We start from the raw sequence: 56,593 nt of genomic DNA on the forward strand, positions 1-56,593 counted from the left end.
TCAACAAGATGGAATATGGCGGCGTTCCGATCATCGCCGTGTTGAAGGGCGCGGTTGTGGGCGGCGGGCTGGAGCTGGCCAGTGCGGCCCATATCCGCGTCGCAGGCCCGGACACCTATTTCGGCCTGCCCGAAGGACAGCGCGGGCTGTTCACCGGCGGGGGCGCGACGATCCGCGTCGCCGATCTGATCGGCAAGGCGCGGATGATCGATATGATGCTGTCGGGGCGGCTCTATCGCGGGGCCGAGGCCGTGGATGTCGGGCTGTGCCAATATCTGGTCGATGATGCCGAGGCGAAAGCCTATGAGATCGCCCGTGCAGCGGCAAAAAACCCGCCGCTGTCGAATTTCGCCATCTGTTCGGCCATCAGCCATATGCAGAACATGAGCGCCTTTGACGCTGCTTACGCCGAATCAGTGGTGGCAGGCGTGGTGAATACACAAGAGGCTGCGCGCGAAAGGCTGGCTGCCTTCGCCACCGGATCGGCTGCCAAAATCAAACCGGTCGGCTGAAGAACAGGTTCGCCCCGACGTCGGCCATCGAGGCCGACACCGTGGCAGCGCATGCTCCGGCCTCGATGGCCGGTTCATGCGCACCCCTTGCCGCCAGTGCTGCGCTAGCGGATGAAAGTCAAAATCAGCATCGAGAATCCACCGACCGCCGCCAGCCCCATCAATGTGAACAATCCGTCGCGCGCCAGCATGCCGAAGGCAAACAGGCAGACGACCACACCCATCAGTGACGACGTGAAGGGCACCAGTTCCAGAAAAGGCATCACCAACCCGCAGATCAGACAGATGGCTTGGGTGATCCACAAGAAAGGTCGTCGAACCAGCAGGGACAGACGCTCTTTCGTGATGCGGTCCAGAAATCCGGCAGGTTTGCGCATCCAATCCGTTGCTGTTTGCACCCGCCGGGTTTGCAGATGCTTGCGCATCACGAAATTGGGCAGCCAGATGTGGTCCCGCTGGAACAGCATCTGGCTGGCGACCAAAGCGATGGTCAGCCCGCAGATCGACGAAAACAGCGGCACACCCGATAGGGGCGACACCACCGCCAGTGCAGGGATCATCATGTTCGGCAGGAAAGAGGTCGCGCCCAACGCCGATACGATCTGTGCAACACTTGTCTGGTCCCCGTCCGACGCAGTGCTGACGCGATCGATAAGATCCGTGATGCTGGGCTGATCCTGCATGAAGCCTCCTGCGGGTTGGGTATGGCCCGACAACGCAGGCGCCCCTGACAGGTTTCCCTATCCGCGCAGGGCTTTCACCAGTTCGCGGTCAAGGGCCTGTAAAAAGCGCGCGCGGTCGGCTTTCCCGAAGGCAGCCCCGCCCCCCTGCATAAAGGGGTTCGATTCGCGCAGGTCCGCCATCAGATCACGGGTGGCAAGACGCCCGCCGATATTGGCGATGGTTAGCGGTTCACCGTCATGGCGCAAGACGCGGGCACCGGCTTTCAGGCAGCGGTCGGCCAAGGGCAGATCGCCTGTCACCACCACATCGCCCGGCCCGCAGTTTTCCGCGATCCAGATATCGGCGACATCAGGGCCGTCGGGGACGATCTGCAAGGTTACGAAGGGGTTCTGCGACGGACGCAACCCGCCATTGCAGACAAGGATCATCGGAACGCGCAGCCGCGTGGCCACGCGTTCCGCTTCGGATTTAACGGGGCAGGCATCGGCGTCGATATAAAGCGTTGTCATATGCTTGCCCCCTTGGCGATCAGTCGCGCAGCAGTTCGTTGACCGAGGTTTTCGACCGCGTCTGGGCGTCCACACGCTTGACGATCACCGCGCAATAGAGGTTCACGCCGTTTTTCGACGGCATCGAGCCTGCGACCACAACCGATCCTGCAGGGACCTCGCCATACATCACCTCGCCGGTTTCGCGGTCAAGGATCTTGGTCGACTGGCCGATATAGACGCCCATGCCCAGAACCGCGCCTTCGCGGATGATGCAGCCTTCGACGACTTCGGAACGTGCGCCGATAAAGCAGTTATCCTCGATGATGGTCGGGCCGGCCTGCAGGGGTTCCAGCACGCCACCGATGCCGACGCCGCCGGATAGGTGGACGTTCTTGCCGATCTGCGCACAGCTGCCGACCGTGGCCCAGGTATCGACCATCGTGCCTTCGCCGACATAGGCGCCAAGGTTCACGAAAGACGGCATCAGGATCGCGCCTTTGCCGATGAATGCGGAACGGCGCACAATGGCACCCGGCACAGCGCGGAAGCCTGCATCGCGCCATTGGTTCGCACCCCAGCCATGGAATTTGCTGGGCACCTTGTCCCACCAGTTGGCCCCCTGCGGTCCGCCCGACATTTCTTCCATGTCGTTCAGGCGGAATGACAGCAGCACGGCCTTTTTGGCCCATTGGTTCACATGCCAGTCATCGCCGCGCTTTTCAGCCGCGCGCAATTCACCGCTGTCCAGCTGCAACAGGGTCTGTTCCACAGCTTCGCGGACGGGGCCGGTGGTGCCGGTGTTGATTTGGGCGCGGTTTTCCCACGCGGCTTCGATGGCGGTTTCCAGGGCTTGGGTCATGGTGGCCTCTCTTCGGTCGGGTCTGCGGGTGGAAAAGGTCTTGGTCGGGCTATAAGCATCAGGGAAAGCCCGCGCAATCCGCGCGTGCCCCAGATGAGGCCATGAATGACCGACACGCCGAAAGATGACCGCATTCACGCGCTGCCCCACAGCGATCAGGATGTCGCCCGCGCCAAGCGCACCCCTGACACGCCACAGACACGTGCGCCATCCTATCAGCTGGCCTTCACCGACAATGATTTCATGCTGCGCGAGGAATTGCGCCCCGTCCGCTTGCAGCTTGAACTGCTGAAGCCGCAGATGATCATGGACGAGGAAGGCATCGAATCAACCGTTGTGATCTTCGGTGGTGCACGCATCCCCGCCCCCGACCGCGCCGAACAGGCCCGCACGCCCGAATTGGCAGCCCTGTCGAAATATTATGATCAGGCGCGGATTTTCGGCCGGAACATGACCGAGCGCAGTCTGGAAACCGGCGGGCATGAATTTGTCGTCTGCACCGGCGGCGGCCCCGGCGTGATGGAGGCGGGCAATCTGGGCGCCCATGACGTCGGTGGCAAATCCATCGGCCTTGGCATCGTGTTACCGCACGAGCAGGCCCCGAATATCTATGTCACGCCGGACCTGTGCTTCAACTTCCACTATTTCGCCGTGCGCAAGATGCATTTCCTGATGCGCGCCCGTGCCATTACGGTCTTTCCGGGCGGCTTCGGGACATTGGACGAACTGTTCGAAACGCTGACCCTGATCCAGACCGGCCGCATGGCCCGCATTCCCGTCCTGCTGTTCGGCGGTCCTTTCTGGGACGAGATTATCAACTGGAAGGCACTGGCCCGCGCCGGCACCATCAGCGATGCCGATCTGGACCTGATCCATTATGTCGAAACCGCGGATGAGGCGATTGCCATCATCGACAGTTGGCCGCGCCCCGACTGTTAAGCCGGTTTCAGGACGGGGCGGCGGCGCATCAGCATCAGAACGACGCCCGCCCCGACCAGCAGCCCTGCCAGCAGGAAGTTTTGCGGCAAAGGCTCGGCGAACATCCACAGCGCGCCTGCGGCACCGGTCAGGGCCGCAACAGGGCCCAGCAGTGACAGCGTAACAGGACCGCCAAGGCGCTGAAGCTGAAAAAATGCGATATACTGGATGACAAAGACCAGAATATCGATGGCGATGATCAGCCGCATATTGCCGCTTTGCCACAGGATGTCAGGCGCGCCGTCCACAAAAGGTGCCACGACCATACAGACCAGCCCGCCCATCAGCAGCGTCATCGCCGATAACGTCAAAGGCCGCGCCCCTTTGGGCCAATAGCGGCTGCGATAGATATTGCCACCCGCCACCACGACCGGCATCGCGGTCGCAAGCACCAGCCACAGAATTTCGCCCGAAGGCAGTTCGGTCAGTTTCGACATCGCCAGCAGCATACCACCCGCAAGGCCCAGACCGACGGCAAAGGCGCGGCGGGGGTTGGCACCCTCCAGCCCGATCAGGCGGGCCAGCGCCCATGTCAGCAGGATCGGGAATGCATAAGTCAACGAGATATAGCCCGCCCCCACATGCGCCACCGCCAGATAGCCAAGCGCCATCGGCGTCGCCATCAGCGCCCCTGCCCCCAGCGCGAACAGAAGCATATGTCGCACGGATTGCCCCTGCCCCAAGGCCTGCGCCAGAACCAGCTGGACGACACCGCTACCGATCAGCACAAAGCCCAAAAACCAGATCATCGGCGCGCCTGCATCCGATACGATCCGCGAAATCAGGATCGTCACCGCCAGGGCGGCACCCGCTGTCAGCAGACAGCCCAACATCATGATACGCGCTTGCAGCTCGGTCATTGAATCACTCCGGTATTCGCGTGATAGTGTCTTTACGAAAACAATCTTGATGGCAAGACATATGGCCGAAAAAGACCGCGCAGCCAAAGCTGCCGATGCATGGCGACGTGAACGCCCTGATCTGGATGTTCAGGCGATGGAGATTATCGGCAGGCTGAACGAGGTTTCGGCCCTGATCACCCGCGAGCACCTGCAACCGGGTTTTGACCGATTCGGTTTGCAGGGGGGGGAATTCGATGTGTTGGCAACCTTGCGACGCGCAGGCGCGCCCTTCACCCTGACGCCGACCGCCCTCTATGAGGCGACGATGCTCAGTTCGGGCGGAATGACAGCGCGTCTGGACCGTTTGCAGGCGCGGGACCTGATTCGTCGCCAGCCGAACCCTGATGACAGACGTGGAACATTGGTCGCACTGACCGACGCCGGTCTGGCGCTGATCAATCAGGCCATCGGACCACATGCGGAAAACGAAACCCGCCTGATGTCGGCCCTGTCGGCGCAAGAGCGCACGCACCTGAACAATTTACTGCGTCAGCTGCGTGCGGCGTTGTGATTATTCGGCAGCCTCGGCCGCAATAGCGGCGCGTGATTTGCGGCCACGTTCGGTTGCCGATTTCAGCTGCCCACAGGCGGCCATGATGTCTTCGCCGCGCGGCGTGCGGATCGGGCTGGCATAGCCCGCCTTATAGATGATGTCCGCGAAGGCATGGATGCGGTTGTTGCTGGACCGCTTATAGGGCGCACCCGGCCATTCGTTGAACGGGATCAGGTTGATCTTGGCAGGGATGCCGCGAATCAGTTCGACCAGACGATGTGCGTCTTCATCCGTATCATTCACTCCAGCCAGCATCACATATTCAAAGGTGATGCGTTCGCTGTTGGTCAGTCGCGGATAATCACGCAGCGCGTTCAGCAGGGTTTCGATGTTCCAGCGCTTGTTGATGGGGACCAGCTTGTTGCGGACCTCATCGGTGGTGGCGTGGAAGCTGACGGCCAGCAAGCAGCCGATTTCTTCGGCGGTGCGGGCGATTTCGGGAACCACGCCGCTGGTCGACAGGGTGATCCGGCGCCGCGACAGGGACAGGCCTTCGTTGTCCATGACGATCTTCATCGCATCACGGACGTTTTCAAAGTTGTACAGCGGCTCGCCCATGCCCATCAGGACCATATTGCTGATCAGACGGGTTTCATCCTTAGGCGCGCCCTGAACCGGCCATTCGCCCAGATCGTCGCGGGCCAGCAGCAATTGTCCGACAATTTCGCCCGCTGTCAGGTTGCGGACCAGCTTTTGCGTGCCGGTGTGGCAGAAGGAACAAGTCAGCGTGCAGCCAACCTGACTGCTGACACACAGCGTGCCACGACCCTCTTCGGGGATATAGACCACCTCGACCTCATGGCCGCCGGCGATACGGACCAGATATTTGCGCGTGCCATCGGTGCTGACCTGACGTGACACGATTTCGGGCAGGGTAATTTCGAATTTATCGGCCAGCAGTTGGCGATAATCCTTGGCAAGATTCGTCATCTGCGCGAAATCGCGCACGCCCCAGTGATAGATCCACTGCCAGACCTGTCCGACGCGCATCTTCGCCTGACGTTCCGGAGTGCCTGCAGCGACCAGCGCTTCAAGCAGCTGCTCACGGGACAAACCGACGATATTCGTGCGGCCCGTATCGGGCAGCTTGCGGGGGATGGTCAAAACATCCTGCGTGATCGGGGCGGACATGACGATACCTGAAGATTGGGTGAAACGACGCAGATATGCCAAACGGGACCGGAAATCAACCAGCCCCGCCTAATTGTCCTGTCATACCTGCAATGAACGGGGCGGGTGCCCCGTCCGGATTATTTGCAGCGTTCGCGTGCCGTATTGGTCGCGGCAGTGATGCCCGACAGGCTAAACGTGTCCTTCGTGGTCGTCCCGCGCGCCGAACGGCCCGTGATGACCGCCGAGGAACCTGCGCGCAACGAACTGATCATTGCCTGATCATCCGAGGGGCTGCCCGTCCATGCGCTTTCACCTTCGGTGAACAGGTTGAACTTGCGACCACCGACATCAACCTCGACGGTCGAATCGGGCGCGAAGGGATAGCCGCCGGTAAAGGACACTTCACCGTCCTGACCCGGACGATAGGCCACATACAGGCGGATATCGCCGCGCTGCACCTCGGTCGGCTGACCGTCTTTGGTGTTGATCGTGGACTTGGGCGGGGAAACCGCCCAGCATTCGCGGGGGCTGTCGGCTGCAAAGACCGTCCAGTCACCCTCGGTTGCCACGACGTTGTTCGTTTCCTGGGCAATCGCCGTACCAAGTCCGGCGATCAGGACAAGACTTGCGCCGAAACCGCGCAGCGTAGTTTTCATCATGCTCTGCCTCCTGAGATTCATTTCGCCACTCGATCGGCGTTGTTCCCGATTGCGGTGGTCTTTTCAACCATCTCTCGTCAGGATAGCGAAAATCGCGGCACCCGAAAGGGCGTGCAAGCGAAATCGCGCAATTGTCAGGGAGAATTTGCGAATGCGTTCCGCAGATATGATTGAACTGTGGCGCGGCGGAATGAGAGAGAGCCTGCATCGCGGCCATGCCGTGATCTGTGATGCCCACGGCCTGGTCGAGGCATGGGGCCAACCGTCGCGCACCATCTTTCCACGGTCGTCCTGTAAAATGATTCAGGCGCTTCCCCTGATCGAAAGCGGTGCCGCCGATGCGGCAGGGCTGACGGACCGCCAGCTGGCACTGGCCTGCGCCAGCCATTCGGGCGGTGATCTTCATGTCAAAGCCGTCGAAAGCTGGATCACCGGCATGGGGCTTGCCGAAGCGGATTTGCGCTGCGGCACCCATATGCCCCGCGATCCCGCCGAAAACCGCCGTCTGACCTGTTCGGATGAAAGCCCCTGTCAGTATCACAACAACTGTTCGGGAAAACACGCCGGTTTCCTGACATTGAACAAACATCTGCGCGGCGGCGCGGATTATGTCGACCCCGACCACCCCGTCCAGCAGGCTGTCAAAGCCGCATTCGAGGATGTGACAGGTGAAACCAGCCCCGGCTTCGGCATTGACGGTTGTTCGGCCCCCAACTGGGCGTCGTCGCTGGAAGGTCTGGCACGCGGCATGGCCCGCTTTGCCAATCCCGGTAACGACACCCGCGGGCAGGCCATGCAGCGACTGGCCACTGCCATGCGGACATATCCCGAATTGGTCGCGGGTGAAGGCCGCGCCTGCACCCTGCTGATGCAGGCGATGGACCATAAGGTCACCGTCAAGACCGGTGCCGAGGGGGTGTTTGTCGCCATCCTGCCCGAACAGGGTCTGGGAATCGCGCTGAAGATTACCGATGGCGCCACCCGCGCCGCCGAGGCTGCTATTACCGCGCTGCTGATCCATCTTGGCGCGCTGGACGCCAGACATCCGGTGGCGGAAAAGCTGCTGAACGGACCTATCCTGAACTGTCGCGGCATGGTGACCGGCGACATGCGGACCGCACAAGCATTCCCGCATTAACACACGTCACGAAAACGACGCAGATCTATGCTTGGATGACGGTGCGGAAGTTCCCCGCTCCGTTGTCCCTCATGCCTGTCGCCGGCGCCCCTTGGCAGAGTGGCGCCGGTTCTGCCCTTACAGCATCTGCCAGATCAACCGCAGCGCCAGCACGGTCGATGTGATGACAAGCAGGGGCTTGATCAGTTTCGACCCGATACGCGACGCCAGACGTGCACCCAAAGCCGCGCCGCCGATCTGCGCGACCCCCATACAGATGCCCAAGGCCCACAGGGGATTCCCGATCAGCGAAAATGCCGCCAAGCCGCCCAGATTCGACGCGAAGTTCAGCATTTTGGTATGCGCGGTGGCCTTCAGCACGCCGTATCCGGCCAGCATCACAAAGCCGATCATATAAAAGGCCCCTGCCCCCGGCCCGATCAACCCGTCGTAAAAGCCGATAAACGGCACCATCGTCGCGGCAAACATGGTCGGCGTCATCCGGCGTGTGCGGTCCAGATCGTTCAACCCCGGCTTTAACGCGAAAAACAGCGCGATGCCGATCAGGATGACCGGCAGGACAATCCGCAAACCATCCGTGGGAATTGCCGTCACCAGCGCTGCGCCTGCAGCACCGGCAGCACCCGCAACCAGCGCCGAACGCCATTGGGTGCGCGGATCGACCAACCCGCGCGCAGCATAGCTGATGGCCGCCGTTGCCGCGCCGAAAACGCCCTGAACCTTATTGGTCGCCAATGCCTGTGCAGGCGGAATGCCCGCAAGCATCAGAACCGGCACGGTGATCAGCCCGCCTCCGCCCGCGATGGCATCGACAAAGCCCGCAGCAAAGGCGGCTCCGATCAGAAGAATCAGCAGATCGACAGAGAGGTCCAGCATAGCGCCCCCGCATGGCGGGGCAGTTGTCCCGCAAGACCCGCCACCCCCGTTACATTATTGGAAATTCGGGCGTTAGCCCGCGACGAAGTCGGCTTTGTGATACCCCTGCAGATACAGCAGCGCCGTCAGATCACCGTGATTGATGCGAATCTGCGCCTGCGCCGCAACTGCGGGTTTGGCATGCAGTGCGACGCCCGATCCGGCCAGTTGGATCATGCCCAGATCATTGGCGCCGTCCCCCACTGCCATCACATCCTGCGCCGTCAGGCCGAAGCGGTCGGTGATGCGGTTCAATGCCTCGATCTTGGCTTCGCGGCCAAGAACGGGCAGTGCGACATGGCCCGTCAGCACCCCCTCATCCGCCAGAAGGACATTGGCACGATGTTCGTCAAAGCCCAGCTGGGCCGCGACAGCTGTGGTGAAGGCCGTGAACCCGCCCGACACCAGCGCCGCATGCGATCCATGCGCCCGCATCGTCGCCACAAGTTCCCGCCCCCCCGAGGCCAGAGTGATTCGCGTTTCCAGCACCTGCTGAATGACATTTTCATCCAGACCCGCCAGCAGGGACACACGCTCGATCAAGGCTTCGTGAAAATCCAGCTCTCCGTTCATGGCACGGGCGGTGATATCGACCACGCGCGGGCCAACGCCTGCAAAATCAGCCAGTTCGTCGATGCATTCCTGATTGATCATGGTTGAATCCATATCCGCCAGCAGCACCTTCTTGCGACGGCCTTCGGCGGGCTGGATGACCAGATCGATCCCGATGGATTGCAGGTCGGACCAGACCTGATCCAGATCGACCGGAATATCGGCCACGTCAAATTCGGCAGCAATATCAGTGGCCAGCCAGCGCGGTTCGGACCCGCCCCAACGTGCGGAAATGCCCTGCGGAAGATCGCCATCAAGGTTGGCGGCAGCAGGGGCGGCAATCAGCGAGACGGTGAACATGGCGCTTCCTTCAATCGACTGTCTTGGGGTGTAGATCAAAGATTTTCCTTGCGCCAGAGACCTGCGGCCCCTAAGTCCGGCAGTGGGACACCCTTCCCCAACGAAGGGCTTTATAGCTGGAAGGCTAGTCACATGACCGAGTTGAAGACCCCGGAAACGCGTCCGGCAAACCCGCGCTTTTCTTCTGGCCCTTGCGCCAAGATCCCCCAATACAATCTGGACATGCTTGCCGACGCGCCCTTGGGCCGCTCGCATCGCGCTGCCATTGGCAAGTCGAAACTGGGCGAAGCCATCGACTTGACCCGCGAAGTCCTGAACGTTCCCGCCGATTACCGCATCGGCATCGTCCCCGGTTCCGACACCGGCGCGGTCGAGATGGCGATGTGGACCATGCTGGGTGAACGCCCCGTGGAAATGCTGGCTTGGGAAAGCTTCGGCGAAGGCTGGGTCACGGATGCCGTGAAACAGCTGAAGCTGGACGCCACCGTCCGCAAAGCCGATTACGGTCACATCGTTGATTTCGCCGAAGTCGATTTCAACAAAGACGTCGTCTTTACATGGAACGGCACCACCAGCGGCGTGCGCGTTCCCAATGGCGATGCGATCCCCGCCGACCGTCAGGGCCTGACCATCTGTGACGCCACCAGTGCGGCATTCGCCATGGACCTGCCGTGGGACAAGCTGGATGTCGTGACCTTCAGCTGGCAGAAAGTGCTGGGCGGCGAAGGCGCGCACGGGATGCTGATCCTGTCGCCCCGCGCGGTCGAGCGCCTGGAAAGCTTTACCCCCGACCGCCCCCTGCCCAAGATCTTCCGCCTGACCAAAGGTGGCAAGCTGATCGAAGGCATCTTCAAGGGTGAAACGATCAACACGCCCTCGATGCTGGCGGTTGAAGATTATTTGGTCGCGCTGAAATGGGCCCAAGGACTGGGCGGTGTATCGGGTCTGGTTGCCCGTGCGGATGCCAATGCCAAGGCAGTTCGTGATTTCATCGCGGACAAAGACTGGATCGCCGATCTGGCCGCTGATCCCGCCACCGGTTCGACCACCAGCGTCTGCCTGAAGTTCACCGACCCTGCCATCAAGGACGGCGCTGCCTTTGCAAAGGCTGTGGCCAAGCGGTTGGACAAGGAAAACGTGGCGCTGGACGCCGGTGCCTATCGTGATGCGCCTGCCGGTCTGCGGATCTGGTGCGGCTCGACGGTCGAGACCAGCGACGTGGCAGCCCTGATGCCGTGGATCGAATGGGCCTATCGCGCCGAGCTGGCCGCGCAGTAATTTGCGTCCCGCGATGGCCGGGGGGCTGTCTGCCCCCCGGCCCCCCCGAGGATATTTCCTTCACGAATGATGAAATGCGCATCTGCGAGGCCAAGCCCGGATGCCGCCCCCGATAAGGATGAATGACATGCCAAAGGTTCTCGTCTCTGACAAACTGTCCGAAACCGCCGTCCAGATTTTCCGCGACCGTGGCGTCGAGGTCGATTACATGCCCGACTTGGGCAAAGATAAAGACAAGCTGGCCGAAGTGATCGGACAGTATGACGGTTTGGCGATCCGCTCGGCCACCAAGGTTACCGACAAGCTGCTTGAAGCCGCGACCAACCTGAAGGTCATCGGCCGTGCCGGTATCGGGGTCGATAACGTCGACATCCCCGCCGCCAGCAAGAAGGGCGTGATCGTCATGAACACGCCCTTTGGCAACAGCGTGACCACCGCCGAACATGCCATCGCCATGATGTTTGCCGTGGCCCGCCAGCTGCCCGAAGCCAGCGTCAGCACCCATGCCGGCAAGTGGGAAAAGAACCGCTTTATGGGCGTCGAGCTGTTCAACAAGACGCTTGGCGTGATCGGTGCGGGCAATATTGGTTCCATCGTGATTGACCGTGCGCTTGGCCTGCACATGAAGGTCGTCGCCTATGACCCCTTCCTGTCGGAAGACCGCGCCAAGGAACTGGGCGTCACCAAGGTCGATCTGGATGAATTGCTGGCCCGCGCCGATTTCATCACCTTCCACGTGCCGCTGACCGACAAGACCCGCAACATCCTGTCGCGCGACGCCATCGCCAAGCTGAAGCCGAATGTCCGCATCATCAACTGTGCCCGTGGCGGCCTGGTTGACGAAGAAGCATTGGCCGAAGCCCTAAACGAAGGCCGCGTTGCCGGTGCTGCATTCGACGTGTTTGCGGTCGAGCCTGCCACCGACAGCCCGCTGTTCAACCTGCCGAACGTCGTCGTCACCCCGCACTTGGGTGCCGCCACGACCGAAGCACAGGAAAACGTGGCCCTGCAGGTCGCGGAACAGATGTCGGATTACCTGTTGACCGGCGCTGTCGAAAACGCGCTGAATATGCCCTCGGTCACGGCGGAAGAAGCAACCGTCATGGGTCCGTGGATCAAGCTGGCCTCGCATCTGGGCGCTTTCGTCGGCCAGATGACGGATGAGCCGATCAAGGCGATCAACGTGCTTTATGACGGCACGGTGTCGACGATGAACCTGAACGCGTTGAACGCGGCTGTGATTGCGGGCGTGATGAAGGCGACGAACCCGGATGTGAACATGGTCTCGGCCCCCGTGATGGCCAAGGATCGTGGCGTGCAGGTGTCGACCACCCGTCAGGACAAGGCCGGCGCATACGAAGGCTATATCAAGCTGACCTGCGTCACCGACACGCGTGAGCGTTCGATTGCGGGCACGGTCTTCAGCGACGGCAAGCCGCGCTTCATCCAGATCCGCGGTATCAATGTCGACGCCGAGGTGGGCGAACACATGCTGTATACCCGCAATAAGGACGTTCCGGGCGTCATCGGCCAGCTGGGCATGACCTTGGGCGATCTGGGCGTGAACATCGCGAACTTCACGCTTGGCCGTTCGGCCAATGACAAGGATGCGATCGCGATTCTTTATCTGGACGAAGCGATCAGCAACGACGCTTTGGCCACCTTGCAGAACACCGGTAAGTTCCTGCAGGCCCGCGGATTGCAATTCGAGGTTTGACCTGAACCCCGCGCGCCCTTACCCAAGGGCGCGCGGCACCCCTGCCTTGCCGCGCGCCACGGATAAGGATGACAGGATGCGACTTTACGCAATCGGCGATATCCACGGACAATTGGACCTGTTGAAGGCCGCGCATCAGCGCATCTTCGATGATGGCGGGCCGGATGCGACCATCGCCCATGTGGGCGATCTGATCGACCGCGGACCGGATTCTGCAAGTGTGGTCGAATACCTGATGCAAGGACGCAATGCGGGCCGACCTTGGGTTATTACGCGCGGCAACCATGACCGCTTTCTGCCGAATTTTCTGAACACGCCGGATTGGACAGACAAGGGTATGTCGACTGGCGCGCATTGGGTGGATCATCCGGGGCTGGGGGCGGCTGCGACGCTGGCCTCTTACGGGGTGGACATTGACCAGCCGCGCGCCGATCTGCACCGCGATGCCCTGCGTGCCGTGCCTGCCACCCATGCCAAGTTTCTGGCGACCCTGCCCCTGTGGTATCTGCATCCACTGGCGCTGGTCGTTCATGCGGGTGTGCGTCCGAGTGTCGATCTGCAAGCGCAGGACGAACATGATCTGGTCTGGATCCGCAAAGGTTTTCTGGAACACGAAGGGGGGTATGGCCCGTTAGTTGTTCATGGCCATACCGCGCTGGAACGTCCGACGCTTTATCGCAACCGGCTAAATATCGACAGCGGTGCCGCCTATGGCCGCAAGATGACCGCCGTGGCGATCGAAGCGGACGGCGTCCATGTGCTGACAGAAACGGGCCGCGTGCCCATGCAGGTGGAATAGATGATACGGAATTTTGCAGCAGCGCTTTTGATGGCAGCCCTTCCCGCGCAGGTGATGGCAGAGGAAGTCGCCCGTGTCGGCGTCGATTGGGTCGGCAATGATGTCATCGTCGAGGCGATCCACGACCCCAAAGTCTCGGGCGTGACCTGCCATCTGGCCTATTTCAGCCGCTCGGTTCTGGACCGGCTCAGTCAGGGCAACTGGTTCGAGGACCCTTCGAACAGCGCCATCCAGTGCACCCGCACGGGTCCCATCAACCTGTCCGAGATTGACACAGGCGATGACGGCGAAAAGGTTTTCAGCGAAGGCCGGTCGCTGGTGTTCAAATCGCTTAGCGTGCGGCGCATCTATGATGCGGAAAACCGTGTGCTGATCTATCTGGCCCATAGCGCGGAACTGTCCGAAGGCTCGGCCAAGATGTCGCTGGCCACGGTTCCCCTGACGGATGAGGATCAGGCCCCCTGACCTGCGTTGCGTCACCCCGCTGTCATCCGGTGGACAGAATCGCATTCAACAGCTAAACAGCCGCTGTCTTTTAAGGATATCGGACGTTGACGATGGAAGCCCCCCGGATACCGGTTGAAAGCCGCAGTGCGAAATACAGCTTGGGCCAGGTGGTCAAGCACCGGAACCGCCCGTTCCGCGGGGTGATTTTCGATGTCGATCCGGAATTCGCCAATACCGACGAATGGTATGAATCCATCCCCGAGGATGCCCGACCGGAAAAAGACCAGCCCTTCTATCACCTCTTTGCCGAAACCGAGGCGACCTATTACGTTGCCTATGTGTCGGAAGGCAACCTAGAGCTGGATATCTCAGGCGAACCGCTAGAGCATCCCGAGGTGGATGAGATGTTTGGCGATTACGAAGACGGGCGCTATCATCTGGCGGCGCATATCAACTGAGGTTTTCATCCTCCCTTTCCATGAATGGGATGTTGAACGCCAGATAGTTGCGGCTGGAGGCGCGGTAATAACATAGCGCCTGCGTCAGGTTCTGCACCAGAAACCAGCCAAAGCCACCTTCGGGCAGATTATCCGCAATGGCGGGTGGCAGACTGCGTGGCAGCATACACGCATCAGGCAATGACACCCCATCATCGGCCAGTGCACAGGCCAACCCCGCCTGATGCCGCACGATACACAGATGGATGACGGGCAGCCTGTCACTGGTGGCGACAGGCGCATGTTCGGCGACGTTGTTCATCAGCTCGGCCATGACCAGTTCCAGCCGCCCCAGCGTATCATCGCAGACATCACGGGCAAAGCGGTGGCGCATGTCGGTCAGCGTGGCACGGACAACAACCGGATCGGCATCCAGCACGCGATGGAACATCGGCTGGGTCTTCGGGGGCACGACAGCCTTCAACCTCATTCATTAGCTTCCTTCTGGATCGCATCGGGGCGGATGTCGAAGACGCGGTCCATCCGCGTCAGGCGGAAGACACGTTCGACGTTGGGGGTCATCGCGCAAAGCACAATCGCCAGATTGTCAGGCAGGCTTTTTCGCACCGCGATCATCGCCCCAAGGCCGGAGCTGTCCATGAAGGTGACGTTTGCCATATCCAGATGCACCGGCTTGCGATGCTTGACCACGATTTCGCGCAGCTTGTCCTTGAAGGGGGTGGCAATGGCAGCATCGATCCGCGCCTCGGTCACCTTGATTTGCAGATAGGCGCCGGCGTCTTCGACGATGAACTTCATAACGGTGACCTTTCTTGCGTTGCCGTCTCATCACTAGACGCAAAAGGTTACGATCCGGTAAGCGTGATGCAGGGGGGATAATCATGACACATCGACAGATCTATATTTTGGGGGCAGCCCGCACACCGATGGGCGGGCTGCAAGGCGCGTTCGCAAACGTCACCGCGCCGCAACTGGGCGGCACGGCCATCGCGGCAGCACTGGCCCGCGCTGGCGTGGCGGCGGATGCGCCGCAAGCGGTCTATATGGGCTGCGTTCTGCCTGCCGGTCTGGGTCAGGCACCGGCCCGTCAGGCAGGCTTTGCCGCATGTATGCCGGATTCGGTGCCCGCGACGACGCTGAACAAGATGTGCGGATCGGGGATGCAGGCGGCGATGATGGCCTGTGACGCCCTTCGTGCAGGCAGTGCCGATCTGGTTGTGGCGGGCGGCATGGAAAGCATGACCAACGCCCCCTATCTGCTGCCCAAGATGCGCAGCGGTGCGCGGCTGGGGCACGGTCAGGTCATCGACCATATGTTTCTGGACGGTCTGGAGGACGCCTATGACAAGGGCCGCCTGATGGGCACCTTTGCCGAGGATTGCGCCAGCGAATTCGCCTTTACCCGTCAGGCGCAGGATGATTACGCCCTTGCCAGCCTGACCCGCGCGCTGGCTGCCATCGACAGCGGTGCGTTCAAACCCGAAATCGCCCCTGTCACCGTATCGGGTCGCGGCCGCGATACCATCGTCGATACCGACGAACAGCCCGCCAAGGCCCGCCCCGACAAGATCCCGCATCTGAAGCCCGCCTTTCGCAAGGATGGCACGGTGACGGCGGCCAACAGCAGCTCGATCTCGGACGGGGCGGCGGCGCTGGTGCTGGGCACGCAGGGCGATGGCGCGATGGCCCGCATTGTCGGCTATGCCAGTCACGCCCAGGCGCCCGGCCATTTTCCGACCGCCCCTGTGCCTGCGGCGGAAAAGCTGCTGGCGCAGATCGGCTGGTCAAAAGACGACGTTGACCTGTGGGAGGTGAACGAAGCCTTTGCCGTCGTCCCGATGGCCTTTATGGCGCGGATGTCCCTGCCCCATGACAAGGTGAACGTGAATGGCGGGGCCTGCGCCCTTGGCCATCCGATCGGCGCGTCGGGTGCGCGCATCATCGTCACATTGGTCCATGCCCTTCAAACACGCGGCCTGCGACGAGGCATCGCAGCCATTTGCATCGGTGGAGGAGAGGGCACCGCATTGGCCGTGGAACTGGTCTGACCTCTGCCCAAGAATAAAGCAGAAAGGCGCGTCGATGCACATTGCGCCTTCTGCATTCGGGGTGCATTGCGGAACTAACGGGCAATATCTGCGGTTCGTCTGTAGACTTGGCACGAAGCTTGGGGATCATCCTGTCACAAGTGACCCGAACAAACATGCGTCAGGCAGTGGGGGGATAATGAGTTATTATAACGAAATGTTCGAAGGCGATCAGGTTCGCGACCCCTATGCGCGCCTGCGGGAATGGGTCGACACCATGCCCGATGATTTCCGCCAGATGAAACAGGCCGAGGCCGAAGCATTGTTCCGGCGCATCGGCATCACCTTTGCCGTTTACGGCGAAGGCGGCGATCCCGACCGTCTGATCCCCTTCGACATGATGCCCCGCGTTTTTGAACAGGCCGAATGGCGCAAACTGGAACGCGGTATCAAACAACGCGCCCGCGCCCTGAACGCCTTTCTGCGTGATGTCTATGGCCGCGGTGAAATCGTCCGCGCCGGACGGATCCCCGCCCGTCTTGTCTATCAGAACGAGGCTTATGAAAAATCAGTGGTGGGCTTTGTGCCGCCGCGGGGAATCTATTCCCATATCATCGGCATCGACCTTGTGCGGACCGCCAAGGACGAATTCTATGTGCTGGAGGATAACTGCCGCACGCCCTCGGGTGTCAGCTATATGCTGGAAAACCGCGAAATCATGATGCGAATGTTCCCGCAGCTGTTCCGCAAGAACCGGATCGAGCCTGTGGACCAATACCCCGACCTGCTGCGCCGCACGTTGGAATCGGTCGCCCCCGCCAAATGCGAAGGCCGTCCGACCTGCGTGATCCTAACGCCGGGTCATTACAACAGCGCCTATTACGAACACAGCTTCCTTGCCAACCTGATGGGGGTCGAGCTGGTCGAGGGGCAGGATCTGTTCGTAGATGGTGACTTCTGCTATATGCGGACAACGACCGGCCCGCGTAAGGTCGATGTCATCTATCGCCGGATCGACGACCCCTATCTGGACCCGCTGTGCTTTCGTCCCGACAGCATGCTGGGCATTCCGGGCCTGATGAATGTCTATCGTTCGGGCGGTGTGTCGATCTGTTCCGCGCCCGGTGCCGGAGTGGCCGATGACAAGGCAATCTATACCTTTGTGCCGGAAATGATCCGCTTTTATCTGGGCGAACAGCCCATCCTGAACAACGTCCAGACATGGACGCTGTGGAAAGATGACGATTACCGCTATGTGATGGAAAACCTTGGCGATCTGGTCGTGAAAGAGGTTCACGGGTCCGGCGGTTACGGCATGCTGGTCGGCCCCAAATCGACCAAGGAAGAAATCGAGATGTTCCGCCATAAGATCAAGGCGAACCCCTCGAACTATATCGCGCAACCGACGCTGGCGCTGTCCACCTGCCCGACCTTTGTCGAAGAAGGCATCGCGCCGCGTCACGTCGATCTGCGCCCCTATTGCCTGTGCGGTGACCGGATCGAGCTGGTGCCCGGCGGTCTGACCCGTGTGGCATTGCGCGACGGCAGCCTTGTGGTCAATTCGTCCCAAGGGGGCGGCGTCAAGGACACTTGGGTGTTGTCAGAATGAGGGGAAATTCCACCATGCTCAGCCGCACCGCCGCTAACCTGTTCTGGATGGGCCGTCATCTGGAACGCGCCGAAACCGCCGCCCGTCTTCTGGATGTGGGCCAGCGCATCACCCTGCTGCCCAATACCGAAGAAGGTTATCAGAACGAATGGAATTCGTTGCTGCAGGCGTCGGGGACGTCGGAACTGTTCACCGGAAAATATGGTGAGATCAGTCAGGAAAACATCGAGGAGTTTATCTTCTTCGACCGTGAAAATCCGTCTTCCGTCGTCAATTGCATCGAAAAAGCACGCGAGGCGGGGCGTATCGTCCGTACCGCCCTGACCAGTCAGGTCTGGGACGCCCTGAACGTCACCTATCAGGACCTGCGCAAGATCGAGAATACTCCGCGCAGCCGTCTGGACACCGCATCGCTGACCGATTTCACCACCAGCCACACCTCGACCGTGCGCGGGGCGATCAATGCCACGCAGCTGCGTAATGACGGCTGGCACTTTATGAATCTTGGCTATGGTCTGGAACGGGCCGATGCCACCGCCCGTCTGCTGGATGTAAAGTATTTCGTCCTGTTGCCGCGCATCGAATTCGTGGGGTCGGGGCTGGATACCTATCAATGGCAGGTGATCTTGCGGTCGCTTTCGGCGCACCGGTCATATCATTGGGCCTATGGCGGCGATATCACCGCCGGTCAGGTAGCCGATTTCCTGATCCTGAATGGCGAAAGCCCGCGGTCGCTGATCACCTCGCTTTACGAGGTCGTCTGGCATCTTGAGGGGCTGGCACGCCGCTATGGCGATGCCGTCAGCGCCGAGGCACGCGACAAGGGCCGCGATGTGATGGAACAATTGCAGGCCCGTGATATCGATATGATCTTCGATGAAGGTCTGCATGAATTCCTTAGCTGGTTCATTCAGGAACTGGGGACAATTTCGACACTGGTGCATCAGGATTACCTGTTGGGGGGCGCATAGGCCATGAAACTGCGTATTTCGCATGAAACGACCTATCGCTATGGCCGCCCGATCCGGAATCTGGTGCAAAGCCTGCGACTGACCCCTTCTGTTTTTGAAGGGCAGAAGGTCCATGAATGGCAGATCGATGTGACTGACGGTATCCGCGGTCCGGGGTTCCGCGACGGGGCCGGTGACTGGATCGAAGGGTGGAACGTTCGTGGCCCCGTGGATCAGGTGACAGTCCGCGTGCAGGGGCGCATCGACACCCGCGATATGGCGGGCGTACTGCGCGGCCATCGCGAAGTCGTCCACCCGTTGACCTATATGACCCATACAGATTTCACCCAGCCCGATGACGCATTGCGCGATCTGGCCAATTCGGTCAACGGCACCAGTGACAATCTGGATCTGGCGCACCGGCTGTCTTTGCAGATCAGTGACAGCATCGCTTTTCAAAACGGCGTGACCGCAAATAACACCACCGCTGCCGAAGCTTTGGCTTTGGGCGCTGGCGTTTGTCAGGACCATACCCACGCGCTGATCGCGCTTGCCCGTATCCGGCATCTGCCTGCACGCTATGTTTCGGGCTATCTGCATTCGACGATTGACGGCGAACCCCATGATGCCGCCCATGCATGGGCCGAAATCCATGTCGAGGGTTTGGGCTGGGTCGGCTTTGATGCTGCCAACAAATGCTGCCCCGACGAACGCTATGTCAGGTTGGGGTCGGGATTGGACGCATCGGACGCCGCCCCGATCCGCGGCGTCGCCATGGGCAGCGGGGCCGAGGATATGGCCGTCGCCGTTCAGGTCGAGGAACTGGCCCAGTAAAATAGGGGCCTGCAATCGCTGCGGGCCCCTTTTGCGGTCACATAACCCCTTACAGCGTGATGCGATAGCGGGCAAAACCGTCCGCCCCCTCGCCCGCAGCCGCGATATCCAAGGTCGTGATGTCGTCGACATATGCCGCAGCACCCGGCCCCGTATCGAACAGCACCGTTGCACCATCCAAAGGCGCGAATGACCAGTTTTCATCCGCCTGCGGGTCGATGGTGCCCTGTTCGACGATATAGCGCACGATGATATCGCGGTTGGTGTCCGGGCCTTCAAAGACGACAGTCGTGCCATCCGCACCGGGGAAGGACCCGCCCCCCGAAGCGCGATAGTTATTCGTCGCCACGATGAATTCCGCCGCCATATCCAGAGGTTCGCCCTGCCACGTCAGATCGGTGATGCGGTTCGCATCGGCATGCGCCACAGCACCTTCCTTGTCGAAACGGGCGGGCTGGGACAGGTCGATGCGATAGCTGACCCCGTCCATGACGTCGAAATTATAGCTGGGGAATTCGGTGTTGATCAGGTCCTGATCCGCCTGCCCCGCAGTGATCTGGTTAAAGGCACCGGCGCTGCGTTCCAGCCAGTCCTTGACCTGCTGACCCGTGATCCGCACCGCGCGGATGGTATTGGGATACAGATACAGATCGGCGACGTTCTTGATGGCAATGTCGCCCGTCGGAACATCGGTATAGTAATCCGCACCGCCACGACCGCCCGCCTTGAAGGGGGCTGCTGCCGACAGGATCGGCAAGCCTTCGTGTTCGGTTCCCGCCATCATCTGTTCGATATACCACGCCTGCGCGTTCGACACGATCTGCACCGACGGATCATCGGCCACCATCGCGAAATAGCTGTACAGCGGCGCGCTGGTCTGACCCACCGGACGGCGGATATAGTCCAGCGTTTCCTCGTGTTCCGCCTTGGTCACATCCTGCACGGCGGCGACGCTTTCGACCAAGGGCGTGACATTGCGATCCTCGTCCCGTTCATAGATGGGGCGCGCCTCGGACTGGTGACTGGCGATGACCCAGCGGTCGCCCTGACGTTCCATCATCAGGTCGATCAGACCCATATGCGACCCCCAGAAGCCGCCCATGACGGCGGGCTTGCCGTTAATGGTGCCTACTTCGATGTCCACGGCTTCGACGCCTTCGAAATCGGGGCCGGGGAAGACCAGATGTTGGTGGCCGGTCAGCACGACGTCAATGCCCTGCACCCCCGCCAGCGCGACAGAGGCGTTTTCCATCTGCGGCACAGCCGTCGCGCCGCCGATGCCCGAATGGGACAGCGCCACGACCAATTCGGCGCCTTGTTCCAGCAGCTTGGGCACCCAGGCCTCGGCAGCTTCGACGATGTCGCGGGTGGTGACATTGCCTTCCAGATGGGCGCGGTCCCATTGCATGATCTGCGGCGGCACAAAGCCGATAACACCGATGCGGATCGGATGCTGTTCGCCCGCACCATCGGTCAGCTGGTGATCCAGAATGGTATAAGGCGGCACCAGCGTCTGATCCTGATCGGGGGTGGCCCCGCGTTCGGTGACGACATTGGCACAGACAACAGGATAACCCGCCCCGGCCAGCGTGTTTTTCAGGAAATCCAGACCATAGTTGAATTCGTGGTTACCAAGGGTGCCTGCGGCAACGCCCACCTCGTTCAACGCGGAAACGATCGGATGCATCTGTCCGTCGGACATGCCGCGTTCATAGGCAATGTAATCGCCCATCGGGTTGCCTTGCAGAAAGTCGCCATTGTCGAACAGGATCGAATTGGTGGCCTGCGACCGGATTTCCTGCACCAGCGACGCGGTGCGCGCCAGTCCAAGTGTATCGACCGCCTTGTCGGCGTAGTAATCATAGGGCCAGACATGCACATGCAGATCCGTCGTTTCCATGATCCGCAAATGGGCCTGCCCCGCTTGGGCGCGCGCGGAATAGGGGTGCAGCGCGACAAGGGTCAGACCTGCGACGCTGGATGTCAGAAAGCCCCGGCGGGTCAGGGAAAAGGGATGTGTCATAAGGGACTCCGAAAATACTGTTGGGCAAGATTTGCACGATATGAACCTGCTTTGCCAAGGATTGTCATCACTTTCATGACAGTTGCATGACAACCTATCCGAACGGAGACATTGCACCGCGCGCCGCCGGCCCCTAGTCTGCCGGCTGGAATACGAAGAGGAAACATCTGCCGATGACCTATTGCGTCGGACTGAAACTGGACGCCGGACTGGTGCTGCTGTCAGACACCCGCACCAACGCGGGGCTGGACAATATCTCGTGCTATCGCAAGATGTTTTTCTTTGAAAATCAGGGCGAACGCATCATCACGATCATGACTGCGGGTTCGCTTTCCGTGACCCAGACCACCATTGCCCGTCTGGAAGAGGCGATCAACGACGATCTGGCAGATGAAACCACCTCGATCCTGAAGGCCCCCACAATGCTGCGCGTGGCCACGATCATCGGCGATACGCTGTGTCGTACACGGCGTGAAATTTCGGACCAGTGCCGCGAACTTAAGCAGCAAGCGTCGGCCAGTATGATCGTCGCGGGCCAGCGTCAGGGCGGCGATATGCGGATGTTCCTGATCTATCCCGAAGGCAACTTTATCGAGGCAACGGAAGATACGCCGTTCCTGCAGATCGGCGAACATAAATACGGCAAACCGATCCTTGACCGTGTGGTGACGCCGCAGACCGACCTGCAGGACGCACAGAAAGCCGTCCTGCTGTCGATGGATTCCACGCTGCGGTCAAATCTGTCGGTTGGCATGCCGCTGGATATGGCGGTCATCGCACGTGACCATTGTGGCGTGACCCTGCGCCGCCGCATCGAAGACGGCGACGCCGATTTCATGGAGATGAGCGCCGCTTGGTCCAATGCCCTGCGCGACAGTTTCAGCAAGGTCACCATCTGATCCGATGTTAGCGCGCCCCGTCAGGGTTGCGCGTTTATGCACTGAAATCCCCCCGTTAAGCATGATGGACACATCATTGGGGGCCATCATGGCCGATAGAACCACGTGCAGCGGTCTAGGAATGGGCCGAGGACGTGGCCAATATGGCCACCCGTGGGGCAAGCCCTCGCCCGCGGTCTGGGTCTGGACCCCGCGGTGCCTTTCAGTCATTTTCCAACTTCGGCTATCAGCTTAGCGAACGCACTATCAAGCTAGCCGATGCAGTTAGCGTGTTGGATGCTCGCATCGCGGATTTAGAATACGAGGGCGAGATGGACGTCGTCATCCCGCTGAACATAGACGCGGCGGCGCACTATCTGTTCAGTCGCCTGACCGGTCCCGCCAATATGCTGGTGGTGCCGGCGCGGGATTCGGCGTCGATCCCGGACCAGCTGTTGCGGAAAATGGCGGGGGAGACGGTGATCGGTGTGCAACAGCCTATCCAGATCTGTTCAACGAACTCGACCGTCAGCGATATTCTGAACATGGCGGCAATTGTGGCAGGCGGCGTTGCCGCAGCGGAATAAAGGATGGGGGCGCTGCCCCCAGACCCCCGGGACATTTCGGCACGAATGAAGGATCAGGCGTTTCGTTCGAATTGACGCTGGCGTTCGCGGAAGCGTTCGCGGTCTTCGGGCGTGTATTCGTCGATGCAGCGGTGGCAGCAGGCACCCAGTTCGAATTCAGGGCGCTGGCGGTCTTCGGGCGACAGGGGGCGACGGCAAGCGTGGCACAGGTGGTATTGTCCCTGCTGCAGCCCGTGACCAAGACTGACGCGCTGGTCGAAGACAAAGCATTCACCCTGCCACAGGCTGTCTTCCTGCGGGACTTCCTCAAGGTATTTCAGGATGCCGCCCTGCAGGTGGAACACATCATTCACCCCCTGCGAGATCAGATAGTTTGTCGACTTTTCGCAGCGGATGCCGCCGGTGCAGAACATCGCGATCCGCTTGTTGTGGAAGCGGTGGGCGTTTTCTTCCCACCATGCCGGAAAATCGCGAAAGGTGGTGGTATCGGGGTCCACGGCGCCTTTGAATGTGCCGATCTGCACCTCGTAATCATTACGGGTGTCGATAACAGCCACATCGGGGGCGCTGATCAATTCGTTCCAGTCCTGCGGCGCGACGTAATTTCCGACCGAGGCTGTCGGATCGACATCAGGCTGACCCATTGTCACGATTTCCGCCTTGAGCCGGACCTTCATGCGGGCGAAAGGCGGCGTCTGGGCGGCGCTTTCCTTCCAGTCCAGTCCAGAAAAGCCGGCCCATGCGCGGATATGGGCCAGAACGGCATCAATGCCACCACGAGGGCCTGCAATGGTGCCATTGATCCCTTCGGGCGCCAACAGCAATGTGCCGCACAGTCCCTGCGCAAGGCACAGGTCAAGCAGCGGTCCCTGCCGGACCGCAGGGTCGGGCAATCTGGCGAAATGATACAAGGCGGCGACGGTCAACATGGGCTGGGATTTAGACAGCCCGAGTGTATTGGGCAAGGGCTGCGTCGCATCTGGGGTTGACCCCTTTGACCCTTTTTCGCCTTATTGACGCCCGAAAGCCAAGAACAGGTGCCCGATGTCCAACGCGCTGATCGTGATCGACATGCAAAACGACTTCTGCCCAGGCGGCAATCTGGCCGTGGCCCATGGCGACCAGATCGTCGCGCCGATCAATGCCATGATGGATAATTTCGACGCGGTGATCCTGACGCAGGACTGGCATCCTGCCACACATGCCAGCTTTGCCGACAACCATGATGGCGCTGCCCCCTTCGATCTGGTGCAAATGCCCTATGGCCCGCAGGTGCTGTGGCCGCGTCACTGTGTCATCGGCACCCCCGGTGCAGCGTTCCACCGTGATCTGGCCGTCCATCGCGCCGATATAGTTTTGCGCAAGGGGTTCCGTGCAGATATCGACAGCTATTCCGCGTTTTTTGAAAACGACCATGTGACGCCGACGGGTCTTGCCGGATATTTGCGGGAACGCGGCATTGACCGGCTGTCCTTTGTCGGGCTGGCCCATGATTTCTGCGTCGCGTGGAGCGCGATCGACGCCGCCAAGCTGGGCTTTGACACGCAGGTCATCGAAAGCGCCTGCCGTGCCATCGATATGGATGGCAGCCTGTCTGCCGCCCGCGATGCGATGCGTGATGCCGGTGTTGCCTTGGTTTAGCGCAGGCTTGCACCACACGCCCGTAACGGGCACCACAGATAAAATGACATAAGGAAAGCGGTCATGGTCGATATCGCCACGCGCGTTTATAACCACAAGTGGAAGATCGACCCCATCGTGCGGTCGTTGATCGACACCGATTTTTACAAGCTGCTGATGTGCCAGTCGGTGTTTCGCAACCGCCCCGACACGAATGTCACTTTCAGCCTGATCAACCGCAGCAAATCCGTGCGGATGGCCGATATCATCGACGAAGGTGAATTGCGCGAACAGCTGGACCATGTGCGCGGCCTGTCGCTGACACGTGGCGAAAGCACATGGCTGCGGGGCAACACCTTTTATGGCAAGCGCCAGATGTTCCGCCCCGACTTTATGGAGTTTCTAGAGGGGCTGCGCCTGCCCGCCTATCACCTGCAAAAGGTCGACGGGCAGTATGAACTGACCTTCGAAGGCAAATGGCCCGAGGTGATGTTGTGGGAAATTCCCGCGCTGTCGATCCTGATGGAACTGCGGTCACGGGCGGTTCTGAAAGACATGGGCCGGTTCGAATTGCAGGTGCTTTATGCCCGCGCCATGACCCGCCTTTGGGAAAAGATCGAGGCCTTGCGCCAGCTGGACGACCTGCGAATCGCCGATTTCGGCACGCGTCGGCGTCACAGCTTTCTGTGGCAGGATTGGGCCGTGCAGGCGATGATCGAAGGTTTGGGGGACCGCTTCATCGGCACCTCGAACTGTCTGATCGCCATGCACCGCGATATCGAGGCGATCGGCACCAACGCCCATGAACTGCCCATGGTCTATGCCGCGCTGGCCAAGGACGATCAGGCGCTGAAACAGGCCCCCTATGACGTGTTGGCCGACTGGCACGAGGAACACGAGGGCAATCTGCGGATGATCCTGCCCGACACCTATGGCAGCGAGGGCTTCCTGAAGGACGCCCCCGACTGGCTGGCGGGCTGGACCGGCATCCGTATCGACAGCGGCGATCCCGCAACCGGTGCCGAAACCGCGATCCGCTGGTGGCAGGATCGGGGCGAGGATCCGCGTAACAAACTAGTCATCTTTTCAGACGGGCTGGATCAGGACAAAATTGTGGCCCTGCACAAGCAATTCTATGGTCGTGTCAAAGTCAGCTTTGGCTGGGGCACCTTGCTGACCAATGATTTCCGCGGGCTGGTGCCGGGCGACGGGCTGGCACCGTTCAGCTTGGTCTGCAAGGCGGTTGCTGCGGATGGCCGCCCCACTGTCAAACTGTCGGATAACCCCGCCAAAGCCACCGGCCCCGCAGATGAAATTGCACGTTATAAGCGGGTCTTCGGCGTAGGTGACCAGACCTCGCAGCCGGTCAGGGTCTAAACGCCGGTCGTCCACAGGACCAGCGCACAGGCCGCAGCCCCCAGCCCTGCCGTAATCGGCAGGGTTACCAGCCAGGCAGCCGTGATGGTGACAACATGGCTGCGGCGGACCAGCATGCGGCGGCGCGTTTCCTCGGCAGGCATGGCGTCATGGTTGGTATCGCGGCGACGGTCCAGAAATTCGCGGGCAAAGCCCACCCCGAAAATACCCCCGACCGCCACATGGGTGGTCGAAACCGGCAACCCCATCCCCGAAGCTGTCAGCACCGTCACAGCCGTTGCCATCGATACGCAAAACGCCCGTCCCGCGTTCAGGCGGGTGATACCGCTGCCGACCATATTCACCAGACGGCGACCGAAAAACAACGTGCCGATCGCGATCGACAGGCCACCACCGATCAGGATAACGGGGGGAACGATGCCGATTTCACCGTCAAGTATCTGGCCTTTCAGGATCACCGACAAAGGCCCCGCGATATTGCCGACATCATTTGCCCCATGTGCGAACCCCATGATGACGACGGCAATCAGCAGGGCGGGACGCAACAACCGCTTGGTCCCCGGCTTCTTGGGATGCAGCTTCAATTCGCGCAGAACCCCACGCAGTGTCATGCCATAGCCGGTCGAGACACCCAGAATGATTGCCAGCGGCTGCATAAGATACAGCTGCGGACCATCAAACAGCAGCACCGTCAGATAAGAGGCGAACACAGCGCACATCACGCCGACCATGACCGGCAGCCAGCGCAGGGCGGCCGCCCCCCTGTCTTCGGCATCAACGACATAGGCCCGCAGAAAGATTAGCAGCAGTCCCGCCAGCGCCCCTGCCGCCAATGGGGTAATGACCCAGACAAGGGCGATCATCAGCACAGTGCCCCAAGCAACACCGCTGACGCCCAAGGCCACAGCCCCTGCGCCTGCAATCCCGCCGACAATCGAATGGGATGTACTGACCGGCAGTCCGATCCCTGTAGCCATCGTAATCCACGATGCAGCCCCGATCAGAGCCGCAACCATGACCATAGGCCCGCGAATCCCGTCCATCATGGGGGCAAGGTCAATAATGCCCCCTGCCAGACGTTCGGACACGGCCCCTCCGGCCAGAAACGCGCCAAGCATGCCCGAGCCTGCGACCAGAAAAAGCCCCGGAAGCAACGAAATCGCCCCTGCCCCGACCGCGGGACCAAGCGAGTTTGCAACATCGTTCGATCCGATCGCCACGCCAAGCCAAGCGGCCACGATCAGGCCCGCCCCCATGGCCAGCACGCCAGGCGCTGCCCCTGACAGGGCCAGAAACACTAAAAGTGCGCCCACCAAAGCAAGCACTGTCATGCCCAGCCGCCACACAGGGCGGAAGGCATGCATCTGTGCGACTTCGGCATGGCCGATGCGGCCAAGATCCTTGTCCAATGTCCGATAGGCGGGGCTGTTGCTCATGAAGCAAGCGGGCTGTTATTTTTGAACTTCATAGGGGTCTAAAGCGTTCAGAATGGCTTTCAGTTCCGGCTCGGCCACCAATTCTGCCGCCTTCTTCGGGGCGAACCAACGGCGCTTGCGCTGGCCTGCTTCCGGAAACTCGTCCTCCAGCGCGGTGACAGTCAGCAAGAAGACCCGCACCTGAACAGGAACAGAAAATCCGCTGTCTTGCCCTTTGTTATAGCTAAAGCGACCCAATTCGCGCTTTTCGATAGGACCGCGCACACCGGCTTCTTCCCACGCCTCTTGTGCGGCCGCGCCTGACAGGCTGCGACCTGCCATTGGCCAGCCTTTCGGGATCACCCAGCGACCACTGTCACGGCTGGTCGCCAGCAAGACCAGTCCGGTTGTCGGATCGCGGCACACAGCCCCGACCTGCATCGACACGGGACGGCGGCCCAACAGCATTCGAAAGCATTTACGCAGAAACCTCATTCGGAATCATCCACCTTGCCACGCAGCGACTTGACGCCCGCACGCACGGTTTTCGCCTTTAGCCGGCGTCTTTGGCTGCCAAGGGTCGGACGGGTGGCGATGCGGCGCTTGGGCGTCGTCAGCGCCTGCCGGATCAGATCGGCCAGTCGTTCACGGGCCAATTCGCGATTGCGCGCCTGACTGCGGGTTTCCTGTGCCAGAATCAGCACCGCCCCTTCGGATGTCCAGCGTCGTCCGGCCAGCCTTTGCAGGCGGCGCTTGACGGAATCGGGCAGGTGGGGGGAACGGGCAGCCTCGAACCGTAATTCGACGGCGGTTTCGACCTTATTCACGTTCTGTCCACCCGGACCTTGCGATCGGGTGAATTGTTCGGAAAGCTCCCATTCCTGGATAGAGATGTTGTCATTTATATATATCATAACTTTAGAATATGGCGCGTTCCTGTGTCAGTTAAAGCACAATCGGGTTAATTTGCCGTAAATACTGATGTCGTTCTGCAGTCAGAGCGCAGTGATACCGATCCGTTCTGTCATGAAAAAGGCCAAAAGCCTTTCCGGCATCACCGGCGCTTTCTTGCACCGGTCAGCGCGGCTTTTCCGCCTTGCAGGAACCAGCGGCCCGCCGCGTGGTTTCTTTCTGCTTGCCGGACAACCGGCTGCTTGCCGTGTCAGCGTCTTGTATCTAACCTTGAACCTGTTAGCGCTGATAACAAAGAGACCATCGGAGAGTATGGAATGACCCAAAAAGATCAGCTTGGCAGACGCGAGATCACTTGCTTCAAAGCCTATGACGTCCGCGGAGAGCTGGGCAAGAATCTTGACCCCGACGTTGCCTATCGCATCGGTCGCGCTTTTGCACAGGCCCGTGATGCCAAGCGCGTGGTCGTGGGCCGCGACAGCCGCGAAACCTCGCCCGAACTGGCGGCGGCCCTGATCGAGGGTTTGACCGACGGTGGCGCGGATGTGCTGGATCTGGGTCTGGCCGGCACCGAGGAAGTCTATTTCCACACGGGCAATCAGGACACCGATGGCGGGATCGAGGTCACGGCCTCGCATAACCCCATCAACTATAACGGTATGAAGATCGTCGGTCGCGGATCTGCGCCGCTGGACCCCGCGACGGAACTGCCCCCCATTGTAGAACTGGCGACAAACGGCGATTTCGCCCCCGCCACCAAGGGCAGCGTCACCGATTTCAGCCATGCCCGTGCCGAATACGCCAGCCGCATGGCCGATTTTGTCGATATTGCGGCGCTGAAACCGATGAAGATTCTGGTCAACGCCGGCAACGGCACGGCAGGCCCGACGTTTGACGCCATCGCCGAGGAACTGGAGCGCCGTGGCGCGCCGCTGACCTTCGTGCGGATGCACCACAATGTCGACAGCAGCTTCCCGAACGGCATTCCGAACCCGCTGCTGGATGAAAACCAGCCGCCCACCGTCGAACGCATGATTGCCGAAAAGGCCGATCTTGGCGTTGCATGGGATGGCGATTTCGACCGCTGCTTCTTCTTTGACGAAAATGGCCGCTTTATCCCCGGCGAATATATCGTCGGGCTGCTGGGTGCTGCTTTCCTTGAAAAGTCGCCCGGTGAAAAAGTCGTGCATGACCCCCGTGTCATCATGAATACCCGCGCCATGATCGAGGAAGCCGGTGGCGAGGCTGTGGTCAGCAAGACCGGCCATGCCTTTATCAAGCGCAAGATGCGTGATGTCAGCGCCATCTATGGCGGCGAGATGTCGGCCCACCATTACTTCCGCGATTTCTATTACTGCGACAGCGGCATGATCCCGTGGTTGCTGATGATCGAACTGCTGTCGCGCAAGGGCAAGACGCTGGCGGAACTGCTGGAAGAACGGATGCGGCTTTACCCGTCCTCGGGGGAAACCAACTATACCATCGCCGATCCCGATGCGGCCATCGCGCGCCTGATCGACACCTATGAGGCGAAAGCCGACAGCCGTGACGATCTGGACGGTGTGTCGCTGAACTTTGGCAACTGGCGCTTTAACCTGCGCAAATCGAACACCGAACCGGTGGTCCGCCTGAACATCGAAGCCGACGGCGATGCGGCATTGGTGGCGGAAAAGCAGGCCGAACTTGCAGCATTGCTGAAAGCCTGATCCCGCAAGGGGCCGCATCCTGAAGATGCGGCCCCTTTCTTCAGGCAGGGTCTTCGAAACCGAAGGCGATATAATCGCGCAGATAGACTGCTTTGGCTTTATTGATAAGATTTTTCTCTAGCAGGAATTCTGGCATTTTTTCTGGAACCAGCGTCGGCAATTTGCTGGTATTTGCACCCGCCGCAGCTGCCAACATGGAAATATCATCCGCCATCCGGTCTTCGCGGATCAGCATGTCCGGCGTGGCAAAGCGTGAAAATCCTGACACGACCTCGGACTGGCTGGCCCAATCGGGATGTGTCGGCAATGTCGTTTGCCCGTTCAGGTTTCGCCGTAAAAAACCCAGAAAATCGTCGAACAGCGCGACCTTCTGGTCCTGAGGCATCTCTGCCAGAGCCTCATCTGCGGGCAAGGCGACATGATAGATGTCGCGCAGCATCTGGCGCAATTCGGGCGATGCCTGCGTCAGCACATGACCGAAGGCCGTCCATGCCCGATGCAACGGATGGCGCAACACGGTAAAGCTGCGATGGCCCGGGTGTTTGCGTTTCCATTGGCGCAGACTGGATTGGGTAAAATCCTTGCTCAATCCGCCCGACGCCGTCAGCCATTCGCGCACAATTGGCCCCGGACCGCAGCGCACCGGCATATACAGCATCCCATTGCCAGCCTCACTGGCCATAAAACTGGGGACCGATGGCCCCCTTCGGGGTTCGAAATTCGGAATACGGCGCAGGGTGAAGGGATCGACCTGTCCCAGATCTTCCTGCATCTGGTCGAAATTCTGCACCTTATCCGACAATTCGCGTGCATTTTGCGGAATCTGGTCACTTGCAGGGTCCAGACGGCCAACATCACTGCGTCCCATCCAATGGGCCAGTCCGGTCATCACCTCGGCGTCGCGCAGATCCTCGTATCCCAGCCAGAAACCGCTTTGTCCGGTCACCTGCAACCGGTGCATTACCCGCATCTGGAAGCTTTCGATCGCCGATAACATGTCGCGAAATTCGGGGCCGTCATAGGTCACGGTGGCGGGGATCGGAATTTCGGTCTCGTTCAGTTTCCACTGGTTGGTTTCCCGCGCAACCAAGGTCGAGACATAGCTGTCCAGTGGATTGCGCGTCAGAATGATCTTGGCGCAAAGCGGATCATTCATGATGGCATCGAACACGCGCGGATCATGGTCGTGGAAATAGCGGAAACCGGCCATATGGCCAGGCTTGTTGAACAAGGTGTTCAACAACACCATGGGATCGGCCTCACGCTCGGCGCGGGTTACACCTTCCAGTTCGTCCTTATCGGGCCAGCCCATCATATAGGGATTGAACGCCTCGCCAAAACAGGTGACGCCCCGCAGCCCGTTTAACGTAGCCTCCAGCAGGTTCGATCCTGTCCGCATTTCAGCGAAAATCACGAAGCTGCGAAATGGTTCGGTCATTCGGCGGCCGTCCTTTCAGACATAAGTGAATCAGGTATCGGCAAACCATCACCCGACAAACGCGGCCGGAGTCCGGAATTGCGCAAGCGACGCAACAATTGGGACAAGCCATCCAGATTGCGCATATGGGGCAAACTGTCTAGCACCGTTGGCGGGGACGGCATCTGTTGAACCGCCTGCAGCAGGATGCTTTGCGGACGCGCCAGAAAATCGGTCAGTTCATGGACCTGCACGCGCGCCTTGACCCAGACGGAATTCAACACCTCCAACTGGGCAATTTCGGCGCGTTGCAAAATGGCCGTCACCCGCCGGATATCGTCAAAGGGCATATCCGATTCCAGCAAAGGCAGCATCCATGCCCCCGTCACGACATGCAGATGCGCATTCGGGTCCGTGGCGATGAACCAGTTCAGCGACTGGTTGTCGCGCGGGCTGAACTGGAACACCTGCATTTTGGGGGCAATGCGGATCAATGCGGTCAGGAACCCCTGCGGATCACCGTCGCGGATCTGAGGATTGGCCGAAATGGCACCTGGCCCTATTTCGCACCGGCCCGCGAATTCGACCTGCTCGGGACCAAGCAAATGGCCATGCACATCGGCATCGACAATGCCTGACAACCAGTTGTCAAAGTCGGGGAAGATATCGCTGAAGCCTTGGAACAGCACATAAGGCGCCGAGGTCTTGCCATTTTCGGCGTCCTTGCGCGGATAGCGGCTTTGCATATAAAGCCCCGGCCTGCCCAGCAAGCGGCGCCGCACGGTGCGGTTGATCATCCGTTCGAAGCGCTGGGGCTGCGGGTGGCCAAGATCGGGATAACCGTCGCGCTTGGCCGGAAAATGGTCCAGCAAACGGGTTGCCCCCTCCCAGACCTTGCGGGCAACGAAGCAGCGTGATTCCTCCAGCATCAGGGCATGGTCGTCATACAGCTGATAGGGACGGCCATCATGATCGAATTTTGCCAGTGTCAAAGACTGGCTTTCGATACGCACGGCATGCCGCCGCGCCAGCGTCTGGAAGTAACTTTCGTCCGGTATCCATGACAAACGGAAATAGCGGTCGAATTCGTCGCGGCGCGGATCTTCCAGAATGGCGCGCAGCGTGCGGGTCGTCAGGCACCACCATTGCGATCCAAGATAGGGCGAAACCCCTTTCGGCAGTTGGCGCTTGATTTTAAAACTGCGCTGCCATGCCACAAATCTATCGAACATCCAGCGCTGACGCCGCCAGTCCAGCGGGTAATAGAGGGTGAATCTTTCCTCGTTCAGGCCGCCGACAGCCCAGCCGACGTCATTGGCACTGACGCTTTCGATATAGTCCTTTTCAGGGTCTAAAGCCAGATAGGCACATAGATCGGACACCGGCCGCAGCGGCAGACAGGACCCCGATGCCAGATAGACATGTGTCAGATCGGGGAATGTATCCAGCAACAGCTGTGTCGCATCCTGTGTCGCATGGACCAGACTAAACCTGCCCCAGTCACAAGACATCCGCGGCGAATAGAGAATATCCGGCAGGTCCGACAACGCCTGCTTCATGGTGTCGACAGATTTCGCCGATGCCTTGGCATCGATATGGATCGCGACCCGTGCCCCGCCGTTCACCCAGATGCGCGCCATATGCGCGGCCACATCCAGTCGGGCGTGACATAGCAAGACCACACCCAGTTGGACCCCCTCTTGTGCGACGGCCGTGATCATGCCCAATTCCCCCGCGATATCAGGCCAAGATCCTCGAGCTGGCGCCAATCCTGAAATTCGCGGGACTCGCTGCACCAGAGGTCTGTGCCGCTGGTCAGCCGCGAATGATAGGCTTTGTATTCCTTGCTGTTGGCGTAATGCTGGCGACGGTCCAGTTCCTCGGCCGATTTTTCAACAAAGGTCGACAGGAATTTGGCATGCAACAGACAACCCGACGCCTGTTCACCGCCATTTTCATCATAAACCTCGTTCAGGGATTTGGGCAGTAACATATGGGTCGAGCTGACATAGGCATAACGCCATGACCATTTGACCAAAGGCGTCTTGTTCAGCGCCGGACCCGCCGTAGGGTCCGATTTGAAAAAGTTACGCGTGCGCGGGCCGCCCTGTATCCACAGATTCCCGTAATACCAGTTTTTATGGATACTGTAATTCGCCGGATCGAACCATTTGGCAATGCGGAAGGGATCCGCGCCTTCTTCGTATATCTCGTCCTCGATATTGCCGCGTGGATACATATCCAGCAGCATCGACGGGAAAGACATCCGCCCCGATGATTCAAGCCACCCTGTTAGCGCCGACAGCGGGCGTGTGTCGCAATGCGGATAGATCAGGAATTCGTCAGGATCGACCGTCAGGCACCAATGGCCGTCGCCGTATTTCATCAGCAGCCGGTTGATCCAGTCCATCCCGAAACGCGCACGTTTATAGCTGGCATTGGTCCACCACAAAGACACGTCACGTTGTTCGGCCAGATAATTGCCGCTGCCATCCTGACTGTTGTTATTGACGAACAGGAAATGCTTCACGCCAAGGTTGCGGTAATAGTCCAGAAAATAGGGTAAGCGCACCCGTTCGTTGCGCATTGTTACAAAGGCCAGAACATCGCCGGTCCGGATCTGCTCGGTGCGGTTGACGACCGGTTTAAGGGCGTTGCGTCGGTTGAACGCACGCGCAATCAGATATTGACGCTCGATACGTCGCCGCAGCCGGTCCGAGATGGGCAATTTAGCCAGTTTCATGGCTAACACCGATGGGAATACGGAAATTTGATAACCATTTCATACCTACTAGCAATGTGCTGCAAGAGGCGAATTGGCAAGGCTTTTTCAGGATTTTCCTGCGGGTTTCCAGTTGCCCGTACCCATTAATCCCAATTGAACCAGCTGTTCCCACCCCTGATATCTAACGGAATTTCCGTCGCACAACACAGGGCCGGCTGCGACCGCCTGATGATAACCGGCATAAGCTTCCGGCCGGACGAAATGTTGACGGCGATCCAGTTCCTCTTGTGATTTTGCAACAATATCGGGAAGAAATTTTCCGTGCAAAAGGACACCGGACAAATGCTGTCCCGATGGACCGTTATAAAGGTCATTTAGCCTGCGTGGCAGCACGGAATGGGTCGAATTTACGTAAACCTGTCGCCAGTTCCAACGCATCAGCGGCAGCTTGTTCAACGTAGGGGACATATTCGGATCGTCTGCAAAGAATGCCCGTTCGCGAAGACCGCCTTGCACCCAAAGGTTGTTGCGGGGTTCCATGCGGCTTTGGCGGAAAGGACCTGCGTCGTACCACGGCAGACATTCTTCCAAGGGGGCCGTCAACGGGGCGTCACTGGTGCCGATGGGCCCTGTGGGATATAAATCCAGCATCAGCGCACCCATGCCGGTCAGACCCTGCCCTTCCAGATGGGCGACCAGATGGGGCAACGGTCTGCTGTCGTGATGGGGATAGACCAGCAATTCATCCGCATCGACGGTCAGACACCAATGCCCGTCGCCGTATTGCATCAATAACGAATTGGCCCAATCCAGCCCAAAGCGTGCCTGACGGTAGCTTGCGGTGCAAGACCACAACGACACATCCGGCTGGCTGGCCAGAAATTCAGCCGAACCGTCATTGCTGTCGTTATCGACAATCAGGAATTGCGCCACGCCCAAGCCGCGGTAATGCGCCAGAAAACGGGACAAATGCGGCAATTCGTTGCGAAGCGTTGTGACGACCAGAATATCGTTAACTGCAATCGCGGCGGTGCGATCCACCACTGGCGAAAGCGAATGGCGCGCCTTGATAGCGCGCCACAGCAGTTCACGTCGCTTCCATCTGACCCGATAGGCGTGCCAAAGGTCACGAAGCTTTGGCAGGCTCACTTCTGGTAATCGCCCGCCTGATGCCAGCGCCACGCATCCGCGATCATCTGCTTCATGGTCGAGCGGTCGGGCGTCCAACCCAGATCGGTCTTGGCCCGCTGGCTGCCACAGACAAGCTTGACCGCATCGCCGCCACGGCGTGGACCATCAACCATCGGAACCTGACGGTTCGTCACATGACGGGTTGCATCGACAACTTCACGCACCGAAAACCCGTCACCCGTTCCCAGACAGAACACCTGACTGCCCTTATCAGCGCGCAGCCATTCCAGACCTTTCACATGCGCATCGACCAGATCCATCACATGGACATAGTCGCGAATGCATGTGCCGTCTTCTGTCGGGTAATCGGTCCCATGGATGGTCAACGCAGCGCGCTTTCCATCAACCGCATCCAGAATCAGCGGAATCAGGTGCGTTTCGGGGCGGTGGAATTCGCCAACTTCACCCTCGGGATCGGCACCTGCAACGTTGAAATAGCGGAAGATAACGTGGCGCAGCCCGTAAGCCGCCTCGAAATCAATCAACATATCTTCAATCGCACGCTTGCTGGCACCATAGGCGTTCAGCGGCGCTTGCGGCGTGTTCTCGTCCAGAACCTCGCCGTCGCGGTCGCCATAGGTGGCGCAGGTCGAACTGAACACAAAGTTCATGCAACCTGCTGCAACAGCCGCCTCGATCAGGTTCAGTGACCCCGAAACGTTGTTGCGCCAGTATTTCCCCGGCTCGGCCATTGCCTCGCCCACTTGGGACAAAGCGGCGAAGTGCAGAACGGCAACAGGCTGGTATTCGGCAAAAGCCGCATCCAGCGATGCACGGTCCATCAGGTCGGCCTTGACGAAAGGTCCGAATTTGACCGCGTCTTGCCAGCCCGTCGACAGGTTATCCAAAGTGACAGGGGTATAGCCTGCCTGCGAAAGGGCTTTGCATGCGTGCGAGCCGATATAGCCCGCACCACCCGTGACCAGCACATTTTGTGACATCAAGATTACTCGGCCGCCCGACGCATCGACATGACATGGTGCAGATATTCCGCGAATTCGTCTTTCAACTCGTCACGCTCAAGGCCGAAGGCCACCGTGGCTTGCAGGAAGCCCGCTTTCGAACCGCAGTCGAAACGCTGGCCGCGGAAGCGCAGGCCAAAGACGTCGCGGCCTGCCTGAATTTCTTCGCCGATTGCGTCGGTCAGCTGGATCTCTCCACCGGCGCCCTGCTTCAGCTTGGCAAGGTTTTTCATGACAGTCGGCGCGAGGATATAGCGACCGATCACGGCAAGATTGGACGGCTCGGTTCCCATAGCGGGTTTTTCGACCATGCCTTTGGCACGAACCAATGCGCCCATATCTTCAGCCACATCCAGCACGCCATAGGACGATACTTTTTCCGGCGCGACTTCCATCGTGGCAACCATGCTGCCGCCGGTTTCCTGATAGGCCTCGATCATTTGCTGCAGGCAGGGCGGTTCGCCCTGAATAACGTCATCGGTCAGCACGACCGCGAAAGGTTCGTCGTCGGACAACAAGCGGCGGGCACACCAGACGGCATGACCCAAGCCCAGTGCCTTGTGCTGGCGGATATAGGCGATTGCGCCCGAATCCATATTTGTTTCGCGCAGAACTTCCAGCAGCTTGTCCTTGCCGGCTTTGCGAAGATTGCTTTCCAGTTCGTGCGAATGGTCGAAGTAATCTTCCAGTGCACCCTTGCCACGCGAGGTGACAAAGATGAATTCCTTGATACCCGCAGCGCGGGCCTCGTCGATGGCGTATTGGATCAGTGGCTTGTCGACCAGTGACAGGATTTCTTTCGGGATGCTTTTCGTCGCGGGAAGGAAGCGTGTTCCCAAACCTGCAACCGGAAAGATGGCTTTTGTAACCTTGCGACCCATTTCAACTACCTCTGATGACGTGGCGGACCAAATTTCCGCCGCAATTGTTGCCACTGCCTACACGCAGTAACGTAAACTTCAATCCAAAGACTATATTCTAGGCAGTTACTCGCCAAGACATTCCGCCGGAACGATACAAATAATTCACAGTAGGCCGCTGTAAGTTGCACTGTTCTGATGAATGCGTGATCACTCCAGCCCCATTTCGGACATCATTTGTTCGAGGCGTATAACGTCTTCGGGATTGTTTAGTTCCCAGAATTGCCGCCCCTTGGCCTGAACCTGCACACAAAGGACCTGTCGTCCGCGTTCCAGAAACCGCAGCTGTTCAAGACCTTCAAGTTTCTCCAGCGGGCCTTCAGGCCATGTGGCGTATTCGGCCAGGGCCTTTGGCCGGTAAGCATAGACACCGACGTGATGGAACACCGGGCTGTCAGCATCATCGGCCACATTGCCCGCCACGAAGGGGATGACCTCTTTCGAAAAATAAAGCGCCTGCCCGTCATGCCCGAACACCGCTGTGGTTCCTCCGACGCGACCGGCATGGCGATCCGCGACCAGATCGGCCCGCATCCGGCCCGAACAGCGCAGAACCGGCGTTGCCACTTGTGCGGCAGGGGCAGCGCGCAGACCTGCGACCAGATCCTCGACGAACCAAGCGGGGGTCAAAGGCGCATCGCCTTGCAGGTTCACCACAATTTCCGGACTGATGCCCAGATTGGTGATCGCCTCGGCGCAGCGTTCGGTCCCGTTGCGGCATCCGGTGCCGGTCATCACAACCTGTGCGCCAAAACCCGTCGCATGATCGCGAATGCGGTCGTCATCGGTGGCAATCACCACCTGATCCACGCCGGACACGGCCATGGCAGCATCCCAGCTGCGGCGGATCAGGCTGCGCGCTTGCCCGCCAGCGCCGCGCAATTCGACCAAGGGCTTGCCTGGATAGCGCGTCGAGGCGTGGCGCGCCGGAATGACGATAACGACCGACATCTTATGCCTTCACCAGCAATACACCCGGGGCATAGGCAATGAAGAACGGGTTTTCGAAGCCCGACTTGCCATAGACAAACGTGCTGTGATCATCAAAGCGGACAACTTCGCCGCCCGCACCGCGCAAGACAGCATCACCTGCCGCCGTATCCCATTCCATCGTGCGACCCAGACGCGGATAAAGGTCCGCCTCGCCCGTTGCCACCAGACAGAACTTCAGCGACGACCCGGCACTGGTCATATCGCGCACACCGTATTGCCCGATATAGGCATCGGTTGCAGCATCACGGTGCGATTTCGAAGCTACGACCATCAACCCGCGGTTGTCAGGTGTTGCATTCACACCGATCGGCGATACGGCACCGGGCTTGTCACCGAAAGGTGCCTTTTCCTCGACCGACATACCATCGGCGGCGGTATAGAACAGACGGTTCTTGGCGGGGGCATAGACGACACCGCGAACCGGGACGCCGTTTTCGACATAGGCGATGTTGACGGTGAAATCGCCGCGGCGCTTGACGAATTCCTTGGTGCCGTCCAGCGGATCGACAATCAGGAAGGTCGACAGCATCTGGCCGTGGGTATCGGCCTGTTCCTCGGTCACCAGCGGAATATCGGGAAATGCCTCGCGCAGGCCGGCCGAGATGATGGCATCTGCGGCTTCATCCGCTTCGGTTACCGGCGAATCATCAGCCTTGGTCCGTGTCTCGAAATCGTCGGACTGATAGATTTCCATGATCCGTTCCCCGGCCAGCAGGGCAAGGCGGCGCATCTCGGTGGTCAATCGATCGAATTGCATTCACTTTCCTTTACGTGACAAGGCCAAGCCAGCCAAGCCGGATTGTGTGAGGGTCCTGCTATCCTTATGATAGCATGACGGGATATCGGCAAGCGTTGCACCGTTTTCACAGCAGCGCCTGCGACAATCCAGCACCAATTCGGATCGGAGTGTCAGGATGCTGTTCAAGCAACGCCAAAGCCGGAACATGTTACAGGCGGCATTCACGACGCTTGCGCTGATATACCACCAAACGGTCTATAACCTGCGAAACGGACACCGGAATGCGGCGATTGGCCTGCTTTTGACCGTGGTACAAACGACTTTAATGTTGCTCATTTTCTTAGGCTTGTATCGACTGGTGGGGATTAAAAGCACGCCTCTACGAGGCGACTTCCTTCTATATATCATGTCGGGAATTTTCGTTTTTATGCTTCACGTACAAACAGTTGGTGCAATTGCAAGCTCTCACTCTGTTTCTTCTGGGATCATTAAGCACCAGCCTTTGAACGCTGCTGTTTTGATTTCGGGAGCAGCACTGGCAGCCTTGTACAAGCAGGTGATCAGCATTCTTGTACTGCTACTTGCTTATAATGCTTTTTTTTCACCGATCGAAATTTATGACCCATTAGGAGCAGCAATGCTCTTTGGCCTAGCGTGGTTTTCAGGTGTTTGTGTCGGCTTCTTGTTTCTTGGTATTCGGCCTTGGTCTCCCGCCACAGCTACTTTGTTAACCACCCTCTACCAGCGGGTGAATATGTTTGCCTCGGGGAAATTCTTTGTTGCCAATGTCATGCCCAACTTCCTGCTGCCGTGGTTCATCTGGAATCCCCTGTTCCACCTGATCGATCAGGAACGCGGATTTCTGTTCATCAACTACTCGCCGCATAAAACATGGCTAATGTATCCTTTCTGGTTCTCGATCGCGACGCTGATGGTCGGACTGCTGATCAACTTCACGACCCGCAAGCACGAATCGATCAGTTGGGCGGCAACTCAGTAAGATCCACCCTGAATTCACGACAAAAGGCAGCACATAAGGCCGATTTTACGGCCTTGCGGTGCTTGCGGGGCTGAATTGCATCCCTATATACACCCCCGAAGCACTCCGGAGGTTCCGGATCGGTTTCACGCAGAAGGGATCGGGCCTCGGGGGCCAAAACGGACCCGAAGCTCATAATATCGCCGCAAGAGAGGTTATATTCATATGTCTAAAGTCATCGGCATCGACCTTGGCACCACCAACAGCTGTGTGGCCATCATGGACGGCAGCCAGCCCAAGGTTATCGAAAACAGCGAAGGCGTCCGCACCACGCCATCCATCGTCGGTTTCACCGACGGCGAGCGTCTGGTCGGCCAGCCCGCCAAGCGTCAGGCCGTCACCAACCCGACGAACACCGTTTTTGCCGTCAAGCGCCTGATCGGCCGTCGCATCGGCGATGATGCCGTGGAAAAGGACCGCAAGCTGGTCCCTTATAACATCGTGGACGGTGGCAACGGCGACGCATGGGTCGAAGTCAAGGACGAGAAATATTCCCCCTCGCAGGTCAGCGCGATGATCCTTCAGAAGATGAAGGAAACCGCTGAATCCTATCTGGGCGAAACCGTGACGCAGGCCGTGATTACCGTTCCGGCCTATTTCAACGATGCACAGCGTCAGGCCACCAAAGACGCCGGCAAGATTGCCGGTCTGGAAGTCCTGCGCATCATCAACGAGCCGACCGCAGCCGCATTGGCCTATGGTCTGGACAAGAAAGAAACCAAAACCATCGCGGTCTATGACCTTGGCGGCGGTACTTTCGATATTACCATTCTGGAAATTGACGACGGCCTGTTCGAAGTCAAATCGACCAATGGCGACACCTTCCTTGGTGGCGAAGATTTCGACATGCGCATCGTCAGCTATCTGGCAGATGAATTCAAAAAAGAGCATGGCGTCGATCTGACCAAAGACAAGATGGCTCTGCAGCGTCTGAAAGAAGCTGCCGAAAAAGCCAAAATCGAGCTGTCCTCCTCCAGCCAGACCGAAATCAACCAGCCCTTCATCAGCATGGGTTCGAACGGCCAGCCGCTGCACATGGTGATGAAGCTGACCCGCGCAAAGCTGGAAAGCATCGTTTCCGATCTGATCAAGCGCACCATGAAGCCGGTTCAGGAAGCCCTGAAAGACGCCGGTTGTGCCAAGTCGGAAATCGACGAGGTTGTTCTGGTCGGCGGTATGACCCGCATGCCCAAGGTCATTCAGGAAGTCACCGATTTCTTCGGCAAAGAGCCCCATAAAGGCGTGAACCCCGATGAAGTTGTTGCATTGGGCGCTGCCATTCAGGCCGGTGTTCTGCAAGGCGACGTCAAGGACGTGGTTCTGTTGGACGTGACGCCGCTGTCGATGGGTATCGAGACCCTTGGTGGTGTGTTTACCCGCCTGATCGACCGCAACACGACGATCCCGACCAAGAAAGGTCAGATCTTCTCGACCGCCGAAGACAACCAGAACGCCGTGACGATCCGGGTCTTCCAAGGCGAGCGTGAGATGGCTGCCGACAACAAAATGCTTGGCCAGTTCAATCTGGAAGATATTCCGCCCGCTCCGCGCGGCCTGCCACAGATCGAGGTTACCTTCGACATCGACGCCAACGGCATCGTGTCGGTCAGCGCCAAAGATAAAGGCACCGGCAAAGAGCATAACATTACCATTCAGGCTTCGGGTGGCCTGAGCGATGAAGACATCCAGCGTATGGTGCAGGATGCCGAAAACAACGCCGAAGCCGACAAGGATCGCCGCGATCTGGTCGAAGCGCGCAATCAGGCCGAAAGCCTGATCCATTCGACCAACAAGTCGCTGGCCGATCATGGCGATAAGGTCGACAGCTCGACCGTCGAGGCGATCGAACTGGCCGTTGGCGCATTGGAAGAAGCCTTGAAGTCGGAAGACGCAGGCAAGATCCGTGCCGGCATCCAGAACGTGATGGATGCCTCCATGCGTCTGGGCGAAGCGATCTACAAAGCCCAAGAGGGTGCTGAAGAAGCTGGCGCCAAGGACGATTCGGAACGCGAAGTCGACGAAGATATCGTTGATGCCGATTTCGAAGATCTGGGTGAAGACAAGAAGCGCGGCTAATCAGGGCCGTATCCCAAAAAAGGGCCGATCCGCAAGTATTGCGGGGCGGCCCATTTTATTTTGGGACAGTTGAATAGGACGACACATGAGCAAGCGTTGCTATTACGAGGTGCTCGGGGTCAGCCGCGGGGCCTCGGCCGACGAGATCAAGAAAGCCTATCGCGGCAAGGCCAAAGAGCTGCATCCCGATCGCAATCCGGGTGATACGACTGCCGAGGCCCGCTTCAAGGAAGCGAACGAGGCTTATGATTGCCTGAAAGACGACCAGAAGAAATCGGCCTATGACCGCTTTGGCCATGCTGCCTTCGAAGGCGGTGGTGGCGGATTCGGCGGGGGTCGCGGCGGTGCCGGACCACAAGGCGATTTCGGATCGGCCTTTGCGGATGTTTTCGAGGATCTGTTCGGGGATATGATGGGCCGTCGCGGTGGCGGCGGAGGTGGACGGTCGCGCGCACAGCGCGGTCAGGATCTGCGCTTCAATCTGAACGTGACCTTGGAAGACGCCTATGTCGGCGTCCAGAAGCCGATCACGGTCACCGGATCGACAGCCTGTGACGAATGCGACGGAACGGGGGCCGAAGGCTCGACCCAGCCCGCCACCTGCCCGACCTGTGCAGGTATGGGTAAGGTCCGCGCGCAACAGGGCTTCTTTACCGTCGAACGCGCCTGTCCTACCTGTGGCGGCGCAGGCCAGATCATCAAGAACCCTTGCAAATCCTGCCACGGCGCAGGACGCATGGAACGCGAACGCACCTTGTCGGTCAATATTCCGGCAGGCGTCGAAACCGGTACCCGCATCCGCCTGACGGGCGAAGGCGAGGCTGGCTTGCGCGGCGGTCCTGCGGGCGATCTTTATATCTTTGTCGAGATCGGGGAACATTCGATATTCCTGCGCGACGGACGGACATTGGCCTGTCAGGTCCCTGTCAGCATGGCAACCGCTGCGCTTGGCGGCGAGGTCGAGGTTCCGACGATCGACGGCGGTCGCGCCAAGGTCAAGGTTCCCGCCGGCAGCCAGACCGGACGCCAGATGCGCCTGCGCGGCAAAGGCATGCCCCCCTTGCGTCACGGCCCCGGTGCCGGTGGCGATCTGGGCGACATGCTGATCGAGCTGACGGTCGAAACGCCCGTCAATCTGACCACGCGCCAGCGCGAATTGCTGCGCGAGTTCGAAGAACAGAAGGCCGACAACAGCCCGCAATCCGACAACTTCTTCAGCAAGGTAAAAACCTTCTGGGACGGGATGACCCGCTGATCGCGGATTAACCCTTTATTTACCGTTCGGGCCCATGCTTGCAGGCATGGACCCGAATCGATCTTTTGGCGAAATGCCCATGTCTTTATTCACCCCCGCGTCCGACGACGTGGCGCAGGTGGCTCCGCAGCCGCGCGGCAAGACGTCCCCCTCATATCTGGCAGACCACCGTGCGCGATTGCGCGACCGCTTTTTGCAAGGCGGTGCGACAGCCATGCCCGATTACGAACTGCTGGAACTGATCCTGTTCCGCGCCATTCCGCGTCAGGATGTCAAACCGCTGGCGCGGCGCTTGATCGAAACCTTCGGCGATTTCAACCGCGTGCTGACAGCAACATCTGCCCGATTGCAAGCCGTGGAAGGTGCTGGTCCCGCCGTGGTCACAGAACTGAAAATCGTTGAAGCGGCAGCCCAACGTATGGCCCGCGCCCGTGTGATGAACCGTCCCGTGCTGTCAAGCTGGCAGGACCTGCTGGATTATTGCCATACTGCCATGGCACATCGCGAAATCGAACAGTTCCGCGTGCTGTATCTGGACCGCAAGAATGTCCTGATCGCGGATGAAGAGCAGGCACAGGGTACTGTGGACCACGTTCCCGTCTACCCGCGCGAAATTATCCGCAGGGCACTGGAACTGAATGCCTCGGCCCTGATTCTGGTGCATAATCATCCCTCGGGCGATCCTACTCCGTCCGATTCAGATATAACCATGACGGCCCGCATCGCGCAGGGTGCCGACAGCATGGGGATCACGATCCATGACCATCTGATCATCGGCAAATCACGCGAACTCAGCTTCTGCTCGGAAGGGTTACTGTAACCGTTGCGTTGTGCATTTGCGACAGATGCGTCGAAATGCGCGGGGCGCTTCCGGCTTACCGGCTAGACTGACGTAAAATTGAACGATAGAACCGCAACGCGAAGGCTACGTCTTGGACGTGGCCCGGAATGTCGTATCGGCCTGAATTTCGGCCCGAATTGGAGTATGACCCGTGTCCCACGCAGATGACCACGTAGGCACCCGGAGGGATTTCCTCTATTATGCCGCGGCGGGCGCAGGCACGGTGGCCGCCGGAGCCGCCGCCTGGACGCTTGTGAACCAAATGAACCCATCGGCAGATGTTCAGGCCCTTGCCTCGATTCCGGTCGATGTCAGTGGCGTAACCGCCGGCACCCAGATCACTGTTCTGTTCTTGGGCAAACCGGTGTTTATCCGCCGCCGCACCCCCGAAGAGATCGAGGCGGGACGTGCCGTTCCGCTGTCGGATCTGACCGACCAGAATTCCCAGAACCCCAACCTGTCGGCCGGCGAACCCGCAACCGACGAAAACCGCACCATGGACGAGGCCGGTGAATGGCTGGTCCAGATTGGCGTCTGCACCCATCTGGGTTGCGTGCCGATCGGCGATGGTGCCGGTGATTTCGGTGGCTGGTTCTGTCCTTGCCACGGCAGCCATTATGACACGGCTGGCCGTATCCGTCGGGGCCCCGCGCCCCAGAATATGCACATTCCCGTGGCGTCGTTCATCAACGACACCACCATTCAGCTGGGCTGAGGAGGGTTCTCATGGCCGGAATACCGCACGACCATTATCAGCCCCAAACGGGCTTCGAACGCTGGCTGCACCGCCGCTTGCCGGTTGCCGGCCTGTTGTATGACACGCTTGTCATCCCGACACCAAAGAACCTGAACTGGATGTGGATCTGGGGCATCGTCCTGACCTTCTGTCTGGCGCTTCAGATCATCACCGGCATTGTTCTGGTGATGCACTATACCCCGCATGTCGATCTGGCCTTCGCCAGCGTCGAACATATCATGCGCGACGTGAATGGCGGCTATATGCTGCGCTATCTGCATGCGAACGGCGCATCGCTGTTCTTTGTGGCCGTCTATCTGCACATTTTCCGCAGCCTGTATTACGGCAGCTATAAGGCACCCCGTGAAGTCACGTGGATCGTCGGCATGCTGATCTATCTGCTGATGATGGCGACGGCTTTCATGGGTTACGTTCTGCCTTGGGGACAGATGTCCTTTTGGGGCGCGACCGTGATTACCGGCCTGTTCGGCGCCATTCCCGGCATTGGTGAATCGCTGCAAACATGGCTTCTGGGCGGACCTGCTGTCGGCAACCCGACGCTGAACCGCTTCTTCTCGCTGCACTATCTGCTGCCTTTCGTGATTGCAGGTCTGGTGATCGTCCACATCTGGGCCTTCCACACCACCGGCAACAACAACCCGACCGGCGTCGAAGTGCGTCGCGGTTCGAAAGAAGAAGCGCAGAAAGATACCCTGCCCTTCTGGCCCTATTTCGTGATCAAGGATCTGCTGGCGTTGACCGTCATCATGGTCGTTTTCTTCGCGATTGTCGGCTTTATGCCCAACTATCTTGGCCACCCCGACAACTATATCGAGGCGAACGCTCTTGCGACGCCTGCGCATATTGTTCCCGAATGGTACTTCCTGCCCTTCTACGCGATCCTGCGCGCCTTTGATGGCGATGTCTGGGCCGTGCAACTGGTGCAGTTCCTGTCCTTCGGCATCGTCGACGCCAAGTTCTTTGGTGTTCTGGCCATGTTCGGCGCGATCATTGTCATGGCACTGGTGCCTTGGCTGGACACGTCGCGCGTACGCTCGGGCCGTTACCGTCCACAGTTCAAGTGGTGGTTCTGGCTGCTGGCCGTCGATTTCATCGTGCTGATGTGGGTTGGCGCCATGCCGACCGAGGGTCCTTATCCCTATATCGCTCTGCTAGCCTCGACCTATTGGTTCGCCTACTTCCTGATCATCCTGCCGCTGCTGGGCGTTATCGAAAAGCCCGAACAGATGCCTGCCACGATCGAGGAAGACTTCAACGCGCATTATAGCGCCAAGGCGACACCGGCCGAGTAAGGAGAGCCAACGAATGACCCTGAGAACCAAGACGCTCACGGCCGCGCTGGCCCTGACGATCTCTGCGACCGGCTTTGCGCTGGCGCAGGAAGGCACCACGACCACGGTGCCGATGCAGCCGGCGGACGCACAAGAAGCGCCCGCCGAGGGTACGACCTTTGTCGCGACCCCCGCAGAAGAAGCGGCACCTGTCGAAACCGCAGCGGAAGAACCCGCAGCGCCCGAAGCCGAGGCGGAACCCGCCGAGGTCGCGGACGACCATGGTGACGCCGATGCGGAACACGCGGATGCAGGTCACGATGATGCGGCCGAAGACCATGGCGACAGCCATGCGACCGCCCATATCGAGGATATCGACTTCAGCTTCGAAGGTCCCTTCGGCAGCTATGACCAGTTCCAGCTGCAGCGCGGCCTTCAGGTCTATACCGAAGTCTGCGCCGCATGCCACGGCATGAAGTTCGTGCCGATCCGCGCCCTGTCCGACGATGGCGGCCCCGGCCTGCCAGAAGATCAGGTGCGTGCCTATGCTGGCGACCTTCTGCCCATCGTAGATGCAGCCACGGGTGAAGAGCGCGATCGCGTTTCGACCGACCATTTCCCGACCGTGTCGGGCATGGGCATGGGTCCCGACCTGTCGCTGATGGCCAAGGCGCGTGCCGGTTTCCACGGCCCGATCGGTCTGGGTGTTAACCAGTTCGTCAATGGTATCGGCGGACCGGAATACATCCACGCGGTTCTGACCAGTTATACCGGTGAGGAAAAAGAACAGGCTGGTTCCGTGCTTTACGGCAACAGCGCCTTTCCCGGCGGCTGGATCAGCATGCCGCCTCCGCTGTCGGAAGACCGCGTCACGTACGAGGATGGCACCCCTGCCACCGTCGATCAGATGTCGACCGATATGTCGGCATTCCTGATGTGGACTGCTGAACCCAAGATGATGGACCGCAAGATGGTCGGCCTTGTTGCCGTGCTGTTCCTGATGGTTCTCAGCGCGCTGCTGTATCTTGTGAACAAGCGCCTTTGGGCACCCCACAAGGGTAAGCTGAAGCACTGATCGCCTGCAATCATGACGACCTGAACGAACGCGCCCCGCAACGGGCGCGTTTTTTCGTCTCTGGACAAGCCGTAAGGCCATCAGTCACATAGCGACCGTTGGAACGGAGGAGACGGCAATGGCGATCTGGAATCTGGGCTCGATCAATATCGACCAAACCTATCGGTTGGACAGCCTGCCCAAACCGGGTGAGACATTGGCATCGCGCAACCACAGCTTCGGTCTGGGCGGCAAGGGTGCGAACCAGTCGGTGGCCGCAGCCATGGCAGGGGCCGTGACGCATCACTTGGGGGCAATGGGAACCGGCGATGACTGGGTTCTGGACAGTCTTGCCTCCAAAGGCGTCGATACCACCCATATCGCCCGCCTGCCGGATGAGGCGACGGGCCATGCGATTATCATGGTGGATCGCGATGCCGAAAACGCCATCATCATCCATCCCGGTGCCAATCGCGCCATCGACGAAGCTGCACTGACCGAAACGCTGGCGGGTTTTTCGGATCGCGACATCCTGCTGATCCAGAATGAAACCAATGGTCAGGTCGCCGCGGCCAAGGCCGCTAGGGCGCAAGGGGCGCGGGTCATCTATTCTGCCGCACCTTTCGATCTGGACGCCGTGCGCGACGTCCTGCCCCATGTCAGCATCCTTGCCATGAACGAGGGCGAGGCCGCCCAGCTGTTCGCATCGCTTTCGGGCGATATGACGGTGCAGGGTTTGCTGATCACCCGCGGGTCGCAGGGGGCCGAATACCACGATCTGACCGATAACCAGACCTATGAACAGGCATCCTTCAAGGTGACGCCCGTGGATACGACCGGCGCGGGCGATACCTTCGCGGGCTATTTCGCCGCCGGTCTGGATGCGGGGCTGGCCATTCCCGGCGCGCTGCGCCGCGCATCGGCTGCTGCCGCATTGCAAGTCACCCGCGAAGGCGCGGGCGATGCCATTCCAACCTCATCCGAGGTTGACGCCTTTCTGGCCGATCAATCCTGACCGATGCGCCCGCGCAGGCCACCGGTCTGCGCGCGGTCCATCAGCAGGTGATCCAACAATACGCAGGCGGCCATCGCCTCGGCCACGGGCACGGCGCGGATGCCAACGCAGGGGTCGTGGCGGCCCTTGGTGATGACCTCGATTTCCTCGCCCCGCGAATTGATCGACCGGCGCGGCGTGGTGATCGAGCTGGTCGGTTTGATCGAAAACCGCACCACGATGTCCTGACCCGTTGAAATACCGCCCAAGATACCGCCCGCGTGATTCGACAGAAATTCGGGGCCGTTTTCGCCCATGCGAATCTCGTCCGCGTTTGACACGCCAGTCAGGCTGGCCGCGGCCATACCCTCGCCGATCTCGACGCCTTTGACGGCATTGATCGACATCATGGCGGCGGCCAGATCGGTGTCCAGTTTGGCATAGACCGGCGCACCAACGCCCGGCGGGCAGTGCCGCACCAACACTTCGATCGCGGCGCCGACGCTGTTCTGGTCCTTGCGGATGCCGTCCAGATAATCAGACCAAGCCTCGACCGCCCCCGCATCGGGCAAAAAGAACGGGTTGCCGTCGATGGCATCCGCGTCAAAGCGGTTGCGGTCCAGATGCATATCGCCCATCTGCACCATATAGCCGATGATCTGCATATCGGGTGCCAGCTGCGCCAGCACCGCATGGGCCACCGCCCCTGCCGCCACCCGCGCCGCCGTTTCGCGGGCTGATGAGCGACCGCCGCCGCGATAATCGCGCACACCGTATTTCAGGTGATAGCTGATATCGGCATGACCGGGGCGGAAACTGGTGGCGATATCGCCGTAATCCTTGGACCGCTGGTCGGTATTCTCGATCATCAGCTGGATCGAGGTTCCGGTCGTCACGCCTTCAAACACCCCCGACAGGATGCGGACCTGATCGGCCTCGCGCCGTTGGGTGGTGTGTTTGCTGGTGCCGGGGCGGCGGCGGTCCATGAAGCGCTGGATATATTCCTCGGACAGCGGGACGCCGGGGGGGACGCCATCGACGGTCGCGCCAAGCGCAGGGCCGTGGCTTTCACCCCAAGTGGTGAAACGGAATTCGCGGCCGAAAGTGTTATAGCTCATGCTCGGGCGTCCTCGGTCAGGGCTTTCAATTGATAGACCAGATCCAGCGCCTCGCGCGGGGTCAGGCTGTCGGGATGCACCGCTTTCAGCGCCGCGTCCAGCGGGGATGCCTTGGCAGGTGCGGGGGCTGGCGGGGCCGCGCGGAACAGCGGCAGATCGTCGATCAGCGCGGCGGGACGGGCGGCACCTTGGCGTTCACCCGATTCCAGCGCGTCCAGAACCTGCCTTGCGCGGTCCACGACCGATGCGGGCAGACCGGCCAGACGCGCCACCTGCACGCCATAGCTGCGGTCGGCGGCACCTTTGCGGACCTCATGCAGGAAGATCACGTCACCTTCCCATTCGCGCACGGCCACGGTGGCGTTTTCAACGCCGTCCAGCCGCGCAGTCAGGGCGGTCATTTCGTGGTAATGCGTGGCAAAGAGGGCGCGGCAGCGGTTGGCGGCGTGCAAATGCTCCATCACCGCCCAAGCGATGGACAGACCGTCCCATGTCGCCGTGCCGCGCCCGATTTCATCCAGAATGACCAGCGCGTGGTCGTCGGCCTGATTCAGAATGGCGGCGGTTTCTACCATCTCCACCATAAAGGTCGACCGGCCCCGCGCCAGATCATCGGCGGCACCCACACGGCTGAACAACTGGCTGACGATGCCGATATGGGCATGGCGGGCGGGCACGAAACCGCCCGCTTGTGCCAAGACCGCGATCAGGGCGTTCTGGCGCAGGAAGGTCGATTTACCCGCCATGTTGGGACCGGTCAGCAACCAGATGGCCGGCGTCGCGCCTTGGGTCAGGTCGCAGTCATTGGCGACAAAGCTTTCGGCCTTGCGCTTCAACGCGCGTTCCACGACCGGATGCCGCCCGCCGGTGATGGAAAAGGCGCGGCTGTCATCGACCTGCGGGCGCACCCAGCCTTCGCCGGATGCAATATCGGCGAAGGCGCCCGCCAAGTCGATTTCCGCCAGCGCCCGCGCCGCCTGTCCGATGGGTCCGGCGTGGTCCAGCACGGCGGCGCGCAGGCGGTCATAGATGCCGCGCTCAATCTCCAAGGCGCGGTCGCGGGCGTTGAGGATGCGAGTCTCCAGTTCCGACAGCTCGACCGTGGTAAAGCGGATCTGGTTGGCGGTGGTCTGGCGGTGGATAAAGGTCTGGTTCAGCGGCGCGGCCATCATGCGTTCGGCATGGGTGGTCGTGGTTTCGATGAAATAGCCCAGCACGTTGTTATGCTTGATCTTCAGCGCGCTGACACCGGCCATGGCCGCATATTCGGCCTGCATTCCGGCAATGACGCCGCGACCTTCGTCGCGCAGGCGGCGGGTCTGGTCCAGATCCTCGTCATAGGTTTCCGCGACGAAGCCACCGTCACGGGCCAGAAAGGGCGGTTCTGCCACCAGCGCGTCGTCCAGCAGGTCGATCAGGTCGTCATGGCCCGTCAGGTGCGCCACCGCGTCGCGCAGGACCGGCGCAGCATCTTCGGGCAGGCGTTCGGCAATGGCCGCCCCTTGGGTCAGCCCAGCGCGGATCGCAGCCAGATCGCGCGGACCGCCCCGTTCCAGCGCCAGCCGCGACAGGGCGCGATCCATATCAGGCACGCGGGCCAGCGCGTTGCGCAGATCGGCCAGCAGGCGCGGATCATCGACCAGCATCGCAACGCCATCCTGACGCGCATGGATCAGCGTCAGATCACGGCTGGGCGCACTGACGCGCCGTTCCAGCAGACGCGCACCCGGCGCGGTCACCGTGCGGTCGATGGCGGCCAGCAGCGACCCTTCGCGACCACCGGACAACGCCTGCGTCAGTTCCAGATTGCGGCGGGTGGCGGCATCGATCTGCATCGCGCCGCCCGCCTGTTCGCGGACCGGATGGCGCAGCAGGGGTAGCTTGCCCTTTTGCGTCATGTCCAGATAATCGACGATCGCGCCCATGGCGCCCTGTTCGGCGCGGGTAAAGCTGCCGAACCCGTCCAGCGTTTCGACGCCGTAAAGCGCGCACAGCCGCCGCACGCCCGCGCTGCTGTCAAAGGCACCGGCATGCAGATCGGTCAGGGCAGCGCCGGCGTCCTGCACCAGTTCCTCGAACTCATAGCCTGCGGCCAGAACCTCGCGCGGGGTCAGGCGGGCCAGTTCGGGGGCCAGACGCGACGGCGGGCATTCCATCACCTGAAACGCACCAGTCGAAATATCAACCCATGCCAGCGCCCCTTCGTCACGAACCTGTGCATAGGCGGCAAGATAATTGTGGCGGCGCGCCTCCAGCAGCGATTCCTCGGTCAGGGTGCCGGGGGTGACAAGGCGGACGACATCGCGGGCCACGACGGATTTGCTGCCGCGCTTCTTGGCTTCGGCGGGGTCCTCCATCTGTTCGGCGATGGCGACGCGGAACCCCTTGCGGATCAGCGTTAGCAGATAGCTTTCGGACGCATGGACAGGCACCCCGCACATCGGGATCGGTTCACCCTGATATGTGCCACGTTTTGTCAGCGCGATGTCCAATGCGGCGGCGGCCTGCACCGCATCGTCAAAGAACATCTCGTAGAAGTCGCCCATGCGATAGAACAGCAGCGCACCAGGGTTCGCCTCGCGGATCGCAAGATATTGCGCCATCATTGGGGTGGGCTGGTCGGTCATGACGGTCCTTCGCTGTCCTCTGGCCCCTGTATCTAGCTGCTTGCGTGCGGCGGTTAAACCTTTACATTCACCCCAACCTCGGGGTGCCCAAATGGGCTGAGACGCAATCGCGGACCCGTTGAACCTGATCCGGTCTTACACCCGGCGGAGGGAAGGTGACGGCTGTCCTTTCTTTCGAAACCCGTTTGAGAGGAGACTGCCTTGAAACCCCTGTTGATCGCCACCGCCCTGCTGGCCGCCACCCCCGCCTTGGCGCAGGACCGAGTGCTGACCGTCTATGCCAGCGATTACATCGCCAGCGAATGGGGCCCCGGCCCGACGATCAAATCCGAATTCGAGGCCTTCTGCGACTGCACGCTGGATTTCGTCACCGGCGACATCCTGCCCCGCCTGCTGATGGAGGGTGAGAGCACCGATGCCGATATCGTTTTCGGCCTGAACACCGATGTCACTGCCCGCGCCCGCGCATCCGGCCTATTCGCGCCCCACGGGCAGGACACCTCTGGCCTGTCGTTGCCGGTGGACTGGAGCGATGACATCTTCCTGCCCTATAACTGGGGCGAAACGGCATTCATCTATGACAACACGCGGCTGGAAAACCCGCCCGCCAGCTTTCAGGAATTGCTGGATGCGCCTGACGATCTGAAAATTGTCATTCAGGACCCTCGGTCGTCCATTTCCGGGCTGGCGCTGCTGCTCTGGGTCAAGCAAGTCTATGGCGATGACGCGCCGGATGCATGGGCCAAGCTGGCCCCCAAAGTGCTGACCGTCACGCGTGGTTGGTCCGAATCCTATGGCATGTTCACCGACGGAGAGGCGGATATGGTCCTCTCCTACACCACCTCGCCCGCTTATCACATCGCAGCGGAAGACGATCTGACCAAAAAGGCCGCCATCTTCCCCGAAGGCCATTACTTCATGGCCGAACTGGCAGCGCAGGTCGCATCGACCGATCAGCCCGAACTGGCGCAGCAATTCATGGACTGGATCCTGACGCCGGAATTCCAGAAGACCATCCCGCTGGCCAATTGGTCCCTGCCCGCCAAGCTGCCCCAAGACGACTGGCCGCAGGTCATGCGCGATCTGCCGCGCCCCGACAAGACGCTGTTCTATTCCGAGGACGACGCCGAAGCCCTGCGCCAACCGGCGCTGGACGAATGGCTGCGCGCCTTCGCGGGGTGATATCCGGTCGCATCGTCGCCGCCGGTCTTGCGGCCCTGATCCTTGGCACACTGGCCGCTGTCGCATGGCAGGCGGGCGGATTGTCGGGTCTGGGCGAATGGGACTGGCGGGCGGTGCGGTTCACCGTCTGGCAGGCGGCGCTGTCGGCAACCCTGTCGGCAGTACTGGCCGTGCCGGTGGCGCGGGCCTTGGCGCGGCGGCGATTTCGCGGGCGCGGGCTGTTGGTCACCCTGCTGGGGGCGCCCTTTATCCTGCCGGTGATCGTGGCGATTATGGGGCTGATTTCGGTTTTTGGCCGCAACGGCGCGCTGAACGAAGGGTTGCGCGCATTGGGTCTGCCTGAACTGGGCATCTATGGCTGGCAGGGTGTGATTCTGGCGCATGTGTTTTTCAACCTGCCGCTGTCGGTGCGGCTGGTCCTGCAAGGCTGGCAGGCGATCCCGTCCGAACGCTTCCGGCTGGCCAGCAGCCTTGGCTTTACACCCGCCGATGTGGCCCGCCATCTGGAACGCCCGATGCTGCGCGCGGCCTTGCCCGGCGTCTGGCTGGCGGTTTTTCTGGTCTGCCTGACGTCTTTCACCGTCGCCTTGGCCCTTGGCGGCGGTCCCCGCGCCACCACTGTGGAACTGGCGATCTATCAGGCCTTCCGCTTCGATTTCGATCTGGGACGAGCCGCAACGCTGGGGCTGGTCCAGATCGGGCTGTGCATTGCGGCCATGCTGGCGGCGCGGTGGATCGCCATTCCGGCGGGCTTTGGCGTGGGCATGGACGCAGGCCAAGGGCCGGTCGGCCCGCGCGGCTGGCGGATCTGGTCCGATGCAGCGGTGATCGCACTAGCGGCGGGGTTCCTGCTGTGGCCACTGGGGGCGGTTCTGGCGGTGGGGGTGCCGCGCCTGCCCGCGCTGGCACCTGATGTCTGGTGGGCGGCGGGGCGGTCGGTGATCATGGCCATCACCTCGGCCCTGCTGGCGGTCACGATGTGCCTGATGCTGGCACTGACCATCGCACGCGGCGCGGGTCGCTGGGTCGAGGCGGCGGGCATGCTGCCCCTGATCGCGTCGCCGCTGGTCTTGGGAACGGGGCTGTTCATTCTGCTGCGCGGGGTGATCGGTCCACAGCAGATGGCCCTGCCCGTGACCGTGGCGATCAACGCGGCAATGGCCCTGCCATTCGGATTAAGGGCGCTGATACCAGCCGCGCGCAGTCTTCAGGATGATTACGGTCAACTGGCGGCATCATTGAACCTGACGGGATGGGCACGACTGCGCTATCTGACACTGCCCCGTCTGGCACGGCCCTTGGGGTTTGCTGCCGGATTGGCAGCGGCCTTGGCGATGGGCGATCTGGGTGTCATCACCTTATTTGCCAGCGACCAACCGACCTTGCCACTGAAGCTGTACCAGTTGATGAACAGCTATCGTATGGCAGATGCCGCAGGGGCGGCGGTGCTGCTGATGACCCTCAGTTTTGCCCTGTTCTGGATGTTCGATAGAGGAGGACGGCTGGATGCTTGAACTGCAAGACATCGCGGTCCGACAGGATGATTTCAACCTTGGTGCCAATATGACCCTGCCAACCGGCGGACGGTTCGCAGTGATCGGAGCCTCGGGGTCGGGGAAATCGACGTTGCTGTCGCTGATCGGTGGTTTTCTGGCACCGGATCAGGGGCGAATCCTTTGGGACGGGCAGGATATCACACGGATGGCGGCGGGGAATCGTCCAATATCGACCCTATTCCAGCACCACAATTTGTTTCCACATTTAAACGTTAAACAAAATGTAGGAATGGGTTTGCGTCCTGATCTGCGACTGGACCACGACCAACAAACCCGCGTGGCGCAGGTGCTGGATCAGGTCGGACTGGCCGGCACCGCCGATCGTAAGCCTGCTGCGCTGTCCGGTGGCCAGCAAAGCCGTGTTGCTTTGGCACGTGTTCTGCTGCGGGCACGGCCCGTTCTGCTGCTGGATGAACCTTTTGCGGCTCTTGGTCCGGCGCTTAAGGCGGAAATGCTGGGACTGCTGGCCGATATCGCGGACGACACGAATGCGACAGTCCTGATGGTCACCCATGACCCGCAGGATGCCCGTGTCTTTTCCCCTCAGACGATATTGGTCGAAGATGGCCGCGCCCACCCCCCGCAGGAAACAGCCCCGCTGCTGGACAATCCGCCCGCCGGACTGCGGGCCTATCTGGGATAAGATGCCGAACCACTGAAGAATATGTTCCCGCAAGGGAAACTCCTTGCTAACCTCCTGCCAGAGCATCATGGGAGGAGACCACATGTTCCATCGTATCGCCGCCGCATTGCCGATGGCTGCCTTCGGGGGCCTGATGGCAACCGCGCCGATGGCGCAGGCGCAAGATTTCATCAATGTGCTGACGGGGGGCACCTCGGGGGTCTATTACCCCTTGGGCGTTGCCATATCGGAAATCTATGCCGAAGGTATCGAAGGGTCGCGCACGCAGGTGCAGGCCACCAAGGCCAGCGTCGAAAACCTGAACTTGCTGGCCCAAGGCCGCGGCGAAATTGCCTTCGCCCTTGGCGACAGCGTCCAAGCCGCGTGGGAGGGGAATGAAGAAGCCGGCTTCCCCCGCCCGTTGGAAGAATTGCGCGCCATTGCCGCCATCTATCCCAACTATATCCAGATTGTCGCGGATGCTTCCGCAGGCGTGACCACTCTTGAGGATCTGCGTGGCAAGACCATGTCCGTTGGTGCCCCCGCATCGGGCACCGAACTGAACGCCCGCGCCATTTTTGCCGCCGCCGGCATGAGCTATGACGATCTGGGCAAGGTCGAATATCTGCCCTTCGCGGAATCGGGTGAGCTGATCAAGAACCGCCAGCTGCAATCGACGTTGCAATCATCGGGTCTAGGCGTGGCCTTCATCAAGGACCTGTCCTCGACCCATGACATCAGCATCGTGGCCATTCCAGAAGACACCGTCAAATCCATCGGCGCGCCTTTTGTGCCCGCGATCATCCCTGCGGGCACCTATTCGGGACAGGATCAGGATGTGCCGACCGCCGCTGTCGGCAATATGCTGATCAGCCATGAAGGCGTGTCCGAGGAAACCGCC

At 60.2% G+C, this 56,593-nt stretch carries 55 protein-coding genes and 1 riboswitch (2 of these 56 only partly in view); of the genes, 30 read left to right on the forward strand and 25 right to left on the reverse strand.

What is annotated here, in order from left to right:
- Positions 1–512 carry the 3' portion of a crotonase/enoyl-CoA hydratase family protein gene (locus tag DWB67_RS12375; RefSeq protein WP_119807858.1) on the forward strand. Its footprint begins 289 nt before the window's first position, so 512 of the gene's 801 nt are visible here — the last part of the coding sequence; its start codon lies off the left edge, out of view; it ends in the stop codon at positions 510–512.
- A 104-nt stretch (positions 513–616) separates the two neighbouring features.
- On the opposite strand, the gene DWB67_RS12380 is transcribed toward DWB67_RS12375, so the two are convergent.
- The 3 genes from DWB67_RS12380 to dapD are packed head-to-tail and all read right to left on the reverse strand — an operon-like array spanning position 617 to position 2,546.
- Entirely contained in the window at positions 617–1,195 is a 579-nt protein-coding gene (locus DWB67_RS12380; protein ID WP_119807859.1) for an exopolysaccharide biosynthesis protein, read from the reverse strand.
- Between the two features lie 57 nt (positions 1,196–1,252).
- Positions 1,253–1,705 (reverse strand): YaiI/YqxD family protein, encoded by a 453-nt coding sequence (locus tag DWB67_RS12385; protein ID WP_119807860.1) that lies wholly within the window; start codon positions 1,703–1,705, stop codon positions 1,253–1,255.
- Positions 1,706–1,724: 19 nt separating this feature from the next.
- Positions 1,725–2,546 carry a 2,3,4,5-tetrahydropyridine-2,6-dicarboxylate N-succinyltransferase gene (dapD, locus tag DWB67_RS12390; protein ID WP_119807861.1) on the reverse strand — a complete coding sequence of 274 codons (822 nt, stop codon included), beginning with the start codon at positions 2,544–2,546 and terminating at the stop codon, positions 1,725–1,727.
- Between the two features lie 105 nt (positions 2,547–2,651).
- Between dapD and DWB67_RS12395 the strand changes: the two genes are divergently transcribed.
- Positions 2,652–3,485, forward strand: a complete 834-nt coding sequence (locus DWB67_RS12395) for an LOG family protein (protein WP_119807862.1) — start codon at positions 2,652–2,654, stop codon at positions 3,483–3,485.
- Here DWB67_RS12395 and DWB67_RS12400 read toward each other — a convergent pair.
- Complete coding sequence (locus DWB67_RS12400) at positions 3,482–4,384, reverse strand: DMT family transporter (protein WP_119807863.1); 903 nt, start codon at positions 4,382–4,384, stop codon at positions 3,482–3,484. The two genes, DWB67_RS12395 and DWB67_RS12400, sit on opposite strands and share 4 nt — an antisense overlap.
- A 61-nt stretch (positions 4,385–4,445) precedes the next feature.
- Between DWB67_RS12400 and DWB67_RS12405 the strand changes: the two genes are divergently transcribed.
- Positions 4,446–4,937 (forward strand): MarR family winged helix-turn-helix transcriptional regulator, encoded by a 492-nt coding sequence (locus tag DWB67_RS12405; RefSeq protein ID WP_119807864.1) that lies wholly within the window; start codon positions 4,446–4,448, stop codon positions 4,935–4,937.
- Here DWB67_RS12405 and rlmN read toward each other — a convergent pair whose 3' ends face one another.
- Both rlmN and DWB67_RS12415 read right to left on the reverse strand, forming a co-directional pair.
- Positions 4,938–6,116 (reverse strand): 23S rRNA (adenine(2503)-C(2))-methyltransferase RlmN, encoded by a 1,179-nt coding sequence (gene rlmN, locus DWB67_RS12410; protein ID WP_119807923.1) that lies wholly within the window; start codon positions 6,114–6,116, stop codon positions 4,938–4,940.
- 113 nt (positions 6,117–6,229) lie between these two features.
- The gene (locus DWB67_RS12415; protein WP_370453590.1) at positions 6,230–6,751 is read right to left on the reverse strand and encodes an invasion associated locus B family protein; all 522 of its coding nucleotides are present in this window, start codon (positions 6,749–6,751) and stop codon (positions 6,230–6,232) included.
- 151 nt (positions 6,752–6,902) lie between these two features.
- Between DWB67_RS12415 and DWB67_RS12420 the strand changes: the two genes are divergently transcribed.
- Positions 6,903–7,889 (forward strand): asparaginase, encoded by a 987-nt coding sequence (locus DWB67_RS12420; protein WP_119807865.1) that lies wholly within the window; start codon positions 6,903–6,905, stop codon positions 7,887–7,889.
- A gap of 117 nt (positions 7,890–8,006) precedes the next feature.
- Here DWB67_RS12420 and DWB67_RS12425 read toward each other — a convergent pair whose 3' ends face one another.
- Together DWB67_RS12425 and serB are read right to left on the reverse strand one after the other, a co-directional pair.
- A complete protein-coding gene (locus DWB67_RS12425) occupies positions 8,007–8,765 on the reverse strand; it encodes a TSUP family transporter (protein WP_119807866.1) in 759 nt (252 codons plus the stop codon).
- Between the two features lie 72 nt (positions 8,766–8,837).
- Positions 8,838–9,716 (reverse strand): phosphoserine phosphatase SerB, encoded by an 879-nt coding sequence (gene serB / locus DWB67_RS12430; protein ID WP_119807867.1) that lies wholly within the window; start codon positions 9,714–9,716, stop codon positions 8,838–8,840.
- Positions 9,717–9,848: 132 nt separating this feature from the next.
- Here serB and DWB67_RS12435 point away from each other — a divergent pair, with 132 nt between their 5' ends.
- The 5 genes from DWB67_RS12435 (at position 9,849) to hspQ (ending at position 14,415) form a co-directional block, all read left to right on the forward strand.
- Complete coding sequence (locus DWB67_RS12435; RefSeq protein WP_119807868.1) at positions 9,849–10,994, forward strand: phosphoserine transaminase; 1,146 nt, start codon at positions 9,849–9,851, stop codon at positions 10,992–10,994.
- A 127-nt stretch (positions 10,995–11,121) separates the two neighbouring features.
- Positions 11,122–12,711, forward strand: a complete 1,590-nt coding sequence (gene serA, locus DWB67_RS12440; protein WP_182911575.1) for a phosphoglycerate dehydrogenase — start codon at positions 11,122–11,124, stop codon at positions 12,709–12,711.
- Positions 12,712–12,787: 76 nt separating this feature from the next.
- Positions 12,788–13,510, forward strand: coding sequence for a metallophosphoesterase (locus tag DWB67_RS12445; RefSeq protein WP_119807870.1), 723 nt, complete (start codon positions 12,788–12,790; stop codon positions 13,508–13,510).
- A gap of 30 nt (positions 13,511–13,540) precedes the next feature.
- Positions 13,541–13,975, forward strand: a complete 435-nt coding sequence (locus DWB67_RS12450; protein ID WP_370453591.1) for a CreA family protein — start codon at positions 13,541–13,543, stop codon at positions 13,973–13,975.
- Positions 13,976–14,067: 92 nt separating this feature from the next.
- Entirely contained in the window at positions 14,068–14,415 is a 348-nt protein-coding gene (hspQ, locus tag DWB67_RS12455; RefSeq protein ID WP_119807872.1) for a heat shock protein HspQ, read from the forward strand.
- Here hspQ and DWB67_RS12460 read toward each other — a convergent pair.
- Complete coding sequence (locus DWB67_RS12460) at positions 14,408–14,884, reverse strand: ATP-binding protein (RefSeq protein WP_119807873.1); 477 nt, start codon at positions 14,882–14,884, stop codon at positions 14,408–14,410. The two genes, hspQ and DWB67_RS12460, sit on opposite strands and share 8 nt — an antisense overlap.
- A complete protein-coding gene (locus tag DWB67_RS12465; protein ID WP_119807874.1) occupies positions 14,881–15,213 on the reverse strand; it encodes an STAS domain-containing protein in 333 nt (110 codons plus the stop codon). The genes DWB67_RS12460 and DWB67_RS12465 overlap by 4 nt, the downstream gene beginning before the upstream one ends.
- Positions 15,214–15,296: 83 nt before the next feature.
- Between DWB67_RS12465 and DWB67_RS12470 the strand changes: the two genes are divergently transcribed.
- From DWB67_RS12470 to DWB67_RS12485, 4 genes are all read left to right on the forward strand, one after another.
- Entirely contained in the window at positions 15,297–16,463 is a 1,167-nt protein-coding gene (locus tag DWB67_RS12470; protein ID WP_119807875.1) for an acetyl-CoA C-acyltransferase, read from the forward strand.
- Between the two features lie 178 nt (positions 16,464–16,641).
- Positions 16,642–18,051 carry a circularly permuted type 2 ATP-grasp protein gene (locus DWB67_RS12475; protein WP_182911576.1) on the forward strand — a complete coding sequence of 470 codons (1,410 nt, stop codon included), beginning with the start codon at positions 16,642–16,644 and terminating at the stop codon, positions 18,049–18,051.
- A gap of 14 nt (positions 18,052–18,065) precedes the next feature.
- Positions 18,066–19,022: an alpha-E domain-containing protein gene (locus DWB67_RS12480; RefSeq protein ID WP_119807876.1), complete on the forward strand. Its 957-nt coding sequence runs from the start codon at positions 18,066–18,068 to the stop codon at positions 19,020–19,022.
- Positions 19,023–19,025: 3 nt separating this feature from the next.
- On the forward strand, positions 19,026–19,835 hold the full coding sequence (locus DWB67_RS12485; protein WP_119807877.1) for a transglutaminase family protein: 810 nt from the start codon (positions 19,026–19,028) through the stop codon (positions 19,833–19,835).
- A 49-nt stretch (positions 19,836–19,884) separates the two neighbouring features.
- Here DWB67_RS12485 and DWB67_RS12490 read toward each other — a convergent pair whose 3' ends face one another.
- Entirely contained in the window at positions 19,885–21,858 is a 1,974-nt protein-coding gene (locus DWB67_RS12490) for a bifunctional 2',3'-cyclic-nucleotide 2'-phosphodiesterase/3'-nucleotidase (RefSeq protein ID WP_119807878.1), read from the reverse strand.
- A 173-nt stretch (positions 21,859–22,031) separates the two neighbouring features.
- Between DWB67_RS12490 and DWB67_RS12495 the strand changes: the two genes are divergently transcribed.
- Positions 22,032–22,757, forward strand: a complete 726-nt coding sequence (locus tag DWB67_RS12495) for a peptidase (RefSeq protein WP_119807879.1) — start codon at positions 22,032–22,034, stop codon at positions 22,755–22,757.
- A 134-nt stretch (positions 22,758–22,891) separates the two neighbouring features.
- The gene (locus tag DWB67_RS12500) at positions 22,892–23,323 is read left to right on the forward strand and encodes a phosphate acyltransferase (RefSeq protein WP_370453592.1); all 432 of its coding nucleotides are present in this window, start codon (positions 22,892–22,894) and stop codon (positions 23,321–23,323) included.
- Positions 23,324–23,376: 53 nt separating this feature from the next.
- Here DWB67_RS12500 and DWB67_RS12505 read toward each other — a convergent pair whose 3' ends face one another.
- Positions 23,377–24,252 (reverse strand): rhodanese-related sulfurtransferase, encoded by an 876-nt coding sequence (locus DWB67_RS12505; protein WP_119807880.1) that lies wholly within the window; start codon positions 24,250–24,252, stop codon positions 23,377–23,379.
- A 115-nt stretch (positions 24,253–24,367) separates the two neighbouring features.
- On the opposite strand from DWB67_RS12505, the gene pncA reads away from it, so the two are divergent.
- Entirely contained in the window at positions 24,368–24,964 is a 597-nt protein-coding gene (pncA, locus tag DWB67_RS12510; RefSeq protein WP_119807881.1) for a bifunctional nicotinamidase/pyrazinamidase, read from the forward strand.
- 63 nt (positions 24,965–25,027) lie between these two features.
- Positions 25,028–26,320, forward strand: a complete 1,293-nt coding sequence (pncB, locus tag DWB67_RS12515; RefSeq protein WP_119807882.1) for a nicotinate phosphoribosyltransferase — start codon at positions 25,028–25,030, stop codon at positions 26,318–26,320.
- Here pncB and DWB67_RS12520 read toward each other — a convergent pair.
- From DWB67_RS12520 to arfB, 3 genes are read right to left on the reverse strand one after another with little or no spacing between them, the layout of a single operon-like run.
- Positions 26,317–27,756, reverse strand: coding sequence for an inorganic phosphate transporter (locus DWB67_RS12520; RefSeq protein WP_119807883.1), 1,440 nt, complete (start codon positions 27,754–27,756; stop codon positions 26,317–26,319). The genes pncB and DWB67_RS12520 overlap by 4 nt on opposite strands.
- A 15-nt stretch (positions 27,757–27,771) precedes the next feature.
- Entirely contained in the window at positions 27,772–28,230 is a 459-nt protein-coding gene (locus DWB67_RS12525) for an NUDIX hydrolase (RefSeq protein ID WP_255418667.1), read from the reverse strand.
- A complete protein-coding gene (gene arfB, locus DWB67_RS12530) occupies positions 28,227–28,649 on the reverse strand; it encodes an alternative ribosome rescue aminoacyl-tRNA hydrolase ArfB (protein ID WP_119807885.1) in 423 nt (140 codons plus the stop codon). The genes DWB67_RS12525 and arfB overlap by 4 nt, the downstream gene beginning before the upstream one ends.
- Positions 28,650–28,964: 315 nt before the next feature.
- Between arfB and DWB67_RS12535 the strand changes: the two genes are divergently transcribed.
- Positions 28,965–30,353, forward strand: a complete 1,389-nt coding sequence (locus tag DWB67_RS12535) for a phosphomannomutase (protein ID WP_119807886.1) — start codon at positions 28,965–28,967, stop codon at positions 30,351–30,353.
- A 40-nt stretch (positions 30,354–30,393) separates the two neighbouring features.
- On the opposite strand, the gene DWB67_RS12540 is transcribed toward DWB67_RS12535, so the two are convergent.
- The 8 genes from DWB67_RS12540 to cysQ all read right to left on the reverse strand — a co-directional run bounded on the left by DWB67_RS12540 (position 30,394) and on the right by cysQ (position 39,318).
- Entirely contained in the window at positions 30,394–31,791 is a 1,398-nt protein-coding gene (locus DWB67_RS12540) for a sulfotransferase family 2 domain-containing protein (RefSeq protein WP_119807887.1), read from the reverse strand.
- Positions 31,788–33,491, reverse strand: a complete 1,704-nt coding sequence (locus DWB67_RS12545) for a beta-1,6-N-acetylglucosaminyltransferase (RefSeq protein WP_119807888.1) — start codon at positions 33,489–33,491, stop codon at positions 31,788–31,790. The genes DWB67_RS12540 and DWB67_RS12545 overlap by 4 nt, the downstream gene beginning before the upstream one ends.
- Positions 33,488–34,513, reverse strand: a complete 1,026-nt coding sequence (locus DWB67_RS12550; protein WP_119807889.1) for a glycosyltransferase family 2 protein — start codon at positions 34,511–34,513, stop codon at positions 33,488–33,490. The genes DWB67_RS12545 and DWB67_RS12550 overlap by 4 nt, the downstream gene beginning before the upstream one ends.
- 87 nt (positions 34,514–34,600) lie before the next feature.
- On the reverse strand, positions 34,601–35,644 hold the full coding sequence (locus tag DWB67_RS12555) for a glycosyltransferase family 2 protein (RefSeq protein WP_370453593.1): 1,044 nt from the start codon (positions 35,642–35,644) through the stop codon (positions 34,601–34,603).
- On the reverse strand, positions 35,641–36,627 hold the full coding sequence (galE, locus tag DWB67_RS12560; RefSeq protein ID WP_119807928.1) for a UDP-glucose 4-epimerase GalE: 987 nt from the start codon (positions 36,625–36,627) through the stop codon (positions 35,641–35,643). The genes DWB67_RS12555 and galE overlap by 4 nt, the downstream gene beginning before the upstream one ends.
- A 5-nt stretch (positions 36,628–36,632) precedes the next feature.
- On the reverse strand, positions 36,633–37,529 hold the full coding sequence (locus DWB67_RS12565; protein ID WP_119807890.1) for a UTP--glucose-1-phosphate uridylyltransferase: 897 nt from the start codon (positions 37,527–37,529) through the stop codon (positions 36,633–36,635).
- A gap of 189 nt (positions 37,530–37,718) precedes the next feature.
- Complete coding sequence (locus DWB67_RS12570; RefSeq protein ID WP_119807891.1) at positions 37,719–38,519, reverse strand: 3-deoxy-manno-octulosonate cytidylyltransferase; 801 nt, start codon at positions 38,517–38,519, stop codon at positions 37,719–37,721.
- Between the two features lies 1 nt (position 38,520).
- On the reverse strand, positions 38,521–39,318 hold the full coding sequence (gene cysQ, locus DWB67_RS12575; protein ID WP_119807892.1) for a 3'(2'),5'-bisphosphate nucleotidase CysQ: 798 nt from the start codon (positions 39,316–39,318) through the stop codon (positions 38,521–38,523).
- Positions 39,319–39,475: 157 nt separating this feature from the next.
- Here cysQ and DWB67_RS12580 point away from each other — a divergent pair, with 157 nt between their 5' ends.
- From DWB67_RS12580 to DWB67_RS12615, 8 genes are all read left to right on the forward strand, one after another.
- Positions 39,476–40,300 (forward strand): ABC transporter permease, encoded by an 825-nt coding sequence (locus DWB67_RS12580; RefSeq protein ID WP_255418668.1) that lies wholly within the window; start codon positions 39,476–39,478, stop codon positions 40,298–40,300.
- A gap of 204 nt (positions 40,301–40,504) precedes the next feature.
- Positions 40,505–42,415, forward strand: coding sequence for a molecular chaperone DnaK (gene dnaK / locus DWB67_RS12585; protein ID WP_119807893.1), 1,911 nt, complete (start codon positions 40,505–40,507; stop codon positions 42,413–42,415).
- A gap of 85 nt (positions 42,416–42,500) precedes the next feature.
- Positions 42,501–43,670: a molecular chaperone DnaJ gene (gene dnaJ, locus DWB67_RS12590; protein ID WP_119807894.1), complete on the forward strand. Its 1,170-nt coding sequence runs from the start codon at positions 42,501–42,503 to the stop codon at positions 43,668–43,670.
- Between the two features lie 46 nt (positions 43,671–43,716).
- Entirely contained in the window at positions 43,717–44,490 is a 774-nt protein-coding gene (gene radC / locus DWB67_RS12595) for a DNA repair protein RadC (RefSeq protein ID WP_119807930.1), read from the forward strand.
- 172 nt (positions 44,491–44,662) lie between these two features.
- Positions 44,663–45,226, forward strand: coding sequence for a ubiquinol-cytochrome c reductase iron-sulfur subunit (gene petA, locus DWB67_RS12600; protein WP_119807895.1), 564 nt, complete (start codon positions 44,663–44,665; stop codon positions 45,224–45,226).
- 11 nt (positions 45,227–45,237) lie between these two features.
- Positions 45,238–46,560 (forward strand): cytochrome b, encoded by a 1,323-nt coding sequence (gene petB / locus DWB67_RS12605; protein ID WP_119807896.1) that lies wholly within the window; start codon positions 45,238–45,240, stop codon positions 46,558–46,560.
- A gap of 13 nt (positions 46,561–46,573) precedes the next feature.
- On the forward strand, positions 46,574–47,614 hold the full coding sequence (locus tag DWB67_RS12610; RefSeq protein ID WP_370453594.1) for a cytochrome c1: 1,041 nt from the start codon (positions 46,574–46,576) through the stop codon (positions 47,612–47,614).
- Positions 47,615–47,732: 118 nt separating this feature from the next.
- Positions 47,733–48,608 carry a ribokinase gene (locus tag DWB67_RS12615; protein WP_119807897.1) on the forward strand — a complete coding sequence of 292 codons (876 nt, stop codon included), beginning with the start codon at positions 47,733–47,735 and terminating at the stop codon, positions 48,606–48,608.
- On the opposite strand, the gene aroC is transcribed toward DWB67_RS12615, so the two are convergent.
- Complete coding sequence (aroC, locus tag DWB67_RS12620) at positions 48,599–49,705, reverse strand: chorismate synthase (protein ID WP_119807898.1); 1,107 nt, start codon at positions 49,703–49,705, stop codon at positions 48,599–48,601. The genes DWB67_RS12615 and aroC overlap by 10 nt on opposite strands.
- Positions 49,702–52,332: a DNA mismatch repair protein MutS gene (gene mutS, locus DWB67_RS12625; RefSeq protein ID WP_119807899.1), complete on the reverse strand. Its 2,631-nt coding sequence runs from the start codon at positions 52,330–52,332 to the stop codon at positions 49,702–49,704. The genes aroC and mutS overlap by 4 nt, the downstream gene beginning before the upstream one ends.
- Before the next feature lie 69 nt (positions 52,333–52,401).
- A riboswitch (TPP riboswitch) is annotated at positions 52,402–52,502 on the forward strand.
- A gap of 31 nt (positions 52,503–52,533) precedes the next feature.
- On the opposite strand from mutS, the gene DWB67_RS12630 reads away from it, so the two are divergent.
- The 4 genes from DWB67_RS12630 to DWB67_RS12645 all read left to right on the forward strand — a co-directional run.
- Positions 52,534–53,514 (forward strand): thiamine ABC transporter substrate binding subunit, encoded by a 981-nt coding sequence (locus DWB67_RS12630; protein ID WP_119807900.1) that lies wholly within the window; start codon positions 52,534–52,536, stop codon positions 53,512–53,514.
- Positions 53,490–55,028 (forward strand): thiamine/thiamine pyrophosphate ABC transporter permease ThiP, encoded by a 1,539-nt coding sequence (locus tag DWB67_RS12635; protein WP_119807901.1) that lies wholly within the window; start codon positions 53,490–53,492, stop codon positions 55,026–55,028. Before DWB67_RS12630 ends, DWB67_RS12635 begins: the two co-directional genes overlap by 25 nt.
- A complete protein-coding gene (locus DWB67_RS12640) occupies positions 55,021–55,713 on the forward strand; it encodes an ATP-binding cassette domain-containing protein (protein ID WP_119807902.1) in 693 nt (230 codons plus the stop codon). Before DWB67_RS12635 ends, DWB67_RS12640 begins: the two co-directional genes overlap by 8 nt.
- Before the next feature lie 82 nt (positions 55,714–55,795).
- Positions 55,796–56,593 carry the 5' portion of a TAXI family TRAP transporter solute-binding subunit gene (locus DWB67_RS12645; protein WP_119807903.1) on the forward strand. Its footprint extends 159 nt past the window's final position, so the window shows 798 of its 957 coding nt (coding positions 1–798); its start codon is at positions 55,796–55,798; its stop codon lies off the right edge, out of view.

This window comes from Paracoccus sp. JM45 (assembly GCF_003590715.1).
In the GTDB taxonomy this organism is placed as follows: Bacteria; Pseudomonadota; Alphaproteobacteria; order Rhodobacterales; family Rhodobacteraceae; genus Paracoccus.

Coding starts and splice junctions, on each gene's coding strand:
- DWB67_RS12480 (WP_119807876.1), top strand. CDS start 18,066: ATGCTCAGCCGCACCGCCGCTAACCTGTTCTGGATGGGCCGTCATCTG.
- DWB67_RS12425 (WP_119807866.1), bottom strand. CDS start 8,765: ATGCTGGACCTCTCTGTCGATCTGCTGATTCTTCTGATCGGAGCCGCC.
- DWB67_RS12445 (WP_119807870.1), top strand. CDS start 12,788: ATGCGACTTTACGCAATCGGCGATATCCACGGACAATTGGACCTGTTG.
- DWB67_RS12415 (WP_370453590.1), bottom strand. CDS start 6,751: ATGATGAAAACTACGCTGCGCGGTTTCGGCGCAAGTCTTGTCCTGATC.
- petB (WP_119807896.1), top strand. CDS start 45,238: ATGGCCGGAATACCGCACGACCATTATCAGCCCCAAACGGGCTTCGAA.
- DWB67_RS12565 (WP_119807890.1), bottom strand. CDS start 37,529: ATGGGTCGCAAGGTTACAAAAGCCATCTTTCCGGTTGCAGGTTTGGGA.
- DWB67_RS12380 (WP_119807859.1), bottom strand. CDS start 1,195: ATGCAGGATCAGCCCAGCATCACGGATCTTATCGATCGCGTCAGCACT.
- DWB67_RS12470 (WP_119807875.1), top strand. CDS start 15,297: ATGACACATCGACAGATCTATATTTTGGGGGCAGCCCGCACACCGATG.
- DWB67_RS12505 (WP_119807880.1), bottom strand. CDS start 24,252: ATGTTGACCGTCGCCGCCTTGTATCATTTCGCCAGATTGCCCGACCCT.
- DWB67_RS12525 (WP_255418667.1), bottom strand. CDS start 28,230: ATGAGGTTTCTGCGTAAATGCTTTCGAATGCTGTTGGGCCGCCGTCCC.
- DWB67_RS12435 (WP_119807868.1), top strand. CDS start 9,849: ATGACCGAGTTGAAGACCCCGGAAACGCGTCCGGCAAACCCGCGCTTT.
- cysQ (WP_119807892.1), bottom strand. CDS start 39,318: ATGCAATTCGATCGATTGACCACCGAGATGCGCCGCCTTGCCCTGCTG.
- dnaJ (WP_119807894.1), top strand. CDS start 42,501: ATGAGCAAGCGTTGCTATTACGAGGTGCTCGGGGTCAGCCGCGGGGCC.
- DWB67_RS12460 (WP_119807873.1), bottom strand. CDS start 14,884: ATGAGGTTGAAGGCTGTCGTGCCCCCGAAGACCCAGCCGATGTTCCAT.
- DWB67_RS12640 (WP_119807902.1), top strand. CDS start 55,021: ATGCTTGAACTGCAAGACATCGCGGTCCGACAGGATGATTTCAACCTT.
- mutS (WP_119807899.1), bottom strand. CDS start 52,332: ATGACCGACCAGCCCACCCCAATGATGGCGCAATATCTTGCGATCCGC.
- DWB67_RS12580 (WP_255418668.1), top strand. CDS start 39,476: ATGCTGTTCAAGCAACGCCAAAGCCGGAACATGTTACAGGCGGCATTC.
- dapD (WP_119807861.1), bottom strand. CDS start 2,546: ATGACCCAAGCCCTGGAAACCGCCATCGAAGCCGCGTGGGAAAACCGC.
- DWB67_RS12405 (WP_119807864.1), top strand. CDS start 4,446: ATGGCCGAAAAAGACCGCGCAGCCAAAGCTGCCGATGCATGGCGACGT.
- hspQ (WP_119807872.1), top strand. CDS start 14,068: ATGGAAGCCCCCCGGATACCGGTTGAAAGCCGCAGTGCGAAATACAGC.
- DWB67_RS12475 (WP_182911576.1), top strand. CDS start 16,642: ATGAGTTATTATAACGAAATGTTCGAAGGCGATCAGGTTCGCGACCCC.
- DWB67_RS12550 (WP_119807889.1), bottom strand. CDS start 34,513: ATGAAACTGGCTAAATTGCCCATCTCGGACCGGCTGCGGCGACGTATC.
- DWB67_RS12535 (WP_119807886.1), top strand. CDS start 28,965: ATGACCCAAAAAGATCAGCTTGGCAGACGCGAGATCACTTGCTTCAAA.
- DWB67_RS12465 (WP_119807874.1), bottom strand. CDS start 15,213: ATGAAGTTCATCGTCGAAGACGCCGGCGCCTATCTGCAAATCAAGGTG.
- DWB67_RS12495 (WP_119807879.1), top strand. CDS start 22,032: ATGACCTATTGCGTCGGACTGAAACTGGACGCCGGACTGGTGCTGCTG.
- aroC (WP_119807898.1), bottom strand. CDS start 49,705: ATGAGCTATAACACTTTCGGCCGCGAATTCCGTTTCACCACTTGGGGT.
- DWB67_RS12395 (WP_119807862.1), top strand. CDS start 2,652: ATGACCGACACGCCGAAAGATGACCGCATTCACGCGCTGCCCCACAGC.
- serB (WP_119807867.1), bottom strand. CDS start 9,716: ATGTTCACCGTCTCGCTGATTGCCGCCCCTGCTGCCGCCAACCTTGAT.
- DWB67_RS12610 (WP_370453594.1), top strand. CDS start 46,574: ATGACCCTGAGAACCAAGACGCTCACGGCCGCGCTGGCCCTGACGATC.
- pncA (WP_119807881.1), top strand. CDS start 24,368: ATGTCCAACGCGCTGATCGTGATCGACATGCAAAACGACTTCTGCCCA.
- DWB67_RS12635 (WP_119807901.1), top strand. CDS start 53,490: ATGGCTGCGCGCCTTCGCGGGGTGATATCCGGTCGCATCGTCGCCGCC.
- pncB (WP_119807882.1), top strand. CDS start 25,028: ATGGTCGATATCGCCACGCGCGTTTATAACCACAAGTGGAAGATCGAC.
- serA (WP_182911575.1), top strand. CDS start 11,122: ATGCCAAAGGTTCTCGTCTCTGACAAACTGTCCGAAACCGCCGTCCAG.
- DWB67_RS12385 (WP_119807860.1), bottom strand. CDS start 1,705: ATGACAACGCTTTATATCGACGCCGATGCCTGCCCCGTTAAATCCGAA.
- DWB67_RS12490 (WP_119807878.1), bottom strand. CDS start 21,858: ATGACACATCCCTTTTCCCTGACCCGCCGGGGCTTTCTGACATCCAGC.
- radC (WP_119807930.1), top strand. CDS start 43,717: ATGGACCCGAATCGATCTTTTGGCGAAATGCCCATGTCTTTATTCACC.
- galE (WP_119807928.1), bottom strand. CDS start 36,627: ATGTCACAAAATGTGCTGGTCACGGGTGGTGCGGGCTATATCGGCTCG.
- DWB67_RS12450 (WP_370453591.1), top strand. CDS start 13,541: ATGGCAGCCCTTCCCGCGCAGGTGATGGCAGAGGAAGTCGCCCGTGTC.
- DWB67_RS12485 (WP_119807877.1), top strand. CDS start 19,026: ATGAAACTGCGTATTTCGCATGAAACGACCTATCGCTATGGCCGCCCG.
- DWB67_RS12400 (WP_119807863.1), bottom strand. CDS start 4,384: ATGACCGAGCTGCAAGCGCGTATCATGATGTTGGGCTGTCTGCTGACA.
- DWB67_RS12520 (WP_119807883.1), bottom strand. CDS start 27,756: ATGAGCAACAGCCCCGCCTATCGGACATTGGACAAGGATCTTGGCCGC.
- DWB67_RS12570 (WP_119807891.1), bottom strand. CDS start 38,519: ATGTCGGTCGTTATCGTCATTCCGGCGCGCCACGCCTCGACGCGCTAT.
- DWB67_RS12615 (WP_119807897.1), top strand. CDS start 47,733: ATGGCGATCTGGAATCTGGGCTCGATCAATATCGACCAAACCTATCGG.
- DWB67_RS12540 (WP_119807887.1), bottom strand. CDS start 31,791: ATGACCGAACCATTTCGCAGCTTCGTGATTTTCGCTGAAATGCGGACA.
- DWB67_RS12545 (WP_119807888.1), bottom strand. CDS start 33,491: ATGATCACGGCCGTCGCACAAGAGGGGGTCCAACTGGGTGTGGTCTTG.
- arfB (WP_119807885.1), bottom strand. CDS start 28,649: ATGATATATATAAATGACAACATCTCTATCCAGGAATGGGAGCTTTCC.
- DWB67_RS12420 (WP_119807865.1), top strand. CDS start 6,903: ATGCGTTCCGCAGATATGATTGAACTGTGGCGCGGCGGAATGAGAGAG.
- dnaK (WP_119807893.1), top strand. CDS start 40,505: ATGTCTAAAGTCATCGGCATCGACCTTGGCACCACCAACAGCTGTGTG.